This window comes from Mesorhizobium sp. C277A, assembly GCF_040324395.1.
Lineage (GTDB): Bacteria > Pseudomonadota > Alphaproteobacteria > Rhizobiales > Rhizobiaceae > Mesorhizobium.
In genome coordinates this window covers 115,344-173,014 of the sequence record NZ_JAMYVW010000004.1, presented here as the reverse complement: position 1 = coordinate 173,014, position 57,671 = coordinate 115,344, and the positions used below count along the sequence as shown (strand labels likewise).

At 58.0% G+C, this 57,671-nt stretch carries 35 protein-coding genes and 20 pseudogenes; 12 read left to right on the top strand and 43 right to left on the bottom strand.

Translation table 11 applies throughout. The features are described from left to right. Nucleotides 1-46: 46 nt before the first annotated feature. The 9 genes and pseudogenes from NKK52_RS30445 to NKK52_RS30405 form a co-directional block, all read right to left on the bottom strand. The gene (locus NKK52_RS30445; RefSeq protein ID WP_023682815.1) at nucleotides 47-1,204 is read right to left on the bottom strand and encodes a M24 family metallopeptidase; all 1,158 of its coding nucleotides are present in this window, start codon (nucleotides 1,202-1,204) and stop codon (nucleotides 47-49) included. A 286-nt stretch (nucleotides 1,205-1,490) separates the two neighbouring features. After that, nucleotides 1,491-2,567 (bottom strand): phosphotransferase, encoded by a 1,077-nt coding sequence (locus tag NKK52_RS30440; RefSeq protein WP_031203886.1) that lies wholly within the window; start codon nucleotides 2,565-2,567, stop codon nucleotides 1,491-1,493. Between the two features lie 14 nt (nucleotides 2,568-2,581). Further along, nucleotides 2,582-3,910: an aspartate aminotransferase family protein gene (locus tag NKK52_RS30435; protein ID WP_023682817.1), complete on the bottom strand. Its 1,329-nt coding sequence runs from the start codon at nucleotides 3,908-3,910 to the stop codon at nucleotides 2,582-2,584. Between the two features lie 545 nt (nucleotides 3,911-4,455). Then, a pseudogene (locus tag NKK52_RS30430) lies at nucleotides 4,456-5,977 on the bottom strand (ISL3 family transposase). Nucleotides 5,978-6,180: 203 nt separating this feature from the next. Continuing rightward, nucleotides 6,181-7,275 (bottom strand): M14 family metallopeptidase, encoded by a 1,095-nt coding sequence (locus NKK52_RS30425; protein WP_023682820.1) that lies wholly within the window; start codon nucleotides 7,273-7,275, stop codon nucleotides 6,181-6,183. Between the two features lie 216 nt (nucleotides 7,276-7,491). Further along, nucleotides 7,492-8,487 carry a succinylglutamate desuccinylase/aspartoacylase family protein gene (locus NKK52_RS30420; RefSeq protein ID WP_023682821.1) on the bottom strand — a complete coding sequence of 332 codons (996 nt, stop codon included), beginning with the start codon at nucleotides 8,485-8,487 and terminating at the stop codon, nucleotides 7,492-7,494. 832 nt (nucleotides 8,488-9,319) lie between these two features. After that, on the bottom strand, nucleotides 9,320-11,101 hold the full coding sequence (locus tag NKK52_RS30415; RefSeq protein ID WP_023682822.1) for an ABC transporter permease subunit: 1,782 nt from the start codon (nucleotides 11,099-11,101) through the stop codon (nucleotides 9,320-9,322). A 21-nt stretch (nucleotides 11,102-11,122) separates the two neighbouring features. Continuing rightward, nucleotides 11,123-12,214: an ABC transporter ATP-binding protein gene (locus NKK52_RS30410; RefSeq protein ID WP_198031488.1), complete on the bottom strand. Its 1,092-nt coding sequence runs from the start codon at nucleotides 12,212-12,214 to the stop codon at nucleotides 11,123-11,125. A gap of 179 nt (nucleotides 12,215-12,393) precedes the next feature. Further along, nucleotides 12,394-13,500, bottom strand: a complete 1,107-nt coding sequence (locus NKK52_RS30405; RefSeq protein ID WP_023682824.1) for an ABC transporter substrate-binding protein — start codon at nucleotides 13,498-13,500, stop codon at nucleotides 12,394-12,396. A 1,021-nt stretch (nucleotides 13,501-14,521) separates the two neighbouring features. Here NKK52_RS30405 and tnpA (NKK52_RS30400) point away from each other — a divergent pair. Continuing rightward, nucleotides 14,522-14,887, top strand: coding sequence for an IS200/IS605 family transposase (tnpA, locus tag NKK52_RS30400; protein ID WP_198031483.1), 366 nt, complete (start codon nucleotides 14,522-14,524; stop codon nucleotides 14,885-14,887). 252 nt (nucleotides 14,888-15,139) lie between these two features. Here the strand turns inward: tnpA (NKK52_RS30400) and NKK52_RS30395 are convergent. The 3 genes and pseudogenes from NKK52_RS30395 to NKK52_RS32320 form a co-directional block, all read right to left on the bottom strand. Beyond that, nucleotides 15,140-16,311 (bottom strand): annotated as a pseudogene (locus NKK52_RS30395) (IS3 family transposase). A 226-nt stretch (nucleotides 16,312-16,537) separates the two neighbouring features. Further along, complete coding sequence (locus tag NKK52_RS30390; RefSeq protein WP_023682826.1) at nucleotides 16,538-17,713, bottom strand: M24 family metallopeptidase; 1,176 nt, start codon at nucleotides 17,711-17,713, stop codon at nucleotides 16,538-16,540. A gap of 305 nt (nucleotides 17,714-18,018) precedes the next feature. After that, nucleotides 18,019-18,139 (bottom strand): annotated as a pseudogene (locus NKK52_RS32320) (transposase); the annotation flags it as partial. 19 nt (nucleotides 18,140-18,158) lie between these two features. Here NKK52_RS32320 and NKK52_RS30385 point away from each other — a divergent pair. Further along, the gene (locus NKK52_RS30385) at nucleotides 18,159-18,389 is read left to right on the top strand and encodes a hypothetical protein (RefSeq protein WP_031203893.1); all 231 of its coding nucleotides are present in this window, start codon (nucleotides 18,159-18,161) and stop codon (nucleotides 18,387-18,389) included. A 408-nt stretch (nucleotides 18,390-18,797) separates the two neighbouring features. Here NKK52_RS30385 and NKK52_RS30380 read toward each other — a convergent pair whose 3' ends face one another. Next, entirely contained in the window at nucleotides 18,798-19,010 is a 213-nt protein-coding gene (locus NKK52_RS30380) for a hypothetical protein (RefSeq protein ID WP_198031492.1), read from the bottom strand. Nucleotides 19,011-19,041: 31 nt separating this feature from the next. Between NKK52_RS30380 and NKK52_RS32315 the strand changes: the two are divergent. After that, nucleotides 19,042-19,208 (top strand): annotated as a pseudogene (locus NKK52_RS32315) (IS5/IS1182 family transposase); the annotation flags it as partial. Nucleotides 19,209-19,333: 125 nt separating this feature from the next. Here NKK52_RS32315 and NKK52_RS30375 read toward each other — a convergent pair. From NKK52_RS30375 to tnpB, 4 genes and pseudogenes are all read right to left on the bottom strand, one after another. After that, entirely contained in the window at nucleotides 19,334-20,221 is an 888-nt protein-coding gene (locus NKK52_RS30375; RefSeq protein WP_023682829.1) for a TauD/TfdA dioxygenase family protein, read from the bottom strand. Nucleotides 20,222-20,821: 600 nt separating this feature from the next. Beyond that, a pseudogene (locus NKK52_RS30370) lies at nucleotides 20,822-20,950 on the bottom strand (IS66 family transposase); the annotation flags it as partial. Between the two features lie 446 nt (nucleotides 20,951-21,396). Further along, nucleotides 21,397-21,846: pseudogene (locus NKK52_RS30365) on the bottom strand (IS66 family transposase zinc-finger binding domain-containing protein); the annotation flags it as partial. Nucleotides 21,847-21,915: 69 nt separating this feature from the next. Further along, nucleotides 21,916-22,143 (bottom strand): IS66 family insertion sequence element accessory protein TnpB, encoded by a 228-nt coding sequence (tnpB, locus tag NKK52_RS30360; RefSeq protein WP_023682833.1) that lies wholly within the window; start codon nucleotides 22,141-22,143, stop codon nucleotides 21,916-21,918. A gap of 386 nt (nucleotides 22,144-22,529) precedes the next feature. Between tnpB and NKK52_RS30355 the strand changes: the two genes are divergently transcribed. Beyond that, complete coding sequence (locus NKK52_RS30355; RefSeq protein WP_198031484.1) at nucleotides 22,530-22,739, top strand: hypothetical protein; 210 nt, start codon at nucleotides 22,530-22,532, stop codon at nucleotides 22,737-22,739. A gap of 25 nt (nucleotides 22,740-22,764) precedes the next feature. On the opposite strand, the gene NKK52_RS30350 is transcribed toward NKK52_RS30355, so the two are convergent. From NKK52_RS30350 to tnpA (NKK52_RS30335), 4 genes are all read right to left on the bottom strand, one after another. Further along, on the bottom strand, nucleotides 22,765-24,168 hold the full coding sequence (locus NKK52_RS30350) for a recombinase family protein (RefSeq protein ID WP_198031485.1): 1,404 nt from the start codon (nucleotides 24,166-24,168) through the stop codon (nucleotides 22,765-22,767). A 42-nt stretch (nucleotides 24,169-24,210) separates the two neighbouring features. After that, nucleotides 24,211-24,393: a hypothetical protein gene (locus NKK52_RS30345; RefSeq protein WP_031203903.1), complete on the bottom strand. Its 183-nt coding sequence runs from the start codon at nucleotides 24,391-24,393 to the stop codon at nucleotides 24,211-24,213. A gap of 207 nt (nucleotides 24,394-24,600) precedes the next feature. Then, on the bottom strand, nucleotides 24,601-24,777 hold the full coding sequence (locus NKK52_RS32310; protein WP_502903008.1) for a hypothetical protein: 177 nt from the start codon (nucleotides 24,775-24,777) through the stop codon (nucleotides 24,601-24,603). Nucleotides 24,778-24,864: 87 nt separating this feature from the next. Next, complete coding sequence (tnpA, locus tag NKK52_RS30335; RefSeq protein WP_023682834.1) at nucleotides 24,865-25,305, bottom strand: IS66-like element accessory protein TnpA; 441 nt, start codon at nucleotides 25,303-25,305, stop codon at nucleotides 24,865-24,867. A 582-nt stretch (nucleotides 25,306-25,887) separates the two neighbouring features. Here tnpA (NKK52_RS30335) and NKK52_RS30330 point away from each other — a divergent pair. Further along, nucleotides 25,888-27,129, top strand: a complete 1,242-nt coding sequence (locus tag NKK52_RS30330) for an ATP-grasp domain-containing protein (protein WP_084633939.1) — start codon at nucleotides 25,888-25,890, stop codon at nucleotides 27,127-27,129. 121 nt (nucleotides 27,130-27,250) lie between these two features. On the opposite strand, the pseudogene NKK52_RS32305 reads toward NKK52_RS30330, so the two are convergent. The 3 genes and pseudogenes from NKK52_RS32305 to NKK52_RS30315 all read right to left on the bottom strand — a co-directional run. Continuing rightward, nucleotides 27,251-27,598 (bottom strand): annotated as a pseudogene (locus NKK52_RS32305) (IS110 family transposase); the annotation flags it as partial. A 395-nt stretch (nucleotides 27,599-27,993) separates the two neighbouring features. Beyond that, nucleotides 27,994-28,188, bottom strand: a pseudogene (locus NKK52_RS30320) (response regulator transcription factor); the annotation flags it as partial. A gap of 335 nt (nucleotides 28,189-28,523) precedes the next feature. Continuing rightward, the gene (locus NKK52_RS30315) at nucleotides 28,524-29,531 is read right to left on the bottom strand and encodes a hypothetical protein (RefSeq protein ID WP_348625719.1); all 1,008 of its coding nucleotides are present in this window, start codon (nucleotides 29,529-29,531) and stop codon (nucleotides 28,524-28,526) included. 483 nt (nucleotides 29,532-30,014) lie between these two features. On the opposite strand from NKK52_RS30315, the pseudogene NKK52_RS30310 reads away from it, so the two are divergent. Both NKK52_RS30310 and NKK52_RS30305 read left to right on the top strand, forming a co-directional pair. Next, a pseudogene (locus NKK52_RS30310) lies at nucleotides 30,015-30,961 on the top strand (IS256 family transposase); the annotation flags it as partial. Nucleotides 30,962-31,127: 166 nt separating this feature from the next. Continuing rightward, nucleotides 31,128-32,269: pseudogene (locus NKK52_RS30305) on the top strand (IS5 family transposase); the annotation flags it as partial. Between the two features lie 29 nt (nucleotides 32,270-32,298). Here NKK52_RS30305 and NKK52_RS30300 read toward each other — a convergent pair. From NKK52_RS30300 to NKK52_RS30245, 12 genes and pseudogenes are all read right to left on the bottom strand, one after another. After that, nucleotides 32,299-32,616: pseudogene (locus NKK52_RS30300) on the bottom strand (leucine zipper domain-containing protein); the annotation flags it as partial. 295 nt (nucleotides 32,617-32,911) lie between these two features. Continuing rightward, nucleotides 32,912-33,245: pseudogene (locus NKK52_RS30295) on the bottom strand (transposase); the annotation flags it as partial. Between the two features lie 154 nt (nucleotides 33,246-33,399). Then, nucleotides 33,400-33,717, bottom strand: a complete 318-nt coding sequence (locus NKK52_RS30290; protein WP_023682845.1) for a hypothetical protein — start codon at nucleotides 33,715-33,717, stop codon at nucleotides 33,400-33,402. 542 nt (nucleotides 33,718-34,259) lie between these two features. Continuing rightward, nucleotides 34,260-34,471, bottom strand: a pseudogene (locus tag NKK52_RS30285) (IS6 family transposase); the annotation flags it as partial. 425 nt (nucleotides 34,472-34,896) lie between these two features. Then, nucleotides 34,897-36,198, bottom strand: coding sequence for a histidinol dehydrogenase (gene hisD / locus NKK52_RS30280; RefSeq protein WP_352630781.1), 1,302 nt, complete (start codon nucleotides 36,196-36,198; stop codon nucleotides 34,897-34,899). Between the two features lie 163 nt (nucleotides 36,199-36,361). Further along, nucleotides 36,362-37,876, bottom strand: a complete 1,515-nt coding sequence (locus NKK52_RS30275) for a M81 family metallopeptidase (RefSeq protein ID WP_023682848.1) — start codon at nucleotides 37,874-37,876, stop codon at nucleotides 36,362-36,364. An 82-nt stretch (nucleotides 37,877-37,958) separates the two neighbouring features. Next, complete coding sequence (locus NKK52_RS30270) at nucleotides 37,959-38,126, bottom strand: hypothetical protein (protein ID WP_156939252.1); 168 nt, start codon at nucleotides 38,124-38,126, stop codon at nucleotides 37,959-37,961. Then, nucleotides 38,123-38,550: pseudogene (locus NKK52_RS30265) on the bottom strand (transposase); the annotation flags it as partial. The pseudogene NKK52_RS30265 and the gene NKK52_RS30270, both read right to left, overlap by 4 nt. Before the next feature lie 426 nt (nucleotides 38,551-38,976). Next, a complete protein-coding gene (locus NKK52_RS30260; RefSeq protein ID WP_023682851.1) occupies nucleotides 38,977-39,525 on the bottom strand; it encodes a cupin domain-containing protein in 549 nt (182 codons plus the stop codon). Between the two features lie 174 nt (nucleotides 39,526-39,699). Continuing rightward, a pseudogene (locus tag NKK52_RS30255) lies at nucleotides 39,700-40,611 on the bottom strand (IS256 family transposase); the annotation flags it as partial. Then, a pseudogene (locus NKK52_RS30250) lies at nucleotides 40,602-41,594 on the bottom strand (IS481 family transposase). The pseudogenes NKK52_RS30250 and NKK52_RS30255, both read right to left, overlap by 10 nt. A gap of 58 nt (nucleotides 41,595-41,652) precedes the next feature. Beyond that, nucleotides 41,653-41,946 (bottom strand): annotated as a pseudogene (locus NKK52_RS30245) (transposase); the annotation flags it as partial. A gap of 57 nt (nucleotides 41,947-42,003) precedes the next feature. Here NKK52_RS30245 and NKK52_RS30240 point away from each other — a divergent pair. Beyond that, the gene (locus tag NKK52_RS30240; RefSeq protein ID WP_156939291.1) at nucleotides 42,004-42,195 is read left to right on the top strand and encodes a hypothetical protein; all 192 of its coding nucleotides are present in this window, start codon (nucleotides 42,004-42,006) and stop codon (nucleotides 42,193-42,195) included. A 663-nt stretch (nucleotides 42,196-42,858) separates the two neighbouring features. Here the strand turns inward: NKK52_RS30240 and NKK52_RS30235 are convergent. From NKK52_RS30235 to NKK52_RS30225, 3 genes are all read right to left on the bottom strand, one after another. After that, a complete protein-coding gene (locus tag NKK52_RS30235) occupies nucleotides 42,859-44,148 on the bottom strand; it encodes an ArgE/DapE family deacylase (protein ID WP_031204256.1) in 1,290 nt (429 codons plus the stop codon). A 91-nt stretch (nucleotides 44,149-44,239) separates the two neighbouring features. Beyond that, entirely contained in the window at nucleotides 44,240-45,313 is a 1,074-nt protein-coding gene (locus NKK52_RS30230) for an NAD(P)H-dependent amine dehydrogenase family protein (protein WP_156939292.1), read from the bottom strand. A 64-nt stretch (nucleotides 45,314-45,377) separates the two neighbouring features. Beyond that, a complete protein-coding gene (locus NKK52_RS30225; protein WP_033000473.1) occupies nucleotides 45,378-45,866 on the bottom strand; it encodes a 2,4'-dihydroxyacetophenone dioxygenase family protein in 489 nt (162 codons plus the stop codon). A gap of 829 nt (nucleotides 45,867-46,695) precedes the next feature. Here NKK52_RS30225 and NKK52_RS30220 point away from each other — a divergent pair. Both NKK52_RS30220 and NKK52_RS30215 read left to right on the top strand, forming a co-directional pair. Then, on the top strand, nucleotides 46,696-47,217 hold the full coding sequence (locus tag NKK52_RS30220) for a transposase (RefSeq protein WP_023684950.1): 522 nt from the start codon (nucleotides 46,696-46,698) through the stop codon (nucleotides 47,215-47,217). Then, a complete protein-coding gene (locus NKK52_RS30215; RefSeq protein WP_198031525.1) occupies nucleotides 47,217-47,816 on the top strand; it encodes an integrase core domain-containing protein in 600 nt (199 codons plus the stop codon). The genes NKK52_RS30220 and NKK52_RS30215 overlap by 1 nt, the downstream gene beginning before the upstream one ends. A gap of 874 nt (nucleotides 47,817-48,690) precedes the next feature. On the opposite strand, the gene NKK52_RS30210 is transcribed toward NKK52_RS30215, so the two are convergent. Then, nucleotides 48,691-53,010: an amino acid adenylation domain-containing protein gene (locus NKK52_RS30210; RefSeq protein ID WP_198031527.1), complete on the bottom strand. Its 4,320-nt coding sequence runs from the start codon at nucleotides 53,008-53,010 to the stop codon at nucleotides 48,691-48,693. 665 nt (nucleotides 53,011-53,675) lie between these two features. Here NKK52_RS30210 and NKK52_RS30205 point away from each other — a divergent pair. Then, nucleotides 53,676-53,802 (top strand): annotated as a pseudogene (locus NKK52_RS30205) (IS6 family transposase); the annotation flags it as partial. Between the two features lie 118 nt (nucleotides 53,803-53,920). Here NKK52_RS30205 and NKK52_RS32300 read toward each other — a convergent pair. Next, a pseudogene (locus NKK52_RS32300) lies at nucleotides 53,921-54,652 on the bottom strand (ATP-binding protein). On the opposite strand from NKK52_RS32300, the pseudogene NKK52_RS30190 reads away from it, so the two are divergent. Continuing rightward, nucleotides 54,603-55,102 (top strand): annotated as a pseudogene (locus tag NKK52_RS30190) (IS6 family transposase); the annotation flags it as partial. The pseudogenes NKK52_RS32300 and NKK52_RS30190 overlap by 50 nt on opposite strands. A gap of 90 nt (nucleotides 55,103-55,192) precedes the next feature. On the opposite strand, the gene NKK52_RS30185 reads toward NKK52_RS30190, so the two are convergent. After that, complete coding sequence (locus NKK52_RS30185; protein WP_031204260.1) at nucleotides 55,193-56,035, bottom strand: 2OG-Fe(II)-dependent halogenase WelO5 family protein; 843 nt, start codon at nucleotides 56,033-56,035, stop codon at nucleotides 55,193-55,195. Beyond that, a complete protein-coding gene (gene ectB, locus NKK52_RS30180) occupies nucleotides 56,025-57,284 on the bottom strand; it encodes a diaminobutyrate--2-oxoglutarate transaminase (protein ID WP_023684959.1) in 1,260 nt (419 codons plus the stop codon). The genes NKK52_RS30185 and ectB overlap by 11 nt, the downstream gene beginning before the upstream one ends. Between the last annotated feature and the right edge of the window lie 387 nt (nucleotides 57,285-57,671).

Below are 57,671 nucleotides of genomic sequence, written 5' to 3'. Positions count from 1 at the left end.
GGAGGCATGAACAGAGTAAAAAGACGATTTTGGTCGCTGCGACGCATCACGCGCGATAGAGTGCGTGTGTTGTACCGCTGAGTATTTCTGCTCCGCGCTCCGTCACCATGACAGTCTCGCTGCAGCCAAACAAGTAACGACCTTCCCCAATGAGAATGATGGGCATATGGACGGTCATATTGGCCTGAAGGACGTCCAGTGCGCTGGGCTCCAGGCTGATATTGCCGCGTTCGCCCCATGGGGATCCGGTCTGGTATCCAACCCGATGATTAAGAGCTTTGGGTCTAACAGATCGCTTGATCACCCTGCGAGCCGCCGCGTCCACCTCTCCCGCCGTTACACCTGGCTTGATTGCAGTGATGGCGGCTTCAAGTGCCTCCTCCGCCAAGGCATGCAAAGTCTCGGTCTCAGCATGCTTACCAAGCACGGCACCGCGAACCAGAGGCCCGGCATACCCCTGCTTAATGCCGCCGACTTCAACCATCGCAGGTTCGTTGTTACCCATTGGATGGCGTGTCAGCTTCGTGTGCGGTAGCTTCGTCCTCTCGCCAAATCCGACTGAGACAAGCCTGACGTCCTCGCCGCCGGACTTGGTAACCTCACTCTGGATGGCCACCGCCATTTCAGCTTCGGATATGCCGGCCCTCAGAGATTGCTGAAATGCACGCACGGCCACGTCAGTCGCGGCCATCGCATGACGCATTGCAGCAATCTCCAACTCGTTCTTCACGGCCATAACCGATGAGACCAGACGAGAGGCATCGGCAATTTTCATTTCGGGAATGAGGGTCTGAAGCGCATATACATCTGCCGGAGCGAGGCCCCAGCAGCCCAGCTCGAACCCGACCTTCTTGCCTGCTAGTCCCGACCTGCGTAAAACGTCGGCAGCCACTTTGGCAAAATCTGATTGCTCTGTATAACCAACCAACTCATCGATGCAGCTCTCTGCACGAACGCCAGTCAACTCGTATTCCCGAACTACACATATTGGAGCCCGTCCCGGCACGAGGATCAACGGAAACGGCATGAAATACGCACCTGTTCCATCGTATCCGCTGAGATACTGGAGATGACCGTGCGCGGTGACCACGAGTGCGTCCAGCTCGGATCGGGCTATCTCTTCAAGCACCTTCTTCTGCCGTCGTTCGTACTCTGATTTTGGAAACGGTGCGCCGGTGAAAGGAATCGATTCGGCCGTAGTCATAGATAACTCCTTATCGTTGGTTGTAGTCGGTCAAGTTGAGGGAAGAAATACGCCCCTGGGGCTACGTTCCGTACTCGACGGCCACGGACATGCGTCGGCTAACCAATATGCGCTCCAGATGCACTTTTGCGTCCGGGTATCATGAACAAAGAAGAATTCCCGATCTCTGGCGTTCACGGATACCGGGACTAAATATCTAGAATCGCATACGATCGCCGAGGTACTCGATTGTATGGTGGTGGTGGGCAACGTTCCCTCAAGCGCCACCTACTTCCTATTGCTGGGCTCAAGCACCATCAACGGCGCGGTAGCGGAATTGCGCAACCACGTCATCCAGTGGTACGCCCATGGCCCGCTCTAGGTTCGCCCAGTAATACTCGGCACTAGCCAGTAGCTCCTCGCTCTGGTCAGGTGCGCGCTCCGCCTTCCAGTACCTGATCAACGCCAGCATGGTGAGCCGCGCGAGAGCCGCAACTGGCAAAAGTGGGAGTTCTGACTGGTTTATCGGCCGGCTATGCTCGTACCCGGCGACAAAGGCAAAGGCATCCTCCCAAGGGTTCTCCTGAGTGCGGCCGATCAGGTGCGCGACCGTATTGGCGGGATCGAAGATCACCGCGCTATGGACAGTGTCACCAAAGTCAAGGATGGTCCTAACGAAGACATCGCTATCCGGATCCACCACGACATTGTTGGGAGCGTAGTCACCATGGATCACTTGCATTTCAAGACTTGTCAGCCTCGGCAGAACGACTTCCTCAAAGAGCCTGAAGACCCGTTGAGCCAGCAATCGGTGCCTGGGGTCTGGCGCGTGATCAACAAGTCCCGCCCAATGGGGGAAGTGCCTAATGTCGTAAACTAAGCTGCGCTCGGCAGCTGGATGACCGAATAATCGCAGCGCAATGTTTACCCGCCCGAGCATGTCTCCGACCTTGGTCAATTGCTCGACATTAGCATCCATTTGTTCCCATAATAGGCCTTCAACAAAACAGAAGACGCTAAGTGTTCGACAGGTGCCATCCCCCAAGTCGATTGGAACGCTATCCCTTCGCTCAAGGGTGGGCTTGATCCGCTGGATCGGCAAGGCGTGAGCGGCGTCATCAAGATAACGCATCGCTGCAATCTGCAACGCCGTAATTTGTTCAGGCTCATCGGACGGTGACACCTTTACGAGGTATTCATTCACGCCGGTTTTGAACCTGAACGTATTGCCCTTTTCACTGCCCAATCGTTCAACCTGTCCGCTGAGGCCGTAGTGCCTCTCAAGCATGTTGTCCAGCAACAAGGGGTCGATAGATTGGGTTGATGAGAGCAAGCTGCTCTCCTCCAGGAGCCGTTGCAGCATTGCGCCAGGTAATTTGTTCATGTTGCCAGAGCCCTCTAGAGCCGCTGTTTCGCTACGATGGAAAATGTTTCAAGGAATCGAGACACGTCCGCTGCGGTGAAAGCGACTGGAGGACGAACTTTCAACACGTTACCTGCGGGGCCGGTCCGGCTGATCAGAACTCGACGATCGCGGAGGTCCTTGATGACGCTTTCGCAACGAATAGGATCGGGCTCGAGCGTCGTTCTGTCCTTGACGATCTCAACGCCAAGGTACAGGCCGCTGCCTCTGATTTCCGCAACATAAGGAGAATCCCTTGTCAGCGTTTCAAGCCCTGACAGCAGGGTTGCTCCGTTCACGGCAACGCGTTCACGCACATTCTCCTGCTCGAACACATCGAGCACTGCGGACGCCGCGGCTATAGAAAGCAATCGGCCGCCCAATGTGTTGAAGTAACTGACCTTCTTTCCGAATTCGTCCGAGACCTCCGGGCGGAAGACGACGCCAGAGATGGGGAAACCGTTCCCAATCGCTTTGCCCATCGTGACGATATCAGGAACCACCCCGTGCCGAGTGAAACCCCACATCGAATCTCCGAGCTGAGCGAACCCTGATTGAACTTCGTCAGCAATGTGAAGGCCACCAGCGGCATGAACTTGCTCGACCATCGCCTGCATGAAGCCCACAGGGTGAGTAAAAATACCGTCGGAGGTGAAAGCGGAATCGGCAACCAAGGCCGCTAGCCTGTAGCCATGCCGTTCGAGATCAACGATCGCGGAACGCACTTGATCCCGCATATACTTCTCAAGGGATTGTTCGGGCCCGCAGAACCTGGGGTCAGGAGCGGCAATAAGTCGGACGTTTGGTCCGAGCGGGGATCCTGCGCCTAACATCGGGGAAAAACTGGCGACTTCACGAGTGCGACCGTGAAACGCCCAGCGAGTAACTATGATACCCTCGCCGCCCGTATGGAACCTCGCGACTCGAATTGCAAGGTCATTTGCTTCAGATCCAGTGCAGGGCAAGCTTAGCTTCGACAGTTCAGCTGGGAATGTTGCAAGTAGCCGCTCAGCATAGGCGACCAGCGCTTCCTGGGGGTAGCGTGTATCAGTGTTGACTGTGGCAATCTGGCGGGAAACGGCGTCCGCAACATGCTTGTGCGCGTGGCCGACGCCCTGCACGTTGTTAAACGCGTCGAGATAGTCATTGCCGTCGATGTCTACTAAGTGAGCACCAAATCCCGAGACAAACTCCACCGGAATCGTCTCGGAAAATTGGTAGCCAGGACCGAGCACCGCGTCACGGCGTCGGATGATGTCCTGGAGTCGTTCTGGCAGATCGCTGACACCAATCGCATCGATCTGCTTGGGGTTGCGCGAGCTCATCTTAGCGTGACAGCGGACGATCGAAAAAAACGGCCGCAGTTTTCGTCGAGTGCGCTGCCATCTTGTGAGTCAGAGCTACGTTTCGCATAAGATCGGCAGGCTCAGCCTCGACGCGAGATGTTGCGATCGTTACTAACTGCTGCAAAAAAAATTCGTTCATTCGAGGTGCCCTGTAGGCTGCAATCAAATCCATGCCCTTGATCAGGAATAGACCGCCATCGGCCGCCGCAGTCCAATCCAGTTTACAGATTGTTGTCTTCTCGCGACGAGATGACATGGGACGCGCGCATCTTGATAAACTGCCATCGCTATGAATGCCACCATCGCCAACACCATCAACGATACCGGCGGCGACTTCCGCTGGCCGTCAAGAACTAACAGCCGATGCGCATCGAAGTGGGCGGCAATTGTTCGTTTGCAACTCGCCGGCGCTAGGGTGAATTGCTCAAACCGGCGTGGCTGTGATTTTTCGTGGAATGAGGACCATGTTGAGGGGTGATTTTCGTCCAAACGGGGCTCTGACGCATTCCCGCTTCGACCACAGCCTAAGTTGCACCGATGAGGCGCGCTGGAGCAGACCGATCTTGGCGGCCATACATCTGCCGCTTGATGAGTTTGAGCTTGGTGATCTGGCATTCAGTTTGGCCGTTCGACCATGGAGATATGATGGCATTGCGGACCGCGGCGATGTCTTTCTCTACGCCGTTCGCGAAGGAGCCGACGAGACTTGCCTTGGCGTGGTCGAGCCGAGCGTCCAATCTGGCGACCGCCTTTGACCGGATCATCTGCTGAAAGTTGGCGACAAGCGTTCGCGCGGTGACGAGGTCAGGAACATTGCTCTCGATTGCGGCGATCAGTACAGCGTCCGATTTGGACAGGTCGTCACGCGCCAGCGTCATGAGCCTGGCGATGCTTCGTGCCGAAGGCGTGAGGGCAAGTGCACTTTGATCGGCCCTTTCAGCAAGGCGTCGGCGCTGCGCCCATTTAGAGACGACGCCGATCTGGCCGCGGAAGCCCTTCTCGCGCATTTCGCGCCAGAGCGCCGATGCATTGTGCGCGCCTTGCCCCAACGGCTGTCCAGCCAGGGGAGCCATTCCTCGAGCGAGCTTTGTCGAACGCGAAACACATCGGAGCGTTGGCCGCGCAGGACGCTACGGACGAGCTTGCGGCTATGCCCGGTACGCTTGACGATCTGCTTGATCGGAATGCCCTGCTTCGACAATTCCAGAATGGCCTCGTTGGCTTCCTGCCGGCGCTGATATCCCTCATACTGTAGCCGTTCGGCATAGGTGAGAAGCCTCGGATCTATGATGGTGCTGCCGACGGCCTTTCGAATCTGCCGCATGGATTTGCTAACTTCGTCGAGAAAGGCTCGGCGGCGTTTTCCATCAGGTGCCAGCAGTCGGCCACCTGATCGGCATGCGGCAACGCCTTGGCGATTGCCTCGCCATCTCCACCACCTCGGTCACGCGCGACGGTCGTGATGGACGGATGGCCATGAGCCATACCTGCGATGTCGCCTGCTCGCGTCAGGCAGCAAGGTCATTGGCCTGCGGCGTTCGAGATCGCAGACAATCGTCCCGTATCGCTGACCGCGCCGCAATGCAAAGTCGTCAATGCCGATCATGGCGAGTTCATCACGCGGCTGTTCAGTCCTGCGGGGCACGACGCAACATGAGTATCGTTGCTCACCGGCATCATGAGGCGATTGGCAAAGGCCGCAGCCGGCCTGCCGCTAAGCGCGAGCCCCAAGTGATGAACGATCGTCTCAAGACGTCCGGTCCTTCGCGATAACGGAGCCAAAATATCGGGGCCAAGCCGTTCGGCAAAAATGCGGGGGCGGCAAAGAACGGCGTCGCACCAGAAACGGCGAACCGTCACCCGCAGGAAAACCCGCCGACCGGCGATCGGCAAACCGGCGGGTTGCCGCAGATATCGGCTCTGGGTCCGGAGTGAACTGGTCCCGCAGCACGGGCACGTTGCCGAAACCGCCGTAGTGCGCACGTCAAGAAATACGCAATCCGTGTCGATCTCCGCATGCTCGACGATGAAGCCCGCCGGCGCCAGTTTCGTCGACCCAGATCTCCGTTAATCGCGCTGATTCCCCCTCGGATCGCGACTTCAGCCGTCACATGCAGCGAGATTGAGTCTGCCCCCTTTTGCGCGAAAATGCGGGGTCCACGGTCATTGACAGCGTGGCAGCTGAACGTCATCTTTAATTGCCATCCGCGATGCCCCTGCTTTGTCTGGCTATGTCAGCAAGCCACGATCTACCTCCAAGATCTGAGGCCCTCAACCATTTGCCTATGCACCTGACGGCTGCGCCAAAGAATCATTTCGCGCCAATCCTCCGACCTCGGATCGTAGTGTTCGCGAAGACGGAGTCGGACGGCTCGTGCAAGGTCCGGGTCAGCGTCGGGATTCTTCGCTAACCAATGATCCTCTCTAAGAACCTTTCGACCGTTCTCCGGATCGAACGTACCGAATTCAAGCGCTACGTAAATGTGACGCTCACCTAGCAGCCGCTGCCAAAACTCATCAACGCAGCCCCGTATCGGCACTGACGATGAGGTCCCAAGATCAGGCGAGGTTACCGATCTGCCGAACATTGCCAATGCACGTTCATAACCAGCAAGCCCAGAGGGCTGCTCAGTCTGAAGCTCGCCGTATCCAAAGGGACCCAGCCCGGTATGTGCGTCGACAATCACCACCTGATCCCGGGATTTTAGAGAGAAATCTTCCGAAATTCTCTCTAGCGTCAAACGCGAATGGCTGGGACCGAAGCCTCCGAAGAATACGCCGTCGGGATAACGATATTGTCCAGCCTTTCGCGCGGTTTGGAAGGCGACTTCGCCATTCTTCTTGCGAAATTTGTCAATGGCCTGCTCAGAGGCTTCAAACACCGGACCACTCATCAGTGCTGGGACTAGATTACCGGCAAGATCGTCGTACCCCGGATTAGTTGGAAGAGGCTGCGAAAAGTCCACGAAATTGCGATTAAGGTCACAACCCTCTTCGGTCACGCGGCGGTTCCATGCAAAACCATATGGGTTGAGTGCATGTATCAGCAACATTGCCTGGTCCGGCCCCAGCGATCTCGCACTGCCGCCTCGCATCCAGTCCACTTGCCCAGCCGACCCGCAGTAGCCCTCTACGCCGTGTGTAGCAGAGATCAATACGCCCACATGACACGCGTCTGGATTGCCCACCCAAGCGACATCGGTGAACAATTCCTCGCCACCTAGTCCCCTGGCTGGCGATTTATATGATTTCACAGACTTGGCGAGGTCGAGGAACTTCTGGCGCGCTTTGAAATACGTGTCGGAAAAGCTTTCGGAGATGTCCTGCAGTATCATGTCGCGCATTGTCAGTCCTTAAAGACCATCTCGCGGGGGGCTTTCGATGGGTGGCTAGTACCCATCCTCAGTGAGGCTTAACGATCAGGTGATCGCCGTGCCAATCTCTTCGAGACAAAGACCCGTCATGAGGTGGAACGACACCCCGGTCTGCACCTGACAGTGCCCGGTACGTTACCGTTTTCCTCTTAATCTCTCGGGTGGTTGACGACGAACATCCGACCCTCAGTGAGCTAAGGGACGTGCGAGTATCGCCACTTCTTCGTTGCCGTGGACATATATTGCTGACCGGATGGCGAACACGATAGATTTCGATTGCGCGCGAATATCGATGGAAGCAACGGACAGCGAACCCATCGGATGTAGGACGCCTATCACATCTCCCTGCTTCACTTCATCCATCACCGAGCAGCGCGGTTCGAAGATGCCCGGTGAAGGCGATTTCAGTTGGTCGGAGGAAGTTGTTTCTAGTGTTTGGCCGGACTTCTGCTGACGGAACGTTGGATATTCCGCCTTGCCCTCGACCAAGCCTAGCGCAATGAGGCCATTGCGCACCCCAGCTTCGTAGATGGTGAGAGCATCGGCGCTGACTACGCCGCCGCCAAATTCAGTGCAAATGAATGTCTTGCCTTGTCTATGCACCCAAGTATCGAACATTCCCTCCGTTTCGTTGTGCTCCCAGAGCAACGTCACCGGCAACTTGAATGCCTCTGAAACGCTGACCGTCTTCGTCATCTGATCGATATCAGCAATAGGGTGTGAGATGATCGACGGTGCACAATCCCAAGTTGGCCCAAAACTGTGCAGATCGAGTACGTTGTCCACCAAAGGCAACAATAGACGCGAAATGGCATCTGCGATCCGTTCGCTTACCGAGCCATCCGACCGGCCCGGAAACACTCGGTTGAGGTTCTTTCCATCAATTGGCGTGTTGCGGGTCCAAGCTTGCACGGCAAGTGGATTGATCTCTGGCACGATAATAATCCTTCCGCACCTCTGCGCCTCGGGAAGCCATTCAACAAGTCGCCGAGCAAGAATCGGCCCCTGCAGTTCATTGCCATGGTTTCCGCCAGTGATAAGTAGGCTCGGTCCCTCCCCTCTATTGCAGCTAAAGACCGGGAGCGAAAGAGCTTCGCAATCCGCGCCTTTCGGCACAACAAGGTGCCCCGTGCTTACGCCAGGGGTGTCAAGGTTAAACGTAAGATGTGGTGCTTCGCTCATTGTTCATCCCTGTTGCGAGTACTCAGGCGACCAGGCGCCAGCGTGCGTTTTTCCGTTTTATGACTATGCGCCGAATTGTCTTCAATACGCCAATATAATGTTCCGAGCGGCACCATCGCGCTCTTAGATGGCCGCCGCCTGGCTTGGTGAAACTACCCGCTGCTCGATGTTCATAAGGACCCGCGACAGGCACGTCACGCCTGGCGCTGTACCATCGCGCCCTTCGATCCGCTCTTTCGAACGGCCCGGCAGATCTGAGTCGGATTGGCTCCGCCGGCTACCCGCAAAAAGATTTGCGGGAGGAGATCAAGCCGGGTCACGCTGAATGTGCGCGCACCGCACCACGAAAAGCCCGCGCTCGTACTAGGGCCGATGATCGACTGGCAGCCTTAGCGCAAAGTCCAAGGCCCGCCGAGTAATCGGGCCCAGGGCGATCTGTGAGGAAGCGCTGGGGCGAACTGCTCGTGCTTGCGCCGACGGCGCTGATCCTGGCGGTATTTGTGGGGCATGAGCGGCATCTGGCTCGATAACTTCGCAAGGAGCGAGGGCGTAGCTCTTGCGCGCACGGCTCCCCTTCGCCTCCTGTGCTTCCCGTTGTGATCTTGCTCGCAGCCGCCTGAATCAACCACCGATCCGCGTCGCGTGCTGGAGCGCGGCCGGCGCCGCAATTGTCGCCGCCGGTGGGCTCACGTGCGGGAGAAACCCGACGGCGATAGGCCCCGGCGTCATCCAGTGAACTTGGCGCAGCCGTGTTCACTTATGATTCGGCGGGGCTAACTGATTCCCCGAGCAAACGAGGCAAGCACCTGCGCCGTCGCCGTAGGCCTGCAGCTCACGTCGAAAGTTCCTGGAGAGACTGGTGATTTCTCGGCCGGGACCGCCACCATGTGAGATACAGGACTATGAGCCAAAGGACGGGTACAAGCATTAGTAAGGATGACACCGCGGCGATCGTGGGATCGATCTCGTTGCGTATGTTTTCCCACATTTTTAGAGGGAGGGTACGGATAGAATACCCGCTGACCAAGGATGTTATGACAAGTTCGTCAAAAGAGTGGAGGAACGCAAACACAGCCCCGCCGATGATCCCCGGCCTGATCAATGGAAGCGTTACCCTCATAAAAGTTCGCAGCGGGCCCGCCCGCATGCTCTTTGCGGCCTGCTCCAACGTCCGATCGAAATTCGCAAGCGTAGCCGATACGATCACGACGACGATGCCAATGGCACCGAGGCTTTGGGCAAGGATGATCCCTGTTGTCGAGCCTATCAGCCCGAGATTGACCAGCCCTAGATAGCTGGCGATGCCAACGACGATGACGGGAATGGTGACGGGGGTCAAGATCGCCATTGTCAGGAAGCCTCGTAGCCGTGGATGGGTGCGGTTGAGACCATAGGCCGCGAGCGTCCCAACGACAGTCGACAGGATAGCCACCGCTGCGCCAATCTGGATGCTGGTCCAAGCAGCGCCATTCCAGGATGGATCGCCGAAGAAGGATCGGTACCATTGGAGCGAAAGACCCGAGGGCGGGAATTCCAAAAAGGCCCCGGCACTGAAGGACATCATAATGACGATGAGGCCAGGTGAAAGAAGGTAGACCATTAAGACCGATAAGAACAGCGCGCCGACGATGTTCGACACGCGGCTATCATCTCCTGCCCGGTAGAGCTGGCTCGTCCAAAGTCTCGCCCGATAGGGTCCGAGAAACTCACCAAAATAGCGCTTCAGAGTGCCCAATATGGGTAGCCGCCGCACGACCCATGATTTCCGCGACGCTGCGGACGTGCGCCCTTGTGCACCGGCGAGATCGAGCCCTAGCATGGAAAGTGCCGCAACAGCGATGGCAAGGAGTATGAATGCTGAAGTGGCAATTCGTGAGATGTCGAAGGAGCTTGCGACTTGACCCGCGATAAAGGTAGACAGCATGGCATCCCGTAACCCGCCGAGCGCAGCTGGCGTAATGTAGAACCCCAGGCAAAATACGAAGACCAGCAGTGAGCCGCTGCGCACACCTGGCAAGCTGAGTGGGAAAAACACCCGCCAAAAAGCTGTGAGTGGACGCGCTCCCATGCTTCGTGCCGCTGCCATCAGCGACCTGTCGATCCCCATCATGGCGCTAACCAAAGGAAGAATCATCAGTGGCAGCATGATGTGCACCATCCCAATATAGACGGCCATTGTGTTGTAGATGAGCTGCAAGGGGCTGCGGATCACCCCGAAATGGAGCAAAGCATTATTGATCACGCCGCGATCGCCGAGAATGACAATCCAGGCATATGTACGAGCCAACCCGCTGGTGAGGTAGGGGATAATGACGAGCGCAATGAGGGTGATGCGCACGCTCCTCGATGCGGTTACGATAAGATACGCGGTGGGATAGCCGATTATGAGGCAGATGAAGGTGGCTACGACGCTCACCTCGATTGTTTGGAAGAGTACGCGGACGTTTGCCGACTGGCCAAAGAACTTATAATAGTTGGTTGCAGAAAAGGCCGGCGCATTGATGCTGGTCAGGAACAGATGGATAATAGGAATTCCGAATATTACCAGCAATATGGCGAAGGCCGGTACGGTGAGCCCAATTGGCAATCGGCCCAATTTTTGAAGGGTCTTCATCACGTCTACGCTCCTTGTGCGTCACATCGCGACAAAGCGAATGTCAGACCGCAGCCAGTTGAGGCATATTCGGTCACCGGGTCGGAAGATCGGCTGCCCGGCGGCGACATGTTCACGGACGATCAACACGCTGCCACCGACACGTACATGATATTTCCGCAATGGCCCCGCGTAAATCATGTCTTCTACGGTGCCAGTGACAGACTGGCGCAGATCTGCGTCGCCGCTCGTCCGCGCATCAGCCGTGACAATGCGGATACGTTCGGGCCGAATCATAGCCACGGTGGCGGACGGCTGCTCTACATCGGATTGAATCTTGAGGTCCGGATTTTCGAAGATATTGGCCTCTCCCAAGAATTTCGCCACGAAGCGTGTAGCCGGCCGGTCGTACAGGGCTTCCGGACTGTCGGTCTGCTCAATCCGGCCCGCGCGCATGACGACAATGCGGTCCGACAGGGTAAGCGCTTCTTCCTGGTCATGCGTAACGCAAATCGTGGTGATGCCGAACTCTTTGTGTAGACTCTTCATCTCGATCTGCATCTGCTCTCGAAGATTACGATCGAGGGCGCCGAGCGGTTCATCGAGCAAGAGGAAGGGCGGATCTGCGATAAGCGCACGGGCGAGTGCCACGCGCTGCTGCTGGCCGCCGCTCAATTGCGACGGCATACGGCCACCAAGATCACTGAGGTGCACGCGCTCCAGCATGCGGCGGGCGCGTGTTGTCCTCTCCGCAATGTTGATGCCACGCATCTCAAGCGGGAACTCCAGGTTCCGTGTCACCGTGAGATGCGGAAACAGCGCGTAGTTTTGGAAAACGATGCCTTGGTCGCGCCGGTAAGAGGGCACTGCGGCGACAGAGCGCCCAGCGATCAAGATATCACCGGCAGTCGGGGCCTCGAAGCCGGCTAGCAGCATCAGTGTTGTAGTCTTGCCCGAACCGCTCGGACCGAGAATAGTTAGGAACTCCCCACGCTTAACTGTAAGTGACAAATCTCTGACCGCCGTGACCTTCCCGTAGGTCTTGGCTACGCTCCGGAATTCAATTTGTGGCGGAACGAGGGTTTTCTCCAACGCGGCATCCTCTGAGTTCGGGACGGGGCGGGGTGCATGCATATTCACTGTCTCTCCTCCAACGATCCTACCGCTCGCGGACGCCGGCTACTCACCGAAGCTGTCTATTTGCCGAAGCTGCTTAGCCTAACTCGACGCGCAATCAGGTGACCGCATGACCGGTTGGCAAGCCGAGCGACGTGACTTTTCGCTCGGCCAGAATAGCTCCAGTGACTCCAGGTCTATTGTAGAACCCATTCGTTCCAGCGTTGAGTGAGCAGGTCGGTATTCGACAGGCCACCCGGCCCAATGGCATTATACCACTCCCCATTCATGGAAATGCTGCTCTTCATATACTCAGGATGGGTTGGTAGTTTGCGGGCGATCTCATCCGGAATAAGTTTGAAGGCGTTGCGATTGGTTGGACCTTCGGGGTATTGCTGTGAGAATGCTGCTTGGCGGTCAGCGCGTGTAACGAATTCAATCCACTTCTGCGCGTTCTGCACATTGGGTCCCCCCTTGGGTATCACCCAGTAATCCCATTGCAGCTTTGCCTGATTCCGATTGATCTCGACGGGTGCACCCTGGTCGATCAGACGAAGCGCTCGCCCGTCATATGACTGCGCAACGTCAACTGCCTTATCATGCAACATTTGCTGGATCTCGGAGCCCGATCCCCACCACTTACGAATGTGCGGCTTGATCTTGTCCAGGCTGCTGAAAATGCGATCGATGTCCATCGGGTAAAGTTTATCGGCGGATACGCCATCAGCTAGCAGGGCCTCTTCCCAAGGTCCTTCCGATCCGTACTGCCCTGACACCATTGTTCGGATGCCTGGGAACTTTTCGACGTCCCAGAAATCGGTCCAGGTCATGGGCCTCGGCTTGCTGGCAGGAAATGCGTCAGTATTGTACACCATATTGAACGAATAGATGAGCGAGGCGATGCCAAATGGTTGCTTGGCAAATTCAAAGATGCCGTCTAGCTCCTCCTTCTTGTGAAGCGAATAATCGATCTTCTCAAGGAGGTCTTTTCTAGCTAGTGTAAGGGCAGCCCCTTGTGCTTGATAGCCAACGTCAAGCGTGACGTTGTTCGATTTCACCATCAACTCAATCTGGCCCATGTTTGCATCGTCGGTGATGGGTGTTACCTTAATGCCTGTCTCAGCTTCGAACGGCTTGACATAGGCCTCGATAGTGGCTTTGCCCACATCGCCGCCGCCCACTGTCACCCTTAACTCACCCGATGATTTCCCCGAAGCAGCGCGAACGACGGAGGACAGCGCGCCGACTGCCATAGCCGACGACGTCGCTTGCATGAAACGCCTGCGATCTATCCAAAAGCTCATTTTAGTTCCCCTTTTTTATGGTCTTGACTGAGACCGGCCGAGATGTCTTCTTTCCTCGAAACGCCCTGACTTTCCGACCTTAGGAAAGCTAGCGTCGTCTCGACCAAGTTCACCCAATAGGCTACGTCATCAGGCTAGGGCTTCGTCGTTGGAATCATAGCCGGTTGTGCAAAGCAGCGGTCGCGCCGCTGCAAGTAAAATGAAAGGACCCGGCCGCACCTCAAGCATGTAGACTAAGTCCTCCGATCCCATCCTCGGCTTGATCTCATCGTCCACAGATGAGCCCGAGGAATCTCGACGTCAAGCGGTTGACTCGCCCTGAGCCTCGCTGAAAGCTTCAACGTTGGCCATTTGTACGTTCCCGAATTTGAGCACTTTCGGCCAAAAGTGCCACTGTCAGCGATGATCGGTTGAGCGGGAGTTTTCGTCAAATGCAGTTTGCATATAGCGTCATCTAGAAGCGAGATGGAGCCTACATCTGAGTGTTCATGTGATCTGAACTCTTTCTCATAACGGCGGTCAGGGTGGAAGTCAGCCGCTATGGCGCAAGGATCGGTGAGGCTTAGACGCGGCCGACGATGCGCTTCGTCTCAAAATGAAAAGAGAAAGTAGCAGGGTGTTGTGGTCGGCGAGTCTGAGGCGCTGCACGGAGTCACACTGTACGGGCGCCGACCTCTTTTTCGCGGCCGGCAACGTCAGTAGGCTTTCCGCTCAAATTCGTGTCGCAGCAGCATGCTTCCACGATGCTGCTGACAACCCCCTCACCCGATCGGCGGGGATGTTTCACTCCGAGCAGATCTTTGCAGTTGTTGCTTCGATCGTTCGACCCTCACCACTGCGAGCTAGCGACGCGATGTAGTTCGGAGCTAAGTGGGGAGACCGGAGGAGCAGGCGCGACAGCGTCACAGTGACATTCATAATCGCAGCCGCCGCCCCCTGATTCAGGGTCCCCGACAGGGATCAGGAAAGCCCACACCTTTAGGCGGCTGGGATTGCGGCGCTTGCGGTGTAGATTGTTTGGATGGAAGGGTACAAGCGTGGCGGCCACAGATTTTGGGACTGCAAATATCATCTGGTCTGGGTGACGAAGTACCGTTACCCGGTGCTTGGTGGCGACGTGGGGAACCGGTGCCGGGAACTGTTGCGCGAGACGGCGCGGGCGCATGAAATGGTCGTGCATGCCGGATCAACCGCGACCATGTGGACATGCTGGTGTCAGATCCCCCCAAGCCTGTCGATATCGCGCGCGGTACAATATTTGAAAGGGCGCCAGTTCGCAAAAATTGCTGAGCGAGTTAGGGATATTGCGCAAGCGCGATTGGGGCCAGCACCTATACCTATGGGCGAGAGGCTATTGGGTGGTGAGCAGCGGGAACTTGACCGGTGAGATGTGGGCCGAACACACCAAGAACCAGGCTTCGGCCGAGCCCGACGACGATTTCAACGTAACGTGAGTTCAGGCCCTGTCCACCGAAGGGCGGACCGATCCGGCTTTAAGCAGTAACTCGAAGCCACGCCTTTCAGGCGGTAACGGTTGAGTGCCGCTATTGGCGCTTATTGCGATCGCGCCTCGTTCAAATAATCAATCACGCATCTGCGATGCAGCTGACGCAAGAGCGGGTGACCTTGCCCCCAGTTTCTATCCAGTTTTGAGTTCGTTTCCGGCGTGGGTTGTGCCCTGTTGGGCGGGTGAAGCGACGGGCGCTGGAGCGGAGCCTTTGGCAGAGCGCAGCGCGAGCGGCCGCCGCAGATTGAAGGTGGTGGCGAACTCGGCCGGTGTCTGCCACGCGATTTGGGAATGCGGCCGCGCGGTGTTGTAGTCGGCGCGCCACAGGCGATACTGAGCCAGCGAAGTAAACAACGTCTCGTTGAGCAGTTCATCGCGCAGTCGGCCGTTGAAGCTCTCGATGAAGCCATTCTGCATCGGCTTGCCGGGCGCAATGTAATGCCATTCGAGGCGGTTCTGATCCGCCCAGGAGAGGATGGCGTCGAGGTGAACTCGCTGCCATTGTCGCTGACGATCATTCTCGGCCGGCCGCGCTCGGTGATGAGCCGGTCCAATTCTCGGCCACCCGCATGCCGAGACAGACGTATCAACGATGAGTGCCAGACACTCTCTCGTGCAGTCGTCGACGACGGCCGGGATGCGGAAGCGGCGCCGGTCTGTGAGCTGGTCCGATACGAAGTCGAGCGACCAGCGCTCGTCGGGCCTCAGCGGCACCACCATGGGCGCCCTGGTCCCGATCGCCCGTTTGCGGCCGCCACGGCGGCCAACGGCGAGCTTCTCCTCCCGATAGAGCCGGAACAGCTTCTTGTGGTTCACGACCAGACCCTCTCGCCTCAGCATCACGAGAAGACGCCGGTAGTCCGAACCGGCGACGCTCCTGCGCGATCGCCTTCATCCGCTCGCGAACCGCGCTCGTCCGGCCTGCTGGTCTCGTAGCGAACCGTCATGCGGCAACAGCAGATGGCTTTCCACGCCCGCCGTTCGCTCATCCCGAAGCCTTCCTTCAGGCGAGCGACAGCTCTCCGCTTGGCCGCGGGCGTCATTATTTCTTCCCACAAGATCCTTCAACGCGGCATTGTCGAGCATCGCGTCGGCCAGAAGCCGGTTCAGCCGCGTGTTCTCGTCCTCCAGAGCCTTCGCTCGCCGAGCCTCGGAGACATCCATCCCGCCGAAGCGGGCCTTCCAGTTTTAAATCGGGGCGTCGCTGACCCCCTGCTTGCGGCACAGCTCGGCAACCGATACCCCGCCTCATGTTCCTTCAAAATTCCGATGATCTGCTCCTCAGAGAAGCGGCTACGTTTCATGTCCCGGTCCTCTACGATGGGCCAGAACGAACTTCAAACCGGATTAGATCAGAGGGGCAAGGTCACGGGTCACCCCGGGATAACGGTATCCGCCGAGGTTACCTTTTCGGTTTGCTCGATGCTCAGGAAAACCCAGGTCGCCGGAATAAGTCCTGATCCGGGCTCTGGCGTGGGCGATATAGTTTTCAGGCAGGAGGCCAGCGACCTGATTCGAGTTGCTTAGGCATCATGCGCGATAGAGCGTGGGTGGCGTTTGGCTCAGTAGTTCCGCGCCACGCTCTGTCACTAGGACGTGAGCGCCCGTCCCGAACAAGTAGCCGTTTTCGCTGCACAATATATTTGGCATGTGCAAGGTCATGCCAGACTTCAGGATATCCTCCGCGCCCGGCTCCAAGCTCAGGTCACCGCGTTCAGTCCAATTAATACCAGTCTGGTATCCGGTTCGTTGGCGAAAGACTCCCTTTCTCCCAGATCGCTTCAGCACCTCACGGCCGGCAGCGTCAACTGCCGCCGCGGAGATGCCCGGCTTAACTGCGGCAACGAGGGCGTCAATGACCTCCTCGGCCAAGGCATGTAGAGACTCAGCCTCAGGATGTCGGCCAAGGACAGCGCACCGGACCATCGCTACGGTGTATCCGTGTTTTGATGCACCGATTTCCAGAAAAGCCGGCTCGTTATTGCTAATTGGATGCTGAGATGGCGGGCCATGCGGCAACTTCGTCCGTTCCCCGAACAAAATGGTAGCGGGAGAAAGCCCAACTTCCCCGCCAGCGTTGCTGGCCTGTGCCCTGATGGCCGCCGCCATGGTCGCTGCCATCTCCAATTCGGTAACACCTTCCCGTAGCGAGCTTTGGAAGGTTCGCACTGCCAAGTCAGTCATGCGCATTGCGTCGCGCATGCACTCCAGTTCTAGCTCGCCCTTCACCGCTGCCACCGAAGAAACTACCCTAGTCGCATCAGCGATCTTTAAATCGGGGAACTGCGCCTGAAGAGCATTGACATCTGCCAGAGCGAGGTTCCAGCAGCCAAGTTCAAAACCGATCCTCTTGCCTTGCAAGCCATACCGACGAAGGACGTCCGCACACACTTTCCCAAAATCTTGCTGGTGGGTGTAAGTAACTATCTCATCAATACAGCTATACGAACGAACCGCTTGTTCATCATACTGCCGAACAACAAATATTGGCTTCCGACCGGGCACCACGATCAAAGGAAACGGGGCGAAGTATCCACCACTGCCATCGTATCCGCTGAGATACCGAAGATGGCCATGGGCAGTCACTACAAGTGCGTCTAGTCCCGCGCTCGCCACTGCCTCCAGCACGTTGAGCTGCCTGCGCTCGTACTCGGATCTTGGGAACGGGACACCCGTTAGAGGAATAGCTGAGGACATCGTCGCCATATCTCACCTATTGATTTGCCATGCTTTGGTTCGGTTGCGCATTACGCATCAGACCGCCGCTGGAAGCTGTCGCTTACCTTCAAGGCTTCGGTTCAGGCAGACATTCAACCGTCCTAGCCGCTTGCGTCAAATGCAGTTTTTATATCTTCGTCATCTGGCAGCGAGATGCGGCTAAGGCAGAGTGATCGACAGGACAAATCCTGCACCGCCACACATTCGGTCCCCGCTGATGTGCTTGCTAACTACGACTCCGAGAATCGTAAAGAAACTGAATGTTGAAATCGAACTAGGCATCCCGCGGCGCGGCGGATGCGATGCAAATCGTCGGGCAGTGTATGCAGGAGAAAGCGACGGATGAACTCGTGCAGCCGAGCCTCACGAGCTTCGTCTTGCCGCGATGGCGATCGTACGGTAGCGGAACGCGACCCCGATCGTCCATCCTCGAATGGCAACAGGCGTGGTGGCCAAACCAGTCGAGATCATGTTCGTCCAAACTTTTGCGTTGCAATCATCCTCGGCCCCGGCGCCGTGGCGCTGCCGACCAAACTTCGGCATCTCCTTGGGGCGGGTGGCAGCGCTGGGTGCCTGGCGGGCAACTCATAACGAGTTCGTATTCGAGGTTGACATCAAAACATTCTTTTTGATTCAGGCTTCCGACGAAGACTCAGGATGGTGACCTTCACCCACGTCGAGATGGGCGAAGCTCGTGTTCGGGCATTGCGCGGGTCATGCGGAGGTCTGAGCGATGTTGCGCACCCGGCAAGACGAGTGCATGGGAAACCTGTGCCCCGCCGCCGACGCGCTGGTCAACAAGGTCACCGGCGAGCATCACCTTTCCGCCCAGTGGAGTCTTCTCGGTTAATTTCAGCTAACGTCAACTTCCATGCAGAAAACCCGGCATGCCGCCTGAAGCACAGTGGCCACGCCGGTCTTGAGCCGCACCTCGCCAAATGGCACGCCGGGCATATTGTGCAAAGAGAAAGCGAAATCCGGCGCGATCTCGCCAGCGCAGATCGGCGACGACCCCGGCTGCTCCGATGCCGGTTTCTTCGCTGGCTGAAACATCAGCTACACGGCCGTTGGATCATGCGATTTCCGATCGCGCTCGCCCGGCGTTCGGAAAAACGACGTAGCGCCTGATACCTGTGTTTGAAATTTGTTCGGATGAAATGTCCCCTTTAGGCAGGCGCTCTACTCTATCTTGCAAATCGACCAGGCGGAACTTCTCGGTTGTCTTGCGGCGCTGCACTGAGTTGATCCCTTCACGCGGCGGATGGAAGAACGGATCGGAAGTCATAGTTGCAAACTTATGCGCAAGGCTATGTGTTGAGGTGGAATGCATCGGCAAAGGTAAGGCCCACAAGCCCTTACGAGTTCGGCGTCAAGGTCTCGGTCGCCACCACGCTACAGCGCAGCCGCGGTGGCCAGTTTGTTGCACAGTCAAGGCGCTACCCGGTAATCCTATGACGGCCACACACTTGCCACGGCGTCACCGGTCCAGCCACGATCAGCTGACCTCCGCAGCTCATCGTTCCCTCGCTAAGCATAGGCAAGGCCCCGGGTTGCCCAGAGCCATACCCGAATTCAGCTTACGGGGGGCCCCCTTCGTCCTAAAAGGGTCTAAACGGCCTTTGTCGCCGGCGCCCGCTGGATAAATTTAGATCGCGCAACGCTGTACCGGCCGTCGACACTGACAGGCACCTCGCCCTCAATGGTCGCGCGACGAACGACGCGGCGTTGCTCGCCGCAATCGTTGGTTGCACAATGCATCGTTGCTCGATTGTCCCAGATGGCGATATCACCCTGCTTCCACTTCCAGCGCACCGTGTTTTCCTGCGCGGTGACATGAGACTCAAATAGATCGAGTAGCCTTAGGCCGTCATATTTGGATATGCCAATGAAACGCGTTACATAAACGCCGAGCACAAGCGTGCGCTCCCCGGTCTCGGGGTGGACGCGTACGACTGGATGCTCTGTTTCGATCATCGGTCCAGTATAGGGCGCGGTAGAAGACCTGAGATAAGATCCAGGGAAGCTGTGAACAGCCCAGAGTTCGTTGGCAAGCCGTTGCAGCGGCAACGCTAAGTCGAGATATGCGGCCGCGGTGTTTGACCAGACGGTGTCACCGCCGACTGGCGGGATCACAACGCCTCGCAGCACCGCGATCTTGGGATAGGCGTCCATGCAGGACCAATCGATATGCCAAACGTAAGCCCCGATATCGCCACGTGCCGAATCAATGTCGAAAATCGGCGTCGTTCCCTCCGGATACGGCGAGGGCTTCCCGAATCGTAGAGCAAAGCGCTCCTGCTCAGCGTCGTCGAGATGACCCTGGTCGCGGAAGAAGATGACCTTGTGTTCAAGCACCAAGCCGTTTATTGCAGCGATGGTCCGGTCCGCCAAATCGGCCGACAGCTTGACATTCCTGATTTCAGCACCGATGCGCGGTGTGCATTTGATGACATCCGTACGTGGAATGACATCATCGATCAATTCCATTTCACTCATGGTGGCATTCTCCGGTGCTGCAGTTTTGTTTGCGATTCACAGGTGGTAGTGTTTCATGTGTTGTTGCGAACCGCACCTACCACTCCTGGTAGGCTGATCTCGCCCGAAGCGAGGTCAGCGCGACGTCCGATTTGAAATCGCCCTGCCGCCGAAGTCATAAGCCGCTACGCAAACGGTTACAGACGCATTGACTTCGGACGCGTCAACGGAAAAATGTGCATTCGCGCCTCTGCTCCTCTTCGAACCGGCTCTTTGACGAGCGGATGCAACCGTCCAACCCGGGTCTCCCGCAACTTGACGACGGCTAAAGCGTCTTCCTCCGGTGAACCTTCTGATTACCCACATCGTCGGCTTAATCCAATGGAGATGCCGAGGGTGATATCGTGCAAGCGGGTCATGCCGGGCCAGACGACCATGTTACCGCAGCCATCCCAACCATCAGTCCCCCCGTCCTAACCGTGAACGAGACAATCTCCTCGTAAGCGCTGTTCTCAGGCCACGGCCTTGAGCTCGAGCTTGTCGATGTAGGCCCAGGGCAGGAGCATCGTCGATCTGGCTGTTAGGATGGCCGTTGACGATCCTGGTGAGGACATCGGCGACATAGATCTGCGCCTGACGATAGAGCGGCAAGTGATCGGCGTATTTGGAGACCAGCACCTGGGCGACCGTTGCCTCGATCGGATGACCACCCTCGATCAGCCGCGTCGGCGCGGGAGCCTGAACGACCACACCCTCACGGGCGGCAGATCCCATGGGGAGTGGACCGTGGCCCGCACTCTGGCAGAGTGGGCCATCGCTTTCATGCATCTTTCGACCGCCGATCAATCCGAGGTACAAGCTGCTGTCCGCGTGGATCTTGGCGCGCAGGTGCCAGGCGGTGCGGCTATCCCGTCGCGAGCGTGTAGCGATCGAGATTGATGCCTTGCCGGGCACTGCTGGTGGCGCTGTGGAAATACGCGACCGCCGGCGTCATCATCGAGGAGCGCTCATGAAAACCGCATGACCGCTTCCATCACCCTTTTCCCCCATTCCGCAAAGGCCTGATCAGCCCTTCGGATCCAGGTGGGCGAACCGAAAATATGCATGGCCTCAACAGCCGATCGGCAGAATGGTTCGTCTTCCTGAGCCTGCGCCCGCCGGGAGCGGGATATTGGTGCTGCCGCCAGGAGCGGCGACGCATGTGAGGCATATTTGGGCCGGCGCACGACGATCACACGCAGCTGCGCCGGAACGATATCGAGCCGCTCGCTCACATCCTCACCGATCAGGTGCAAGTCATTGCGGCAGCACGGGCAGGCATGGTCCTCGATGTCGACCACCATCTCCACGCGCGGCAGATAGGATGGCAGCACGCCCCGGTTCGCTCGGCCCTTGCGACACGCGCCTGACGTTCGCCATGAGCGGTCTGTGCCTGCTCTTGGTCACCGGCGGCCTCGATCTGCTCGGCCTCTTCGAGCCCCAGCAGCAATTGATCCTCGGGGAGAGTCTCAGCACGCCGGCCGAAGCGGTGACGCTGCAATTCCTTCGATGATCTGGATCAGCCGGGCGTTCTCGACGTCGCGAGCCAGGACCATCGCCTTCAGCGCATCCGGATCGTCGGGAAGCTGGTCAACAGTCCTCGTCATAACCGGATCAGACCATATTCGCCGACAGCCCGGGACAGCGGAATCCAGACTGATTCACTTCGTCGCGGGTCAGCCCGCCTGAACCGGAACGCGGGTCCGGCGCGCCTCGTGGACCCGCCGCCAGGCGAGACCTTCGAGCAGCGCCGAGAGCTGCGCGGCCGTCAGCCGCATCATGCCCTCATGCACCTTCGGCCAGCGGAACTCCCCGTCCTCCAAACGCTTGGCATAGAGGCGGACGCCAGTGCCGTCCCAGAAGATCAGCTTGATCCGGTCCGTGCAGTTTGTTTCATAATGCATAGCCTTGTCAGAGTCCGGGCAGTCGGACGACTTTATCGTATATATTGCTCGTAGAAATCCGGTCGACGAGCGACGATACCTTGCACCCCTATGCGCACCGCTTCTGAAGCGAGTGCTTCAACCGGGACCAGCCAGGGCGAACCGGGCAGATCTGTCTCGCCGGCAGGATGCCCTTAAGAGCCAAGCTTTTGGCGGACCCGACGCAGATGCCAAGCCATTCGGCGGCTTTCATCAGACTGATCATTTCGCCATCAGCCTTGGCTGGATCGTAACCGGGTATGCCGAGCCGCTCGCGCATTCGCGCACGCGCACCGTCGTCCAGGTCCCGCCATCGCCGGTCTTGCAGCCATCCGGTTGAGCGATACGGCAAGCTCGCGATCCGGCCAGTGTCCGGCGAGTTTGCGCAGTGCTTCGACGGCGATCGGCGCCATATCTGGACAACGGCCGGTCTTGACGCGGGCAACACGCACCTCGGTGTGACGCCCGCCGGTCCAATGGATCAGCAGCACGGCTTCGTTGGTCGCCTCATGGAGATCACATACGACCTCCTGAACCAGGATATGGATAAGGCGCTGCTTGGTCCGAGTGTCGGTTGAGGGTGCGTTCCACACCGCCGGTAGATCATGGGCAAGCTGAAGCAAACGGGCGCGATCGACCTTTGGGCGTGTCGCCGACAGAGCCGACACAGCTCCGCGATCCGGCGCTCCAGTGTGGCCAGGCCGTCCAACGCATCCTTCCAGCGAGCCTCGAGTTCGCGTGCGACATGGCGCTTGACGAGGTCGACCAGTTCGTAACGACGCCCGGCAGCGAGGCATCGTATCGGGCTGCTTCCAGCTCCCGCTCGACGGCGGCAACGATGTCCTTTCGCGAACGCTCGGCCTGCTCCGAAGCAAAGATCGCGGCTTCCACGGCACGATCGGAGACGGCTTCTAGGATCTGCAGGGCGACGGCGCGATCAATCCGCAGACCGCCAATGCCGATGCACAGGCCAGCGCCGACATAGGCATCATCGCCGCGGCACTGGTAGCGATGGGCGTTGCCTTTCGCCATGCCATAGAAGACGCGCATCATTCGTCCGCATCGCCCATAACGCATCAATCCCGTGAGCAGGGCGCGGCCTCCACGTGCAGATTTGCGCGCGCAGTTCTTCTTCATATGCGCGTTCTCGAGCAGGAGCTTCTGATTCTCCTCGTATTCCTGCCAGCTGATGTAACCAGGATGATTGTCACGCAACAACACATGCCATTCGTCGCGAGACTTCCTGAAGCCGCTGGCCTTACGGGCGCGCCCCTCGACAATCCGTGTCCGCTGCGCCGTTCTGCCGAATGCGTAGGCGCCGCCATAAAGCGGATTGTGAAGAATCTGCATGACACTGTGGTAGGCGGGAGGCTTCCATACGAGTTTGCAAACCTCGACATTGCGCCGGACCACGGGCATTTTAATGTCTGCCGATCGCAGCCATAAGAAGACCTGCCGCGCGCTGCCCAACTCGCGGAACTTCGCGAAGACCAGCCGGATGGTGTCGGCCACGTGCTCGTCAGGTTCGATCTCGACCTTATCGGCCTCGCTCCAGCAGAAGCCGGGCGGAAGCATGAAGCGGAACTCCCCACGCTTGGCCTTGGAGTCACGGGCGGCAATGCCGCGCTGTCGCATCAGGCTCAGTTCGTATTCTGACATCGTTCCCTTCAGCCCAAGCAGCAGGCGGTCGTTGACGAGCCGCGGATCGTATGCTCCATCCGGATCGACAACCAGCGTGCCGGCCAGCGCGCACAAGTCAATCAGATGTTGCCAGTCCCGTCCGTTACGCGCCAGTCGTGACGCCTCGATGCAATAGACCGCGCTGACATCGCCGGAGCAGACCATGGCGACAAGCCGCTCAAAGCCGGGTCGCTGCATCAGGCCGGACCCCGAGCGGCCAAGATCGTCGTCGATCACCGTCATCGATGCAAAGCCGACCGGTTCTGCGGCTCCCGCCAGGTCATACTGCCGGCGCTGACTTTCCAGATTGCCCGTCACTTGCGACATGGTCGATTGACGAACGTAAACTACCGCCGAGCGGGCGAGGTATCAGGCGTGATCTTCGGGTTCATCACCGCCTCCCTGATCCGCTTCGGCCGCCAGCGCTTCCAGCAGAAGGTCGGCCAATGTCTCGACCAGTCCCTTTGTGTTTTTGCCCACTGGCGGATGAGGAATTTGACGCTCCAGCTGCAGGATGAGCTGCGCGCGATTGTGATATCGGCTTCTTCGCACCGTCCCTCTCCTTCTTCCTTGAAGGGCGGGATTGTGCGCCTTGCTTGCGATTCGCGCCGAGCGCCGTCAGGATGATCGTGAACTCATTGAGACCCTCGATGCCGATTTCGGGTCGCCCGAGCGTCATGCCCGCGCAGTAGCCGGCGTCGAACATCCAACTCGGGAGTTCGTGGCAAAGGTCAGGACGCTCCTCCGTGTAGATGCACGTCAAGGCCTTCCCACGACGAAATGGCGAAGCCTGCAACGTGCTCCCAAACAACGGATGCCAGCGATAGGCAACCGTCGCAAAGCGGAAACCATGCAGAATGTCGATAATTGCGCCCGCTTGGCGCGGAAGACGTAAACCGCCCCGCTGAACGGATCGGCGCCCATCGTCTCGCGCACCAGCGCCGCCAGCCCCTCCGCACCCTTGCGGGAGTCGACTGGCTTGTCGCCACCATTACCTTGACCGCACCCGTCGGCCCGATCACGTCATTGCCTTAAGCGCGCGGATTCCGCAGCCACCGTCTTGGTATCGGCGCCACGGCCAACGCGCATGGCGACACCGTCGATCTCAAGCTCGATCAGGCCGGCGTCGCGGACCGTCTTCTGCTTCCGTGGTCGTGCTGGGCGCTGCGCCACCGGTTCCGGCAAGGACGCTGCAACCACCGCAGGAAGGAACAGAGATTCTGATGCCGTCGCCTCTGCCGAGGGCTGACGCGCAGCTCGGCGCCAGGCAAACAGTTGCTGCGGGGAAAGCGCATATCGGCGAGCTACAGCACAAACCGTCTCACCAGCCTCGTAGCTCTCCGCAATGATCCGCGCCTTCTCCTCTGGAGGCCACTCGCGTCGCCGGCCGGAGCCCGTGAAGACCTTGAACCGGCGCACCGGCTCCAAATCGTTCGACTTAAGCGTAAGCTCTGAAGTCGTCATATGTCGAAGCCCTCAAAGGCTCCGAACATCGTCCTTCACGCCGATCCCCGAAAGGTGCCGTCGGAATATCGCTTACATCTCCTCCGCGAACGTACGCGGATCGTCAAGCGAATCAAGGCAATCCTCGCTCGCCTCGGCATTCCCGCCTTCAAATTCAATCTGCGCAAAGCTGCCAAAAACTGCAGGCTCTGCATACGGCGGAAGGTATGCCCCTACCGAAACGAAGCCGAGCCGAGTTGCGCCGTAATCTCGGACGGCAGGTGACCGTCTCCGTCGATTCGGTCAAAAGCCGAATGGCTGAGCTACTCGACCACGATCGGGCTGTCGCGGAACACCATCCGCAAATACCTGCGCTCGGGCGAGTTCGGGACGCGCGAAAGTGCCGGAGCGGCCGAGCAAGCTTGATGACCATACCGAGCGGCGGCAGTACGCTTCCGAAGGTGATGAGCGGACACGTCAACTACCAGATCCCGTAGTATCCGTGCCGGACCCGGACCTATAAAAAACTTAGCACGCCTAAATGAAAGCTCATACAGATTGCACTCACAATAGCGCACCGACCGCACAGAAAGGCAATAGCTGATGCCAAGACGAGCTCTCATCCTGCTTGAAGGTCATAGGGGCAATGGGCTGCTATACGTTCAAGCGGCCCAGCGTCTAGGACTTTATCCAATCACCCTGGCGGCTGACCCAGATCAATACGACTATATTGCGGCAGAAAGCATTGAGGCCATGCGGGTCGATACCGAAAATTTCGATTCGCTGATGCAGATATGTTCTCGGCTGCGTGCGACCTATGATATTGTTGGCATCACTGGTTTTGCGGGCCGAGATGAATCACTTAACGTGACAGTTGCCAAACTCTGTCAGTATTTTGATCTACCAGGGCCCAGCCCCGCATCGATTGAACGATGCAGCGATAAATTTACTCAACGTCAGCTCCTCACGCAGGCAGGTGTTTCAGTACCTGCTTACCGATTGGCAGAAAGTGCGATCGAAGCAAGAAGCTCCGCCACGGACATAGGCTTCCCGGTGATTCTTAAACCAGCTGAAGGCAGTGGGAGCAGGGGCGTCAGATTGTGCCGCGATGTTGACGAGTTAGCTGAGCATACAACGTATCTATTGGGGGGCGCGCACGCTTGGCGATCTCCGCCGAGAATACTGGTCGAAGAATTCGCACAAGGCGCTTTCTATGACGTTGCTACTGTGGGAAACGCGGTTATTGCAGTGGGTACCGCCCGCTTCGACCGGTCACCGTATTTCGTCCCTTGCGAGAGCGTGTTTCCAGCCGCACTAACTGATGAGGAGCATGAGCGTATCACCGATGTTTCGCTGAACTGCTTGCAAGCTCTCGATCTTGGCTGGGGGCCAGCGAACATTGAATTCCGATGGACGAACCAGGGTCCAGTCGTAATGGAAGTCAATGCGCGTCTTCCGGGTTGGACCACTCCTCTGCTGGTTCAACTGGCTTACGGTGTCGATATGATCAACGAGCACATCAAGCTTATCATCGGTGACAAATGCGATCTGCGCGCAAGCCATTCACACACTTCGGCCGCCCGGTTCTTACTTCCTGATCGCGACGGCATCCTCGATCGTATCGAGGGCGCCAGTCGGGCGGCGGCTGTACCGGGAGTCGTCGACGTCAGGTTTTATGTTGAACCCAAGGCCTCGATCGTCCGCAAGGGCGATTACCGAGACATGATGGGGCATGTCATCGCTGCTTCGCCTGACTGTACTCGCACCGAGGCGATACTTCAGCGTGCCGTCGACCTACTCGATTGGCCAATAATACCACTTCCGCCCTCTGGCGAACTGGAATAGTCTCGGATTGCTTGCCGCGCGGTTCCAGTCGCCCTGACGTTGTGCCACATTAATTTCCAGGAAAACCAAGGATTCCGCTATGACTGGTGGCCTGGCAAAGCTTATGAAGACGCAGCTTCTTGCGCAGATCGTCGCTCGCCGCGGAGCGCACCCGCACTATTAGATCGCGCACCGCTTCATGCCGCGTCTGGAACCCAGATCCCTTCAATTCTGCGGCCCGCAGCAGCCGCGCCAGACTAACGCTTCGCCCCGGTTCGTCTTGACGCGCTCGCCCGGGCGCTTGGGATCAGCGAGGGCGCAAAGACATCAGCAGCGCTGACCGAGCTCGACCATCTGCCGGTAGAGCCGGTGTCCGGTCGGGCCGGCTTCGTAACAGAAATGCAGGCGAGGATGCTTTTTCTCCAGCTTGCGCACGAAGCGCTCGACCGCCCCCCTCGGCAATCGCAAAGGCCTGCTTCGCCCTCGACACATCGGCACCGACGTACGGGAGTTGCTCGGGGGTGCCGAGCCGCGCCCCACGCGAAGTGCCATGGAGAACGCCTCGCTTCGGTTGCTGCTGCGTGGCGACTAGATCGTGGCGGAAGGCTATGGGCTTTCGAATGAGTGCCCTCTATCTCGCGACTTCCCCATGACGGTCCCGCGTGTTTCGCGAAGGTGGGCTCATCCTTCAACATCTCCGCGCTTTTTGACTGATGGGTCTGCGGCAATGCCGGTGGAGCCGGCTTGTGGCCTGTTCGCAGACCCAAGGAGTGTGGCGCGGCGATCAAGTTGATCGAGAAATAAGCGAGACGAGCGGCAGGTTAGTCGCGTTCCTCGTCGAGCGTCGGTTCATCGCGCCGGTGCCCAGCGTCCCCGGATCACCCGTTACAAGGCGATGAGTCCCAAGCGTATTGCTTTCACTGCCGCGACTGTTCTGCTGGCGGCATCCAATTTTGTCATGATGTTTTTGATATGGAAGTTCACAGTATTTGCGGATATCCCAAGAATCATCCCGGTTTCCCAGGACGATTTTCCTCTCGCAGTCCACATGAGACATTCCTTCTCTCTGGGAGAAAGTTTAATTCCTGTGTCACTTTCCTTCGGTCGACCCGAAGGTTTGGTTCCTGGCTTTCCGGTCGATATGCCGTATCCATCTGCTGGCATCCGAGTCCTCCTGCGAGCGTTCCGTAGTCTCTCCAACACTGGAGCCGTTTGCGCTTGGCATTGCCCGGCTGCGTACGATCTGATGGCAAACCATCGGCTTGCAAAGCAACGGCCTAGTCCCTCAGGCGCCATTATTTCCGCACCCTTATTCGGATAGTTGACACATCAATCCGATGGCTGAAAGTTCAATCATAGCACACCCAAGAGACTTATATTTTGAGTTTTCGTGATTGCATCTTACGGCCCATTTATTAGCTTAAGTTGAGTGATCTCACTATGTCGGAACGGAGTATCGATAACTTTGGAGCGATACGCCTGTTGTTTTTAGCGACAAATCGAAGAAATTCTTCGTCATACATGGTTACATAATCAAGACTCTTTGCAACTTCGCCAGATAGCAGCGGGATTGACGAGAGATCCACTATGGCGCATGGCTCCAACCGCAGAAGCGCATGTCGAAGAATTGCTTCGTATTCATCATTGACATCGGCCGTAGCGATCACAACGATCGACCGAGGTTCACGTACAGCCCCCATCTCCGCCGGGCGGATGAGCGAAACTTCTATGTCGGTCCAAGGGCGCAGACGTCTGCGAAGATTTTTGGGGTTCCGCGTAACGACTACCGTCGAACGAAATCGCTCTCCCAGACCACTCCTGATCAACTCGCGACCCAACATACCCGCCCCGATCATGTAAAGGCGGTCGGGTAGCTCTCCATTCTGAAATCGATCAGCTATTATGTCTCTGACGATCTGATCGTAGTTGAACGACGCGATGAACCCCTGTCGCTCGCGCGATGCACGACCTATATCAATTGCCAACCGTCCGATCTGGGAAATCGGGAGATTTGGATCGAGTAGATCGACAGCTTTCGCGAGCTGGTCGCCGATATAATTCTCGCCGAGGATCTGGGAATGAACGCCACATGCAATCTCGGCAAGGCGTTGAGTGATATTTGCTGTCCCTTCAATCTGCTTATAGTTAAATGTAGGAAATACTGTTCTATCAATATCTATAAGAGACGTCGCAGATCCGTACACCTCAACTCGTAGGCACGTAGCAACAAGCAGGACTCCTCTACTGGATATATCTTTTGCAAGTGCTTTTACCTTCGCAGAATGTTGCGCCATTGCAAATGGCGAAGTCATTTTGTGATCGACATAAAGGCCGAGGTGTCTGCTCATAGCTTCATCCCAAGTTAATTCGACATTAATTCGCGCAAGGAGCGCATTTTTTGAGGTCTTTTCACCAACCTTCATTTGCTGGTGGATGCAGCGTGTGTCCTTCGCCTCTTCCTTCAGGAGCAGGCTGTTGGGTCGGTTTCGGGCCGCAGTCGATGATGAGGGAATGCTCGAGGCCGAGGAGGTGGCGAGCGTATCTGGGAGTTGCTGAACTTACCGATCCCCTCCAGGTGGCGGATCTCTTGCAGACCTGACATTTTGGTTTTCGTTAGTCCCTTGAGCGACGTCATATGGGTTGGTTTCTCCCGCCTCGCGACCAGGGAGCAGCAAAAGTCGCGCCAGCTCCGCACTAGAGCCGCAGCAGAACTATCTTGCATACGATTCAACGGCTTCGAAGAGTTTGGCAGGACGCCATCGGAACGTTACCCGTGTCTCGTACCCGACAAACGACGAAACAATCATCGGAATGACCTGCCACCGAGAGTTTTTCCTTCCGGGATTAGAGTCCGGGCGGCCTTGGTTGAAGGATGGCTGATGGAGAGAACGCGATTTCTGGAAGTGGAGCGGAGCATGCAGACGGGCATCAGGCCGGTGCCAGTCAGCCGGTGAAGATCCGGATCCCAGCGCAAATGGCGAGGCTTGATCGGGTCCGGTTCGCCTCATCGATCCTGCCGAAGGGCGCGTCGGACGCGAAGTTTGGCTGCGCTGCATCCCGTTCTCTACCTGCGCGGCGGTTCGACGGGCCATTTTCAGGAAGCGCTGAGCGCGCCTGTGGGCAAGGACGCGCCGAACCTTTCACCCCCAGTGATCACGCGGCTCTGATCGGTGCCACGTCCGAGGGCAAAAAGGAACTCCTCGGTTTCCAGACCGGCATTCGCGAGATTGCGCAAAGCTGGCGCGAGCTGCTGGCCGACGTGAAGTGACGTGACCTGAAGATCGCGCCCCCGATATTGCCGTCGGCGATGGCGCGCTTGGCTTCTGGAAGGCGCTCGACGAAGTCTTTCCCGGCACCAGGCGCCAACGCTGCTTGCTGCACAAGACCGCCAACCTCCTGAACAAGGTGCCGCTCTCGGTACAGGCCAACATGAAGACGGATTTGAACGAAATTTACGGCGCGCCGACACGCTCAGCCGCCGAAAAGCGATCGATGTGTTCGCCAGAAATACAGCGCGCGAAGTACAACGGCGGTGACTGCCTGACGAAGGATCGCGCGACGTTGCTGGCGTTCTACGACTGCCCCGCCGAACACTGGGATCATCTGCGACGGTCGAATCCGATAGAGGCGTCTTTGCCACCGTTCGCCATCGAACAGTGCGCACGAAGGGCTCCCTGTCGTCGAAGACCGCCAGGTGGATGGTCTTCAAGCTCGTCATGCCGCCGCCAAATCCTTGCGTCGGTTGAAGGTACACAATCAGTTGCCGAAACTGCTCGGAGGTGCCAGGTTCCAAGACGGGATCGAGGTCATCAACGAAGCCGCAAAGCACCGCTTGATCAACCGTCGGCCGTGAAGAATTCGAAAGCCACTGATATTTCTAGATAACCGCTGTGGTGTTGACTTCGCGATTGCGGGAAACGCCTATTTGCGGGTCGTTTCCTTGCAATTCCAGTTTGTGGTTTTCCTGCCCGGCGAAGCGGGATTCACTCCCTTATCAAGATGAATCGGAGAGCCCGGGGATGGGCAAACCACGCGAGCGGCGCGAGAGGGGAGAACAGGATCTGTTCCGCGCCCGGCTTGATCGGATTCTCAACATGAAGCACGAACTGGTGCGGTTGACGCAGGCCATCCACTGGTCAGTGCTGGAAGAGCGTTTCGGCGCGGTCTATTCCGAGGGACCGGCCATGCCGCCCTTGCCGACGCGGCTGATGGCCAGGCTGGCGATTCCCAAGCACACCTTCGATCTGTCGAACGAGGCGCTGTGCGAGCGCTGGATCGAGAATCCCTATTTCCAGTACCTGTGCGGCGAGGAGTTTTTCCAACGATGAACTGCCATTGGACCGCTCGTCGATGACGCGCTGGCGTCAGCGCATGCGCGAGGAGCGGATACGGCCCTGGTGCAGGAAAGCCTGGGGGTGGCGGTGAAGACCGGAGCGATGAAGCCGCAGGACACGCGGCGGGTCGTCCCAAGAATGTGATGTTCCCGACCGATGCCAAGCTCATCCATCGCGCGCGCGAGCGGCTGGTGTGGCTGACGAAAAGAGTGCGGCTGGACCTGCGCCAGGGCTATGTCCGGGTCGGCAAGCCGGCGCTGATCAAGCATCAGCGCTATGCGCACGCCAAGCAGTTCAAGAGGGCCGGCAAAAGCCTCGCGCAAACTGAAGACCTATCTCGGGCGTATCATCCGCGACATCAAGCGCCAGATCGCCGTCCATGCGGAGTTGGACACAATCTTCAAGTGGCCGCTCTACCAGGCCTCGACCGCTCTCGAACAGAGGCAGCGTCAGCGCGGCCGCAACATCTACAGCTTGCGCGCCCATGAGGTCGAGTGAATCGGCAAAGGGAAGGCGCACGCCCCCTACGAATTCGGCAAAGTCTCCATCGCCACCCCGCTGAAGCGCTCGAAGGGCGGCCAGTTCGCCCTGCCATCGCCCTTCCCGGCAACCCCTATGACGGGCACACGCTGGGGCGCCGAGATCGAGCGCATCCTCGCCGACGCCGGCTACCGCGGCCACAACGCGCCGCAAAGCAACAGGTTTAGGGTCTTCTGCAGGCCAGAAGCGTCGCGAGACGCCGGCCATCAAACGCGCAAATGCGACGACGATCCGCGGTCGAGCCGGTGATCGGCCATATCAAGAGCGAACACAGAATCGGCCGCAACTAGCTCACCCACGACCAAGGCGACGCGATCAACGCCATCCTTGCCGCCGCGGGCGAGACGCCAACCTCCTTGACGATAGGCTTGCCGGACCTGCGCTCCCGGCGCAGGGCCTCGATGCGAGCGACGGCTGGCGGCGGCGTGGGACGATACAGACGCGGTGGTCGAGAGCTGCGGTCCTGAAGACCGCCCACACCTCCGGCCTGGTACCGCGCAACCCACTTGCGCACCGTATGCGCGCAGACGCCTGCGACTCGTGAGGCGGCCTGCGGCGTCTGCCCGCGCAGCACCTCAAGCACAATCCGCTCTCGACCATGTGGCGTCAGTCGGGCATTCTTATGGATGTTCATTCGGTCCTCCTCCGAGAATCGCTAAAGCTTCACCAACTTGAGCTTCCTCGCTCGGGACCGAATGAACAACCTGTTGAAACCTCACATCTTTCTACAGCTAGTAGGCTGTAGTGACAATTTGAGCCAGAGCATGATGGCCTGCGAGCGTAACGAAGCCGTGCGGCGTGACCGGCGGTTGACCAGGATGCTGGCCGCGTCCAGAACCCTATTTTGATGCCGCGTTCGTACACGAAACGATGCAGCCAGAAACCGTCGCAGCCGGCCTCGTAGCACGACGCCCGTCGCCTCATGGTTTCTTTTTGCGCCGGGCCCCCGCAGCTTGGGCCTGAGCACGGATAACGGTCGTGTCGATTATCAGCCATTCCAGACCTGGATCACTGCTGATCGCTTCCAACAACCGGTCGAACACGCCCGCTCCGATCCAGCGACAATAACGTCGCTTTGCCCTCCATACAGGCCAAACCGCTCCGGCAGGTCACGCCAGCGTGCGCCAGAGCGAGCGATCCATAAAAGCGCATCGAAGAAGCGCCGGCCATCAGTGCGAGGGCCGCGCTTGCCCCTTGCGTTCGCCCGGCACAAAATGGCTGGATCTGCTCCCACTGATCGTCGCGTAGAACCTCACCTTCCAAAGCTGACCTCCAAAAGTCAGCCTTGTTTCCCCCGTAGAAAGAACCTGGAGAATCTGAAGGCTTCTGTCAGGTCCGCATGCTCGACGGAGCGAGCCGGCTGATTATCGGACCTCATTGCAAGCCGGATTGAGCGAAGCTGCGGGTCGGTCTGGCGCTATGGGGATTGTAGCCTGGAGAAGTGGTCGGGATTGTCTTCGCCAGGCTCATCCAACAGCTGGCGGAATCCATAGTCGGGATGGAATGCGCCCTCCTCTTGCGTTTGCCCGACCACTTCCACCGCTTCAGGATAGCAGTAGCTGGCCATGCCGGGTGCAACGTAGATCGAAGCGCGTTCCGTCAGCATAGTGACGCCGGCGCAGACTTGCCGGGCCGAGTGGAAGGTGCCGAGCGTCAGATAATGCACTGCGATTTCGGCATCGAGCGCGAATGGCACACCCAGGAAGTCCGCGAAATCCGATGAGTAATACCGCATCGTCCCGGGCGCGACATTAGATCGGCGGAGACCCAAGAACGCCCGCGCGAATTCGCATCCGGCATTCTTCTTCCACGACTTCGACCATCACATAGTCCAGCGGCCAGGCCACACATTCCTGGTAGAGCTCGACAGAAACGTCGAACCGCCAGCCTCGGCTGGCGCTGGTGTGATCCACTCCGGCTGCTCACTCACATACAAGGGCGAACCATTGGCCGTCGGTCGTGACCAGCACATTTCCAACGCTGGATGCTTAAAAGCCTCGATCCAACTCCCACCGAATTCGACTCGGCCCCCGCGTAGCAGCACGCCGCCCCTCAGATCCTATAGTCTCATTTCCGCCTTCAACACTGTCGTTCTCTCAAAGAGAACCGCCCCCGAAGGGGCGGCCTTGGAGCGGCGCTTAGAGGTACGTCAGGGTGGCGCTGTCACCCGGCAGGCGGCGCTTTGGCAGGGGCGCCTGGACGGCGGTGGACTTATTCATGAGGCGATCGAGCTTCTGCTTGTTCATGGCCGGTATGGCGGCCTGGCGGCGATGGTGTGACGACCTCGTCCAGGTGCCAGACATGGTTTCGGCTGTGCTGCTTGCGGCGCAAGCGGCGAGCGTAATGTGCACCGAGATGCCCCACCCGCAGATTGTCACCACGATCCCGCGCTCCAGCAGCATTTCTTCGACCAGACGCTGCCAGACTGCATTGGCGATGATCTGCGGCGGAAAACGAGGGCGCTTGTAGCTGACGGTCGCGGTGTTCATGCTATCGGGTCTATGCCGCAAATCTCTGAACGGAAGTCGATAACGCCTCCAATCGTGTTCCAGATAATGCCAGGTTCCCACGAAGTACCACCGCATGAACTGGACCACTGGGGCGGTGCCGAGAAAGGACTCCGGACTTGGTGACACGAAGTAGATTAACGCAATCTTCCTCGCTGGCGGAAAGCAGAAGCGGTTTGAACCCGAGACGCCCTCACCCTGGGGACCCCACTCATCTTGGTCCGCATCCAATATCAAGGGCACGGGACAAGAACAGGTCGGGACGCATTCCCACCAGTTGGGGCATCTCGTATGGTTTTTTTGAAAAGTTCCGCGCGCAATTCCATGCCTCTCTTGAGACAGGCAGTAATGATCACTGCCTCTGTGGTTATCATAAGCCTGATGTACAAAACCGACGCTGTCATGACTTAACCAATTGAGGCCAGTTGCTTTGGGCTAAGCCGCAGCGCAGCAGCACGGCGATGGCCCTCCAGTTTTTCGGTCGCGCTCTGACGCACGGCAGCCGGAGCCACTGCGGCGACGCCTCGCTCGTCCAGCCATTGGTGGGTGGCGATCTTAACGTAGGAGCCGACCCAAAGACCACCGGTGTAGCGAGCTGCGGCCATCGTCGGCAGGGTGTGGTTCGTACCACAGCATTTGTCTGAATAGACGACGCTTGCGAGTTCACCGATGAAGAGCGAGCCGTAGTTACGAAGCTTCTTGGCGGTTGCTTGCGGATCGCGGGTGTGGACCTGCAGATGCTCCGTCGCGATGTAGTCCGAATAGGCAATCATCGTGTCTTCGTCTTCCACGGTGGTGATTTCGCCGTAATCCTTCCATGCAGCGCCTGCTACTGGAGCCGTTGGCAGGCCTTCAAGTTGTCTTTCGACTTCCTTCAGAACGTCTTCAGCAAGCTTGCGGTCAGTCGTCACGAGCCCAACTCGGGTGCGGACGTCATGCTCGGCCTGCGCCAACAGATCGGATGCGATTGTTGCTGCATTGCCGGTTTCGTCGGCGACGATGAAGATCTCGCTCGGGCCGGCCAGCTGGTCGATCCCGACCTGACCAAAAACCTGGCGCTTTGCCTCGTTTACGAATGCGTTCCCCGGGCCAACGATCTTGTCGACTGCCGGAATCGTCTCGGTGCCGTATGCCATTGCCGCAATCGCCTGGGCTCCGCCAACGCGGAAAATGCGATCTGCACCGGCAAGGTGGCAGCCCGCGATCATGGCCGGATGGGCGTTCGGTGGAAGGCAGGCGATTACCTGGTCGCAGCCAGCGACCTTGGCCGGCACGATGGTCATCACCGGAGCCGACAGAAGTGGATAGCGACCGCCAGGTACATAGCAGCCAACGATTTCAATAGGAATGACGCGGTGGCCAAGATGAAGTCCCGGCAAGCTTTCGATTTCGAGGGGAAGAATTGTCTTCAACTGGGCCTCAGCGAAGCAACGAACGTTAGCGATGGCAAATTCGGTGTCTTCCCGGGTCTGGGGATCGAGATCGGCGATAGCTTTCTGCTTCTCCTCCTCGGTGATTTCGAAGTTGGTCAGGTCAGCCTTGTCGAAGGCAAGCGAGTATTCACGAACCGCAGCGTCCCCACGCTTGCGAACGTTTGCAATAATCTGCTTTACGCTTTTCTCGACGGGGGCTGTGTCTGAGATGGCGTCCCGAGAGGGCTGCTTAATCTGGGTGAATCTGCCTTTCAGCGCTTCGAGACGCGACGTCATGAAACCTCCTTGTTTTGTGCGATGGTGGATGTGAACTCGTCCAACAACAGCGGTTAGACGATTGCCGAGCGAGTACGCCTTCAATATAGTGACCAGCTGATCAGGTTCTAAGGTGGTCGGCCGCCGTGATCCCCGGTCCAATAGAAAGCGGCCGTCTCCAGCTCTAACCGGGAATACTTCGACATCCACCCGCTAGACGACGGCGAGTATACTGGCGTGGCTCATACTCGATCTTGTCGAGAGGATAGAATGGCCGCGCGTGCTGCCAAGGCAACTGGTCAAGGTAGTACGAGCTCATGCCTGGCGTATCTACCGTAACCACGTGGCCAATTTTGGCGAAATTCAGCTGAAAGTGATAGCCAGAGCGAGAGACAATGATTGTCGCTTTTTCAGGATCGAGACCCACGGCTTTGAAATAGTCGGGGTCCATATAGGAGTACGGCTGGTTTGTGAGTAGTACGCTGATGTTCCCGATCTTAAAGACCGCGTATTTTTCGATGTACGTTTTCGTGCCGCGGTCCGACGGACCATCGTATAGGACCGGCACATTCGCGCCCAGACTGACAACCTTGCCTTTGGCGGTCACGCTCGGGCTTGCGCTGGAGTATTTTCCCCCGAAATTTAGGCAGATCTCGCCTCCGACGCCGGCACGATCACATGTTGCCACGGCGTCGGGATCGTAGATCGGAAAGTACGTGTCGACGTTGATCTTGTTTTCCAAAAGGTAATTAAGAATGTAAGTGCTATCGCCTGGGCTGCCTGCAGCCACCCGGTCCCCCTGATCACCTATAATAATCGGCCGATCCGATTGTTCGATGTCCTTCAGCTGCTCCTCGAGGGTCGGGTACTTTGTGATCAGGTCGTCCCGGTAGTCCCAGATCATTTTCATGACCTCATTCGCGACCTTTCGTGCCTCATCAATTTCGCCGTTTCCATAGGCCAATACGGTCTGCCCAATCGAGGGGACGTCTAAAAATTGCTGGGAGTTAAAGATGGATACATCCCAAGCTAGGCCCCGCTCCACTGCATTGTGGGCATAGGCATGTATGTCGACGAGTGGGCCAGAGAGCGTGGTGTCGTTCCCCAACGTCAGCATCGGTAGGAAAGTGGCAGCCAGAACCGGATCGAACGTCCCGTCAAGAATTCCCATCGCCGCGCGGAAAGCCCGCTTTGCGGTGGCGGACTGATCCTCGTGCGGGTTTGTCAAATAACCTGAAAGGAAATCAAGGGGCTCTAGTGTGCTTTCTTTCACGTGAGCATGGAGGTCGAATGCCGCAGTGATCGGGACTTCATTGCCGACGATGGCACGGAGTCGCTCAACCAATAGACCCTCTGGGTCCGACAGGGTCTCGGTAAGCATACCGCCGTGCAGAGGAAGTACGATAGCGTCGAAGTCGCCACGCTTCGCCGCTGCGACCATGATTTCGCTCACCTCCGCGAAGACTAAGTCGTCCACGGGTCCCCCAGATTGCGCCCGGAAAAGGGTTGGGACAATCAGGTCCAAGCCGGCTTCATAAGCGGAGTCGATAACCCCGCCGAACGCGGAATTTGCTCCGCGATTATGCTCGATAGCACCTTGCCCTTCAACAATCGTGAAGCGTTCGCGACGTGTGACAATAGGGTTGAAACTGTGAGACTCCTGAGCAATACCACCCGTTAGAACCTGCCTCTTAGCCATCGCATTCCTCGTTTATTCTCTTCACGAAGGCTAACATCGGGGGCTACCCAAGCAAGTACCTCAACCTGCGCGGTTAATAAACTCACCAAAACCCCGCCTCGACTGCCTGCTTTTTGGCTCGGCTATCGGCAAAGCGTTGAGGATTGGCGTGAATTGCCTCAAAACCTGCGGCGCGCCCGTCATATAAATCAAAAGGACGCTGAGCATGCTTTACTTTTGGCTGGCCTGTAAGCTTCTGTTTTGAATTCACGGATGAGCGTTTCGGCGGATGAGATTGCCGCCAATCGCGACAAGAATTCATTGCGAGAGCGTCGATGCGCTGCTGCTCCTAGTCGCGCACGAGGCGGCGCCATCGTGTCATGCAGCCGAAGGTCCGCTCGACGACCCAGCGGCGGGGCAGCATCTGGAAACCCTTCTTGCCGTCGGACCCACGGATGATCTCGACCCGGAAGTCGAGATAGGTGGCTTTGTCTATGAGCTTCTGCCTGTCATAGGCGCCATCGGCGAACAGATGCTTGACCAATGGCCATCGATGCGGAAATCATCCAGGACGCCTAAGCGCCGGTACTGTCGGAAATATCGGCGGTGTGAGTTGACCATCAACAGTCGCCCATCCGTTCCGCATCGACGGCCATGTGTCGCAGCTTGCGGCTGACAATCTTCTTGCCGGCGTCGTTTTAGCATGCCGAGCTTTGACCATTGGCAGTCGCACGCCAGCCCCGGCCCCGCGCCCGGCTCGCTCGCATGGAGCGTCTGCACGCTGAGCGTCCGGAGCAATATCCAGATCAGCTGCAGCGCCTCTTGAAGATCTGCGAAAGGAAAAGGCGCACGGGATAATATTCGGCGCGATGCAGTTCGCCCGGCGATCGAGCCGATGACGAATTGATCCGGACCCAGTCGTGGGGAATATTGTGATGAGGTGACGAGGCAACGACAATGTCGGTCGGGAGCATTCCACGGGGAGGAGTACGCGCTCGCAGCTTCATTGTCGCGCCGCACCAGCCTCAGACAGAACCCATAGCGAGCCGATTTTCAAAACGGTCTCTAAGACTTCCGCCTTTCAAAGTTCATCAGAGTTGCAAGCGCCAGGGATCGGCCTCTCAGTATGTAGGCGGCGCGATCGCGCTCAGTATCTCGCTCTCGCGGTCATACACGTTGCGGAACCTGTGCGGCAAACGGCTGTCAAAATAATAACCGTCGCCTGGCCGCAAAACCTTTTTTTGATCCCCTACGGTGACCTCGACTGCGCCGGAGATGACCATTCCGGCCTCCTGGGCTGCATGGGCGAACTCTCTGCCAGAGTCTGCTCCTACGGCATATCTCTCCTGAAGCATGAGCAGTTGCCGGTTCGGGTGATTCAGCCCGATCACCCGGTAAGAGATCGTCTCAACCCTTCCTATCTCCACAAGATCGGCGGCCGCATAAAAAGGGGTGTAGGGTAGACTCGACTGAAGGTCAGAAAAAAAACCCGTAAGCGTCGTTCCGAGGGCATCCAGCACAGCTCCAAGGGTGTCAATCGAGGGGCTCATTTTATCCCGTTCCAGCAAGGAAATTGTAGAATGGGATATTCCGGATCGAATGGCGAGTTCTCGAAGGCCCAGATCGCGCCTGCGCCTCAGCTCCCGGAGCTTGCTTCCGATCTTAGGCATTTAGGACCTCTTGTCGTCTTCAACATATCTGCCAGCAGGGCAGCGGTGAAAATACTGGACAGGGGTTCCCTGCGCAACGTGCGAAATGATTACTTTGCATGATGCGATCGTGTCCCGCGGCGTGGTGTAGCTGGCGGCATTAGTCGCCGTGCTCTCCGGCATGGGCCGGGCTGATCAGCGCGCCACGGCTGGCAGGCTGATCAGGGGATCATCGCTCATCTGGCTGATCGTTTCCAGAGTCATATATCTGGCCCGCTGCACTGCCCATTCATCGTTCTGTTCGAGCAGGATTGCGCCGACGAGGCGCACGACCGCATCGTCGTTCGGGAAGATTCCGACGACCTCGGTGCGCCGCTTGATCTCGCCGTTGAGACGTTCGATCGGATTCGTCGAGTGGAGCTTGGCGCGATGTTCCTTGGGGAAGGTCATGTAGGCCAGCACGTCGGGCTCGGCGTCGTCCATGATTGTCGCCAGCTTTGGCACCTTCGGCCGGATCTGGTCGGCGACGGCGCGCCATTGTACGGACGCGGCCTCGGGCGTTTCCTGGGCGAAAGCGGTGGCGATGAAGGCTGAGACGACCCTGCGGCCGCTCTTGCCGGCATGGGCCAGCACGTTCCTCATGAAGTGGACGCGGCACCTCTGCCATGTCGCGCACAGCACCTTGGTGACGGCCGCCTTGAGGCCTTAGTGAGCATCGGAGACGACGAGCTTGACGCCGCGCAGGCCGCGACGTGTCAGCTTGCGCAGGAACTCTGTCCAGATCGGCTCGGCCTCCGAGGTGCCAATCTCCATGCCCAGTACCTCGCGCCGGCAGTCCGCGTTGACGCCGACGGCGATGATAACGGCGACCGAGACGATCCGCCCACCGCGGCGGACCTTCAGGTAAGTGGCGTCGATCCACAGGTATGGCCAATCGCCCTCGATCGGCCGATCGAGGAAGGCCTTCACCTTCCCGTCGATCTCCTCGCACAGCCGCGAGACCTGGCTCTTGGATATGCCGCTCATACCCATGGCCTTGACCAGGTCGTCAACCGACCGGGTCGAGATGCCTTGCACATAAGCTTCCTGGATGGCGGTTAGATGTTTAGTCCCAAGGTTTGATGGGTTGGATCGAGCCTGAATCGTTCGGGCTCTTTTGTCCAGATTTTGCAGATGTATTCAAAGGGCGTGAGGCCCTTGAGGGTCTTCAGTCGACGGCCGAAATTATAGGCTAAGACGAAATCGGCGAGATGCTGGCGCAGTTGGTCATGGCTCTCGTAGTAGAAGCGTTTGACGGTCGCATCCTTGATCGTGCGGTTCATGCGTTCGACCTGGCCGTTGGTCCATGGGTGCCTTGGCTTTGTCGTTCGGTGGTCGATATCGGCCTTGGCGCAAGTATGTTCGAAGGCGTGCGCCCATATGATTTCTCCCGCCGCCATGGCTTCCTTGATCAGCGGAACGGCCGAGCCGCCGGCACCTGGGGTCGTGAACTGAATGCCGTTGTCGGTAAGCACTGTGTGGATCTTGTAAGGGACAGCATCAAGAAGATGGCGCAGGAAATCGGCGGAGACCGCTGTCGTTGCCTTCTCGTGCAGCTCGACGAAAGCGAACTTCGAGGTCCGATCTATGGCCACGAACATATGCAGCTTGCCCTGCTCGGTTCGGACCTCGGCGACGTCGATATGGAAGTAGCCGATTGGATAGGCCTTGAACTTCTTCCTTGCCGGCTTGTCGCCCTCGACATCCGGCAACCTGCCTATCCCGTGACGCTGCAGGCAGCGATGCAAGGATGACCGCGACAGATGCGGGATCGTCGGTTAGAGAGCATAGAGGCAATCGTCCAGTGGCAGCAGCGTATAACGCCGAAAGGCGACGATGACCGCCTCTTCCTCAGTCGATAGCACTGTCGACTTCGGATCTCTGGGGCCAGTCGGAAGATCGGCGGCCGACGTCCGGTTCCTCCACTTCCTAACCGTCTTCTGATTGATGCCGTAGCGCTTCGCCAGCGCCCTCAGACCCTCTTGACTATGCTGTATCGCTCGACGGATCGTCTCTGTCGTCGTGGCGCTCCCATGAAGAACCTGGCCCATAGCGCATCCTTTGATTCGGACGAAAAGTATGCGCCATCAAAGCCTGGGATCAAACATCTAGCGCCTTCTCGGCCATGCGGCGCGGTTCGAGGAAACCTGGGAAGTAGCTTCCCTTCCTGAGCTTCGGGATGCGCAGCTCGACCGTGCCGGCCCGCGTCTCCCAGTCCCGGTCGCGCTAGCCATTGCGCTGGGCGAGCCGCAGCGGCTTCTTCTCGCCATAGCTGGCGCCGGTGGCCGCGCCCACCTCCATTTCCATCAGTCGCTCGGCGGCAAAGCCGATCATCTCCCGCAGCAGATCGGCATCCGGGGTCTTCTCCACGAGCGTGCGCAGGTTCATCATGTCGTCGGTCATCGGTGGTCCTTCCGAAATGGATTGGCGTCAACAACCAAACCCTACCGGAAAGCGCCGATGACCACCCACACGCCGCTCGCTCGCTACAGCGCTACTAACGGCGCGCTCGTGAGCGGCTTCGCTACCGCCGAGCTACACCACCTGATGGGACACGACCTTGGTCGACGGCTCGTCCAAGCAAGTCTCGAAAAGCTGAGTAATCTCGGCTTTACCCATCCGGTATCGGGTGAAAACGCTTTCAAATGTTGACGCCGCAGTCTGCTGAGCCAGCAGTGCACCCAAACGGAATGCCCGCCTCTCGCATGACGTCTCAGCGCGTGCTCAGAGGCTGAACGCTATCCGGAAGCTGTCACGCTGTGGCTACGGCGGCCCGATCGAAGAACTCGCGGTTTTTAGCATCTCGTGTATCGTCACCGGCAGCTTACCTCTCCCTCCTGAGTTCGAGACCCAATGCCCGCAGTCCGTCCTGTCGGCCGAGTTTCGGGTCGGGATGACTGTCCCCACTTCGCAGAGCTGCGCTCGCAAGTACCGGTCGCCGCGGCGAGGTATAGCCATCATTGCCGTCTTCTCCCGATTGGGGAGCGCAGGTCGTGGCCGCGGATCTGGTTTGAGAGTTTGGTCGTGATCCTGAGCACCGGGGCGTGCCGCCACAAGGGCGCCGAGACGTTGCCTTTCACCGCTCGAGTTCTGATCGATTTGATACGTTCGGCCTGTTTTGCGGAGCGGTCGTTCCACTGCCCCTGATGGAAATCCGCGAACAAGATCCCTGATCACGTCAAAAGCTTTTGCCAACGGGGGCGTCCACATACGACGAAATGAGCTGCAGGTGATTCTGGCGGCCTCTGTGCGCAGGTAGTAATTATGGGGGGATCAGATGACGCAGGTTCCCAAGCCCTCATCTTCTACTGACGCTTAAGGTCCGTCGTTTGACAGGCCGCACCATTCTGCCAAGAACAAGGCCATGGTTTTTGTCACACGCTTGACCGACTCTAAGTCGACGCGCTCATCAAAACCATGTGCCTTTTCCACCGTCGGCCCGTAATTTACGCCCCACGTATCTTGGTAGAGGTTGAAGTACCGAGTATCTGAAGATGCAGATGTCACAACCTCACGCATCTTCGTGCCGGTGATTTTCGCGTGGGCTCGTCGGAGGATGTCTTCCGGGACTTCAGCATGTTTTACGAAATAGCCAGCCGACATGTGTCCAAAGTATTCGATCACAGGCGGGTTGTTCGACAGGTATGGATCATCCCGGCTCGCGTTTCTAACAGCGTCTTCTAATTCGCGGCGGGCCTCCTCCTGAGTGAAGCCGGGCATCAGCCCAACCCGCACATTCAGCGCTGCACTCGCGGGTACGCTAGATGTCCACTCCCCACCGTGAATCTCTCCGATATTGACGCGAACCGGGAAAGGGTGGTCACAGTATAGGGGAACTTCGCTCTTCCGGTCGTTCCACTTGGCCTCGAGTGCTTTGATATGCGGCCACAGCGCCATTGCCTTCTCGATGGCGTTTGTCCCTACTCCAATAAACCCGGAAGCGTGCTCTGGATCCCCTTTAACGAAGATGCGCGCCCATATCAGCCCGACCTCGCCGCGGGTGAACAATTCTCCACTTGGCTCCGGTATAAATGCTGCATCGGCGCGATACCCCCGTTGGAGGCAGGCGAGTGTGCCGTTCCCTGTGCTTTCTTCCTCAACGACCGACTGAAAGTGAATTCGCCCTTGCGGCGAGTATCCACTTTTCCTGACGGCGTCGAAGGCAAAAAGGGTTGCCGCCAGCCCCGATTTCATGTCCCCCGATCCGCGACCATACAACCATTTTCCGTCGATCTTGGGCTGGAATGGACCAAAACGCCATCTATCAGCGGAACCTGTAGGGACCACGTCAACGTGGCCGTTAAAAACGAGCGAGCGCCCTTGTTCTTTCGTCGGGCGATATGTGCCGACTACGTTGAACGCCTGATCATAAGAGGTGGCGACCGGACTAAACCCCTGGAGATCCTTTAGTTCATCGACATCTAGCCTCCATCTATCGACATCGAGTCCTCGCCCTCGCATCGCGTCAGCCATGAGATCTTGAGCCGTGGCTTCCTGCCCTCGCAGCGAGGGTATGCCCACCAAAGCTTGTGTAAATTGAACTTGCTTTTCGAAGTCACTATCGACTGCCGTGCAAATGTCGCTCACTACTTTATCAGCTAACAAAACTAGTCTCCTCCCTCTAGGGTATCGCGACTGCAGCGGAGATATCCACGGCATCCCGGTCCTATTTCCTCAAGGCCGTTCCCCAATGGGTTCAATAAACCGGTTCGCCAGTATTTCTGAGAACGATCGTGTTCGTTTGAATGGTGGCTGCATGATTTTCCGACTTCGGCCAGATCGAAGGTGTGCGCAACTGTTGCGAGGTGTAAAACCCTGGCGCAGCATCGAGCAATCTCGGTATCGTGTTGACGGCAACGGCAGCTGTACCAAGTCCACCACGCTGAGAGATCTGCTCTTTGACTACCAAGTCCACCGAGGGGCTACCGGTAATGCGGACGCTATCTCCCAAGGGTTCATCTCGATCGTCGGGATCCAGTATGCCGACCATTACAAAACGGAGCCTTTCATGGCCCTTGGAGAGGCCAACCACCGATTGGCGGAAGCCGCAAACCCGACCCGGCTCGATTTCGATATATGACGTACGGCGGTGGCGCAAAGTAACTATCGCCGATTTGGTTTGCTGGAGCTCGTCAACCTCAAGACCCATTGAAACTGCGACCATGCCAGCCGTTTCTAATAGCCCGATATGGCCAATTGCGCCCTCTTTGGCTCCCAAAGCGAATTCGGATTCGGTCAATCCTGCCCCAATGTGCTTCATCTCGTCTGGCCCGTAGGGAGAAAAGTCTACGATGCGCCGCCCATCTACTCGGTTCACCTCCCAGCAAGGCAAGGACGCCGAGATTGGGAGAAGGTCGAGTATGAATCCGGGATTGATACCTACAGCGGTAACGCGTGCACCTGCCGTCTTCGCCTGACGATCGATCTCCTCTGCTATGCCGACATTGGAACCAAGAGGGAAGAACAGCTCTTGCGTTATAGTGACAACGTTAATGCCTCTTGCGATCAACGATTTGATAACAGGATATGCCTCGGCTGCGAAAGCGGTCGTGGCGTGCAGAGCAATATCGGCCTTCATTTGATTTGTCGTCTCCGGAGGCGACACCTGGATGCCGGTGAGAGCCGGTTCCTGAAGCAGGTCACCAAGATCACGGCCGATTTTGTTTCGATCGTTGTCAACCACGCCGACGATGGTTACGTCGCTGCGTCTCGCGAGCAGGCGAAGCATCAACCCGCCCATTGCTCCTACGCCATATTGAATAATTCTCATTTTAATTGCTTCCAGTTGGGATTGGTGTTGGCGATCGCCTATTCGGCAGACGGGATGGGAGTTGCTAACGAAGAAATTGCTCTACGTAGCCAGCACTTCGACCGAGCGCTTTGTAGTGACGCGTGGCGGCAGAGATTTTGGTGAAAACGTCCTCGTATCCCAAAGCCACGCCCTGAGGATCAACGTAGACGTAGCCGCCACTTACATGGAATAGCGTAATCATCTCGCTGCAATCGTCAGGCACTACGAGCGTGTGCGTCTCGCCCGGCGGTTCAAAAGCATAGTCGCCAGCCTTGGCGATCCAATCGTGTTCCAGATAATGCCACGTTCCTCGAAGTGTTACCGCATGAACCGGACCACTGTGGCGGTGCCGAGAAAGAACTCCGGATTTCGTGACTCGGAGTAAATTAACGTAGTATCCCTCGCTAACGGAAAGCAGAAGCGGTTTGAACCAGACGCCGTCAGCCTGGGGGACCCATGCATCTTGGTCCGCATCCAAATCAAGGGCTCCGGACAAGAATAAGTCGGGACGGATGGCCGGCGGTTGGGGCATCTGGTACGGTTCTTTTGAGAAATCGAGTGCATCATTCACGACATGCCTCCATTTAAGACGAAGCAGGAAAGATCTCTGCCTCTGCGGGTCCCATGCTTCCGGCATCTGCCTTTCAGCGCTTCGAGACGCGACGTCATGAAAACCTCCTATGTGCAACGATGATGGACGCCAGCATCGTGCAACGAAAGCAAGGCGACAACTCCTTAGCGAGCGCGCGTTCAATATACTCACCTGCTGGGCAGCTTTGTAAAATGGTCGGCCAGGTGCCAAGACGTTAATTAACGTAGAAGGTGATGTTGCCGCTCGATCATAACTGGCTCTGTTCTCCTTGTGGTCCGTTCTGGAAAGAGGACTGAAACGTTCGGGGTACGGCCGCGCAGCTCGTGTGCGGCCGGTGCTCGTTATATAACATGCCGACAGAACGCGCACGGGATCGCGGAGCACGAGCTTTTTTACCCGCGGCATCCTTGGGCCGGGAGCCTGGCCCATATCTCTGTTTCGGGATCCGATCGGTGGCTGGAGGTTCCAGCTTGGATGTTTGTGGGGCACTAGAGTGCCGCCTGGCAAGTTGGCGCCGCCCCCCGTGTCGACATTGCTGCGTTTCGCGCCGTGGCGACGCTGCTGCAGGATGTAGCACCCGCATCGGGTACCCCATCGTGAATGCCACATTAGTGCGCAGCATTGGGCTTTCGGGGAGATGTCCATGCCGCGCCAGCTCGCGGCACTGTGAATCGGCGTGCACAAAATTGAATGGAGTGCGCCCCTCGGACCGGACAGGGTGAACTAGCAGAATTGACTTGGAAGCCGGGGTTTCGGAGGATGGAAGCCCATGGTGACTTATCGCACGCACAGCATCGAGTTCAAACGTCAGGTGGTGCAGGAGTTCCCGTCCGGCGAGACGCTGCATGGTCTCGCCAGGCGGTATGAACTAGCGCGTAACCTGATCCGCATCTGGGTTCAGAAATACGAGTCCGGCTCCTTCGACGAAGACGTGGCGGCGGCCGACACGATGCAGACCTATGAGGCGCGGATCGCAGCGCTGGAGCGGCTGGTAGGCCGGCAAGCCTTGGAAATTGAGTTTCAAAAGGGGGGCTCTGAAAAGCGGACCACGTCCGAGAAGCGGGACTACATCCGTGATCACCGGCCCCGCGGTGTCTCGATCGCTGAAGGATGCCGGCTGATGGGGATCGCGCGATCAACCTACTACGATCAGCCCGAAACCGCGGTGGATGACACAGCGCTCGTCGAGTCCATGGGTGAGATCTCCGACAGCTTCGAAGCTTACGGCTCTCGCCGCATGCAGGCGGCGCTGCGGCAGCGCGGCATCGTCGTCAACCACAAGAAGGTATGATGCGCGAGCACGATCTGCAACCCAGGATCAGGCGGCGCTTCATCGCCACTACGGACAGCGATCACGAGTTGCCGATCTTCCCGAACCTGTCGAAGAACGTGACACCCGACGGGCCGAACCAGCTCTGGGTGAGGGACATAACATACGTGACGATTGCGGCGGGCTTTCTACGTCGCGGTCATCTTGGATGCCTGGTCACGCAAGGTCGTTGGTTATGCCAACTGTCGGTCGATCGACACGCGCTTGACCGTTGCAGCATTGAAGGCGGCATCGAACGACGAAAACCCCCGCCGGGCTGCGTCCATCACTCGGACCGAGGGTGGCAATATGCCGCACTCCTCTACCGCAACGTTCTCGCCGAGCACGATCTTATTGGATCGATGGGCCGGCGCGGCAATCCCTACGATAATGCGAAAGCGGAAAGCTTCATGAAGACCATGAAGGTCGAAGCCGTCTATCCGATGGCCTACGAAACCTTCGCCGACGTCGCTGAGGACCTTCCCCGCTTCATTGATGAGGTTTACAATACCCGCCGATTGCACTCAGCGCGCTCGGCTATCTCAGCCCGCAACAGTTCGAGGACCAACACGCCCGGCTGATGGTCAAAACTGCGGCTTGACCCTGTCCGGTCCGAGGGGCGCACTCCATAAGCTGGGGAATCGGCGTCCAATTTTTGACCCCTGATGCTTTGATTTGCGACCACCAGCTCGTCGTGGCGAGCGGACGGCGTGGAAATAAAGTCGGTGGATACCAATTGCCCGGGTTCGGCGCGCCTTCCATGGGCAGGGGATGGTCGCTCAATTTCCCGACGTCTGAATGGTGAGCGCAAATCTCGTTGCGGCCGTATGGTTCGCAAATCTCTCGAGCCGGCCATTACGCAGGTGGCGATTGACCAGTCTCGACCGACCCCATTGTCAGAACGATCCCGTCGATTGCCGCGCGGTATACCTACGTATTTCAGACTTTCAGACGGTCGTGAGCACGGATTTGACCGGATGGCGAGCACGGAATTCACGGCATCATAAGCAATGATTTTGCGGGATCGTGAGCAGCGATTTAAGACGATCATGAGCAGCTTTTCGAAGGTGCTGGACGCTCCGGCCCAACTCAGCCAGTGTACAGGATGACTCGTTCAAAAGGAGGAAGGCTGCGCTCCCTATGGAGCAGCTAGGCGACACCTCAGGAGGAGCTTGATCTCAACGAAGCCCAATCAGAGAACCCTGCTAGAGGGGCTGGCGCTTGAGACCTGGAACAAGCGCGGCGGCGAGCCACTTCGCCTGGCTCATTTCGATGACGGCGATGATCGTGTGTTATCCTGCTCCAGAGAGGTGAGGGACTGGCTCTCGTCAAAAGATTGCGACATGGGGCGCTCCTTCTGATGGTGATCTTGGAGCGCCGGAGGACGCCACACGCTCGCCGCTCTCCCCATAGCATCTACTCAGCAGGGGGCAGGCAAGAGCGTCATCGTCACCCTTACTCAGCGTGTGTTGTCGGCAAACTGTTTAAGGCTTTTGATAAACCGCGTGCCAGAATTTTGCGGTTTTCTGGGTAGGTCATAATCGTGTTGTGATTGCCTGGAACTGGAACTGCATGGATGGCCGCCACACTCAAAATGCGGTCCCAGCCTCGCGTGAGCGATGTTGCCTCTGGGCCAATTGAGCTCTCGGCGAGTCTCATACTACGGCTGAGGGGATCAGCTGCATAAAACTGATGTATCTCAATTGGTAGGAACGGAACTCGATACGATTGTAGTGCCCTGTGAAAATAGGCACACCTCAAGGCGTCATCGTAAAAATCGCGTTGTGGAACGATTGCCCCAATTTGCTGCGCCTTCTCGAGCAATTGGGCAGCTGAGCTTTTACTAGCAAATTCATCCAACACTTCAGACTTATCATCATCTAATGACCCACGATATTCAAAGATCATCTCTGCTACAGCTTGTGCATCCGAGATGTTCGATAACGTTGAAGGTGGCGTTACATCAATGAAGGCCATGAATGGTACGATTTCCCCGCAACTTAACATATGTTTGGCAAGCGCATAAGCCAAGATTGCCCCTGATGAGTACCCAGCAAACCGGTATGGGCCCAGTGGCTGGATCTCTCTGATAGCAATGATTACCTCCGCGGCTATCGCCTCAAGAGTTGGTGAGCCAAGGTCATTGAAGGGCGGCCATGGCAGAGCGTAGACGGGACAGTCTATGTTCATTTCCTTTACCAAACTGGTGACATAGGAACAATCGCCCCAACCGTCGGGAACAAAGAAGAGCGGCGGTTGAGATCCCGCCGCACGAATGGGTAGAATGCCACGTCTATGACGGTGAAAGTCAATTTCGACTTTTGATGCAAGCTCCTTCAGGACAGGAGCATGAAAGAGATCAGCCGAGCTAAACTTCAGTCCAAGATCTGGCGCTCGGCTGAGTAGCTGCACCCCCAAGAGCGAGTCGCCGCCGAGCTCGAAGAAGTGGTCATGGCGTCCGACGCGCTGGACACCTAGAAGCTCCGCCCAGATCTGTGCCAGCGCCGTCTCGATCTCGCCGCGCGGCGCCTCATAGGCCGCCCGCGCATAGGCGTCGTCGGCCGGCGAAGGCAGTGCCTTGCGGTCGAGCTTGCCGTTCGGCGTCAACGGCAGCGCCTCGATCCGCACGTACGCAGCCGGCACCATGTAGTCCGGCAGCCGCCCGCTCACATGCGCGCGCAAGGCGGCGGCAAGCCCGCCTCCATCGTCCTCGTCCGAGCCGGCATTGGGTCCACACACCACATAGGCGACAAGCTGCTTGTCGCCGGCGCGGTCCTCGTGCGCCACTACCGCCGCCTCACGCACCCGGTCGTGCTCACAAAGCCGCGTGGCGATCTCGCCCGGCTCGATGCGGAAGCCGCGGATCTTCACCTGGTCGTCATTGCGGCCGAGGAACTCCAGATTGCCGTCCGGCAGATAACGCGCCAGGTCGCCGGTCCGGTACATCCGCGCGCCTGCCCCATCGCTGAACGGATCGGCCAGAAACCGCTCCGCCGTCAGCTCGGGGCGGTTCAGGTAGCCACGCGCAACACCTGCCCCGCCAATGTAAAGCTCACCCACAGCCCCAAACGGCACGGGCGCACCTTGACCGTCCAGAAGATACACCCGCGTGTTCGCTATCGGACGCCCGATCGGCACAACTGGCCTGTCTAATCCAGCGGAATACACCCAGGCTGTCGCGTCAATCGTTGCCTCACTAGGCCCATAGAGATTGACAAGTGGCCGCGATGCCAATTGCAGCCATTTAGCTACATGCTCATTCCGGAGCGGCTCTCCGCCGCAGAATGTGTAACGTAAACTACGGACTTGGTTGGGATGAACGTCATCACCCGTTGTCAATGCCGAAAGCAGCGACGGAACCAACTGAAGTACTGTCACCCGATACTTATTTACTATATCCAGAATTGCTCGGACATCTAATTGGCTGTCGAAGGGGAGAAGAGTTAATTGGGCCCCAATCGACAAGGCTGTCCATAGCTCCCAAACCGCGGCATCAAAAGAGGGGGAGGTTCGCTGCAAGAAAATGTCGTGGGCAGCAAGCCGGAATCGATCCGCCTGCCAAGTTGTGTGATTCACCACCCCCCGGTGCTCGACCATGACGCCCTTTGGGGTTCCGGTTGAGCCTGAGGTGTAGATCACATAGGCGAGATGGCGCGCGGTGAGGCCAAGGGTGCGCGGGTCCGGGTTCGAGGCCGGCAACTCGGCCCAGGCCGGGGTCGCCGTATCCAGATCGACCACGCTGACATCGTCCAGCGCCTCGGCCCCGAGTGCGGTTCGGCCGGCCGCATCGCAAAGCAGCAGCCGCGGCGCGGCATCGTCGACAACCTGCCGCAGCCGCGCGCACGGATAGGCCGGGTCCAGCGGCAGATAGGCGCCCCCAGCCTTCAGGATCGCTAAAAGCCCCACCATCATGGCCGGGCTGCGCTCCAAGCAGATCGCCACCGGCTGGTCCGGCTTCACCCCAAGCGCCATCAGATGACGGGCCAGGCGGTTGGCCCGCGCGTTGAGCTCGCCATAGCTTACGCGCTCATCTTCGCAGACCACCGCCACCGCCTCCGGCGCCTTTTGCACCTGCGCCTCGAACAGCTCGTGGATGCACCGCTCCGAAGGATAGGCCGCCGCCGTCCGGTTCAACTGCTCCAGTAGATACGTGCGTTCGTCGGCCGGTAGGATGTCGATGCGGCCGACCGGCTGCCCCGCATCGGCCATCACACCATGCAACAAAGTTTGCAAATGCTGGGTGATGCTGTCGATCTGCTTCGGCGCTAATCGAGTGGCATCAAAATGCCAGCGAAAGCTCCCATCCAGAGCGCAAACCTCAAAGGTCAGCAAATTGCCGCATAGGGCTGGGCCAGCTCTGCGGCCCGTCTTCGGATCGCCAGCGACGGAACAGCTGTCCGTCGTGATTGCGATGCCAATCGGCCAGGGCTGGCGTAACCGTAGCGCCTCCACACCTCGCAATGTCGGGCAGCGCGCGACAAGATCCCGGGCAAAGCTGCCGTGCGCCCTCAGCTGGGCGAATTCGACCGCGGCCGTTTTGCGCATTTCTTCAAAGTCATGTGCTAGGTCAATGGTAACTTGCATCGGGACGACAGAGGCGATCAACACCTCTACCGCTTTGGAGCCAGCTTGCGATCCATCCGATGCAGGCGTCCATCCCAGTTGCAGCTCTGTCTCTCCCGTGATGCGGGCGAGATAGATCAGCCAAGCCGTTACCAAATAGTCCGAGCGATCGAGTGGCGACAGTTTAGCCAAAGCATTTGCAATGAACCACGAACTCGACTGCCATCTGGGTGGCGCCTCAGCCACGGACGACGATAGGTAAGGAGGATGCAATAGTCTAAACTGCTCCAGCCGCTGTCGCCAGAAATCCTCTGAAGGCGCTATCTCCTCATGTGCAGCCGTCAGGCTCCGCGCCTGTTCATCGCTCAAGGTCGGAAGGCGACTGCCTTCATCCAGATTGGAGTGCCTGGCGAGGGCTCGCGCGTCCAGCACCTGGCCATCGGGGCCGCCAAAGCAAACTTCGAGATCTTCTGTACCCGTCGCCACACGCCAATGGCTGGAGTGGACTTCAAGCAGGGAGCCGGCCGGAACTTCCGAGCGTCGAGCCGACACCTCCAGGCGTCTGACTGTGGCAGCCTCATCGCCTACGAGAGCCTTGGGCAGACACATTGGATTGGAATGGAACGGGCCAAAGTCTAGGGCACGGATCATCGCTGACAACTCTTGCGCGGATCGATCCCATCGCAGACAGCCCGCAGCATCGGGGCGTCGACGTTTCGGAAAATAGCTTCTGTTCTCCAGCGCCTGCGGATAGGCCGTAAGCTTCCCGTTCTCGAGGCCAGTCAAGAGCTCGCGGAAGCCCTCGATTGCGGCTTCATAACATTTAAGGTTCAGGGTCAGCGCCGTGTCGGTTGGACCAATCAGCACTTGGCGCTGAACCACGACGTCACCCGTATCAACACCATCATCGATCCGATGCCAGGTGACGCCGTGTTCGGTTTCCCGCGCCAGAAGCGCCCAGGACGTCACGTGCGTGCCTGCATATCGTGGCAACGGACCGTCATGGTAGTTGTAAGCACCTCGTCGCGCTCGCCCAAACACGTCCGGTGGCAACATAAGCGGATTGGCAACGGAGAAAATGCAATCCACCGGCTCGGTGTTCAGGAACGTCGAGAGCTCTTCAACAGTCGCAATGCACAAGATGTTGGCGCGAGCCGCCCAATCCGCGAATATCGCGTCACTACACAGGGCCGCAGCAATGACGTGGCCCATCTCCATTGCCAGCTGAACGCAACTGATTGCGAGCGTACCACTGCCAACAAAGACGCTGGAGGAGATTGACTGGGCTGCAGATTGCCTATCCCGACCGTCTGGTTCGCATGCACTTCCGCACGCCGGAGAGGACCGAGGTGCCATCTTCACCTTTCCAGCAGTCCACCCAGGAGGCCCGGACAGTGCACGCCCTAGGCGCCGCGCCACGTAGCGGCCCGCACTAATGATACTAGTTCGGATTTGCTCGGGGGTAACCGCGCCAACAGTCCCTTGTGTAATATGGCGTGCATTGACGGTAACGAAACTTTTGCGAGCAGCCAGATCTTCCAAATGTCCCCGGCAAGCCCCTCGGTCTTCAAGTAGCGTCTCCGGCAATATCGCAGCTGCCACCTTTACCTCGCCTGAGTTTCGGGTCAGGGTGTCCATCGGACGACTTCTCCTTGGCTATGCCTTTGTAGAGGATGACGCATGTACCGTGCCAACGGAGAAATCGTTCCGAAGCAATATGATAGCCCAACACTGCTATGTTACTTGGCCCACAGTCGTCGGATATAGGACAATTGAGCGCTGGCAATTGGCCGTTCAATTGCGGATCGCCCCCAAGCGTCTGCCCGGCGTTATCAACTTAACTCGCGTTCAGTGATTTGCGGCATGGACCCGATGGCATGAACACCGGGACCGTCAGCTACAAGCGCCAACGTTTTCCGCCGCAGATCATCGCCAATGCAGTCCGGCTCTACTGACAGGCTCCCCTTGAGCTTGCGTATGGTCGAGGAAATGCTGCTAGCGCGGGATCGTCGTTTCACTAAGTCGCGGACAGCAGGATGGGGTCGGTCCTCGGTTGCCTGGTCGAACTCATTAGCGATTGATTTTGCCGTATTTCGGCGTTGGTCAAGAGCGGCGGTGTTTTTTACTCTCTCATGCTGTCGTCTTCGAGGGTGAGGCGATGGGCGTTGTGGATCATCCGGTCGAGAATGGTGTCGGCCATTGTCAGTTGGCCGATCGGCGCATGCCACTGGGCGATCGGCAGTTGCACGGTGATCAGCGTCGATTTCCGGCGATAGCGTTCCTCGAAGATTTCCAGCAGATCGAGACGCTGCTGGTCGGTCAGGCTGTGGGTGCCCCAGTCGTCAAGGATGAGCAGTTGCACCCGAGCCAGCTTGTCGATGAGACGGGGAAAGCGGCCATCGAGGCGCGCCACGGCGAAATCTTCGAACAGACGCGGCATGCGCAGGTAGAGCACGGAATGGTCGAGCCGGGCGGCCTGACGAAGGTGCAGGCCGGCCAGGTCGTTCCGGTGCCGGTCTGCCCGGTGATGATGAGATTTTCATGCGCCTTCAGCCAGGCGCCTTGGGCCAGCGACAGCGTATTGCGCCGGTCGAGCCCGCGATGCGCGGCGAAGTCGATGTTCTCGATGCAGGCGTCGACAAAGCACAGCCTGGCAACGGCGAGACGGTTGGTCAGCCGCTTGTCGGCACCCATGGGGGCTTCACGATCGAGCATCAGGCCAAGCCATTCGTCGCGACTGAGATCGTCGGCGTTGCTCTGGTCGGCCAGGTCCGGAGGCGGAGGCCATCCCGCCAAGGCCGAGGCGCAAGACGCCAAGTCCCCGCGACGTCTGGCACCTGGATGAGGTCGTCATCACCATCTCCGGCCCGAAGCATTAGCTGTGGCGGGCGGTCTATCAGGACGATACGTGCTCGATGACATCGTCCAGACGCGCTGCAACACCAAGGCGGCCAAGCGTTTGCTGAAGCGTCTGTTGAAGAAGCAGGGCAGCCCCCGCCGGATGATCACCGATTAGGTCGGCTGTTATGCCGCCGCCCATCGCCAGATCATGCCGCCGGCCGCGCACTGCTCGCACAAAGGTCTGAATAATCGGGCGGAGAATTCTCATCTGCCCCTGCGGGGGCGAGAGCGGGCGATGTAGGGCTTTCGATCGCCTGGAGGCCTGCAGCGGTTCACCTCAGTGTTCTCCGCGGTCAGGAACCTCTTCGTTCCACCTCGCTCCCACCGCTCTGCCTTTGCTACCCGCCTTCACCGCTTGAAGACCATGGCAGAGTGGAAAGTCGCGGCGAATGTCGCCGCTTGAACCTGTCAGTCGGCCGACTCTGTCTTAATGCGGCCGATGCTGGTTATTGTAGTGCCAGCGGAAGGCGGTCTGTCACTGCGACATCCAACTTCAGGTCCACCAGAGAACAAGATCCGGGCGAGCAAAACCGAAAAAGCTGTTCAGCACCAGGCGACGCTTTCCGTTGCCCGATTGACCGGTGACCCCGTGAACGAAACCGCCGTCGATCAGGCCGATATCCCCCGCCCTGAGCTGGAAATCGCGGCAAGGGACGCCCTCGAGATAGGCTGCCGAATAGGGGTAGCCCGTAGTCTCCACACCTTGCGACTTTCGGTCGGTGACCGTCGGCTTGTGGCTCCAGAGCCGCAGATTGCCACCTTCCTCGGGCATGCTGGGATAGAAGTTGAGTGCTGCGACGGTGTTGTGCGCCACCGCAGAAAGCTCGTAATCGTTCCCAGCACATAACACTTGAGCGACGTCGTCGTGGGGGTCCAAGGAGAATGTTCCGCTGCCAGACCAACTGAGAGCGCGACAAACATTAGCCTGACCGTGCTCCGAACGGGCCAGCCGCAATTCAATGCCCAGTTTGCGAAGCTCGCGCTTCAACGCGTCGAACAATGCTCGGACCGGATCAACCAGATTCTCAAAAAGGGCGTCGATATACGGTCGCGAAGTTTCCGCCTCTGCGAAATAGGTCGCCGCATCCTTCCTGTAGTGGGATGCGCCGACATATTGTCCGGGGACGCCATCCCTACGCTCCTTGAGACCGGGACTGCCACTGAAGTTCGCGGTGATCTCCTCGGCTATTTCGGTGCTGAACGCTTGCCTGATGTGCAGGGCGGTTATCTCACCTTTCAGGACTGAGATGATGTCCGCAGTGCTGATCAAGCCGGTTCGTTCTCTGATCGCAACAGGCGAGGTGGCTGGGGCTTGGGATACCTGGTTAGTGTTCATTGACTTGCTCCTTTAGTGCGTGACCAAGGATGGCGATGCCATGATCGAGTTCGTCATCGGTGATGGTTATCGGTGGGAGGACTTTGATGACGTCGCGATTTGGTCCTGAAGATTCGATCAGCAGGCCATTTTCGAATGCGACATCGTGCACACGGCCGACAACGGCCTGTGAACGGCATTTCAGACCGGCCATCAGACCACGGCCGCGCTTTTGTTCGACGCACGTGGGAAATTTGGCAACAAGGCTGTCCAGGTGTCTTTGCAGTTTGGCGGCTGTCCCCTGAACGCCTGCAGTGAACTGCGTGTCGGACCACAGTTTGCACATCGCCCCTGCAGTCACGAAGGCGAGATTGTTGCCCCTGAAGGTCCCGCTATGTTCTCCGGGATTCCAAATGTCCAGGTCGGGGCGAATCAGAACGATGGAGAACGGACTGCCTGATCCGCTTAGGGACTTTGAAAGGCAGACGATGTCGGGATCAATATCCGCGAACTCGAATGAGAAGAACTCGCCCGTTCGTCCCGCACCCGCCTGGATGTCGTCGACGATCATAACAACACCGTGCTTGCGGCAAATGCGCTGAATTTCTGTGAGCCAAGCAGCAGATGCAGTGTTCAAGCCGCCTTCTGCCTGAATGGTCTCCAGAATGATTGCGGCCGGCTTTTCTATGCCGCTCCCTGCGTCGCCCAAAACGAAGTCGATGTAGCTAGCGGAATCGAAAGCTTTGCTCGGATATCCATCGTAAGGGACACGGATGACATCGTGGCGAGCAACGCCGCCCAGTTCCCTGGTTGACGCCGACCCCGACACCGCCAGAGAGCCAAGCGACATGCCGTGGAACGCATTTGTGAAGGCCATGACGCTTGAGCGGCCGGTATATTTTCGCGCCAGGGCCAGTGCCGCTTCGTTAGCGTTTGTGCCGGTCGGGCCAGGAAATTGTATTTTGTATGAAAGGCCTCTAGGCTTCAGGATCGAATCCACAAACACTTCAATGAATTCACGCTTTGCCACCGTATACATATCGAGCGATAGAAGGATGTTCTCACCAACCAGGTATTCGATTGCTGGCGCAATAATATTTTGGTTGTTGTGTCCGTAATTGAGGGCGCCGGAACCTACGAGGAAATCGATATATGGTTTGCCGGCCTCGTCCCAGATTGTCGCCCCAAGGGCTTTCGTAAAGACTGTGGGAAACGACCGCGCGTAGCGACGAACGTTAGACTCATAAGTCGTGAAAACGTCGGTGTTCATTTCATAGTGCCTCTTTGTAGGCGTTGCGTGCAGCCAGAGATTGATTAAATGCGTTTCGTTGGTCGCGCTCGTTCTTCAGTTTCACAAGAATATCAGAACGGCCCCGAAGGAACTTTGGAAGGTCGTGACGTCCCAGGAATCTTTTTATAATGCCGACACGCTCCTCAAAAGTTCCGCAACAAAATAGAGCCGTGAATCGCGCGGCAGCTCACTGCTGCACTGACGCACTTCGGAACCTCGACGGTATTCATGTTTCTCTCCATGGCGCTATCTCTCGTCTACGCGTTGGACGAACTCAGTCTAGAGTTTTGGAGCAGGCGGCGATACTACGGCATCTGGTAGTTGACTTATCCGCTCATCGCCCGCGAAAGCGCCTACCCACCAATC

What these genes read in the sequence shown, in the direction of transcription:
- NKK52_RS30445 (WP_023682815.1), bottom strand. Translation starts at nt 1,204, where the DNA reads ATGACTACGGCCGAATCGATTCCTTTCACCGGCGCACCGTTTCCAAAA.
- NKK52_RS30440 (WP_031203886.1), bottom strand. Translation starts at nt 2,567, where the DNA reads ATGAACAAATTACCTGGCGCAATGCTGCAACGGCTCCTGGAGGAGAGC.
- NKK52_RS30435 (WP_023682817.1), bottom strand. Translation starts at nt 3,910, where the DNA reads ATGAGCTCGCGCAACCCCAAGCAGATCGATGCGATTGGTGTCAGCGAT.
- NKK52_RS30425 (WP_023682820.1), bottom strand. Translation starts at nt 7,275, where the DNA reads ATGCGCGACATGATACTGCAGGACATCTCCGAAAGCTTTTCCGACACG.
- NKK52_RS30420 (WP_023682821.1), bottom strand. Translation starts at nt 8,487, where the DNA reads ATGAGCGAAGCACCACATCTTACGTTTAACCTTGACACCCCTGGCGTA.
- NKK52_RS30415 (WP_023682822.1), bottom strand. Translation starts at nt 11,101, where the DNA reads ATGAAGACCCTTCAAAAATTGGGCCGATTGCCAATTGGGCTCACCGTA.
- NKK52_RS30410 (WP_198031488.1), bottom strand. Translation starts at nt 12,214, where the DNA reads ATGCATGCACCCCGCCCCGTCCCGAACTCAGAGGATGCCGCGTTGGAG.
- NKK52_RS30405 (WP_023682824.1), bottom strand. Translation starts at nt 13,500, where the DNA reads ATGAGCTTTTGGATAGATCGCAGGCGTTTCATGCAAGCGACGTCGTCG.
- tnpA (WP_198031483.1), top strand. Translation starts at nt 14,522, where the DNA reads ATGGAAGGGTACAAGCGTGGCGGCCACAGATTTTGGGACTGCAAATAT.
- NKK52_RS30390 (WP_023682826.1), bottom strand. Translation starts at nt 17,713, where the DNA reads ATGGCGACGATGTCCTCAGCTATTCCTCTAACGGGTGTCCCGTTCCCA.
- NKK52_RS30385 (WP_031203893.1), top strand. Translation starts at nt 18,159, where the DNA reads ATGGCAACAGGCGTGGTGGCCAAACCAGTCGAGATCATGTTCGTCCAA.
- NKK52_RS30380 (WP_198031492.1), bottom strand. Translation starts at nt 19,010, where the DNA reads ATGACTTCCGATCCGTTCTTCCATCCGCCGCGTGAAGGGATCAACTCA.
- NKK52_RS30375 (WP_023682829.1), bottom strand. Translation starts at nt 20,221, where the DNA reads ATGAGTGAAATGGAATTGATCGATGATGTCATTCCACGTACGGATGTC.
- tnpB (WP_023682833.1), bottom strand. Translation starts at nt 22,143, where the DNA reads ATGCATTATGAAACAAACTGCACGGACCGGATCAAGCTGATCTTCTGG.
- NKK52_RS30350 (WP_198031485.1), bottom strand. Translation starts at nt 24,168, where the DNA reads ATGTCGCAAGTGACGGGCAATCTGGAAAGTCAGCGCCGGCAGTATGAC.
- tnpA (WP_023682834.1), bottom strand. Translation starts at nt 25,305, where the DNA reads ATGACGACTTCAGAGCTTACGCTTAAGTCGAACGATTTGGAGCCGGTG.
- NKK52_RS30330 (WP_084633939.1), top strand. Translation starts at nt 25,888, where the DNA reads ATGCCAAGACGAGCTCTCATCCTGCTTGAAGGTCATAGGGGCAATGGG.
- NKK52_RS30315 (WP_348625719.1), bottom strand. Translation starts at nt 29,531, where the DNA reads ATGAAGGTTGGTGAAAAGACCTCAAAAAATGCGCTCCTTGCGCGAATT.
- NKK52_RS30290 (WP_023682845.1), bottom strand. Translation starts at nt 33,717, where the DNA reads ATGCGGTATTACTCATCGGATTTCGCGGACTTCCTGGGTGTGCCATTC.
- hisD (WP_352630781.1), bottom strand. Translation starts at nt 36,198, where the DNA reads ATGACGTCGCGTCTCGAAGCGCTGAAAGGCAGATTCACCCAGATTAAG.
- NKK52_RS30275 (WP_023682848.1), bottom strand. Translation starts at nt 37,876, where the DNA reads ATGGCTAAGAGGCAGGTTCTAACGGGTGGTATTGCTCAGGAGTCTCAC.
- NKK52_RS30260 (WP_023682851.1), bottom strand. Translation starts at nt 39,525, where the DNA reads ATGCCTAAGATCGGAAGCAAGCTCCGGGAGCTGAGGCGCAGGCGCGAT.
- NKK52_RS30240 (WP_156939291.1), top strand. Translation starts at nt 42,004, where the DNA reads ATGACCACCCACACGCCGCTCGCTCGCTACAGCGCTACTAACGGCGCG.
- NKK52_RS30230 (WP_156939292.1), bottom strand. Translation starts at nt 45,313, where the DNA reads ATGAGAATTATTCAATATGGCGTAGGAGCAATGGGCGGGTTGATGCTT.
- NKK52_RS30225 (WP_033000473.1), bottom strand. Translation starts at nt 45,866, where the DNA reads ATGCCCCAACCGCCGGCCATCCGTCCCGACTTATTCTTGTCCGGAGCC.
- NKK52_RS30220 (WP_023684950.1), top strand. Translation starts at nt 46,696, where the DNA reads ATGGTGACTTATCGCACGCACAGCATCGAGTTCAAACGTCAGGTGGTG.
- NKK52_RS30215 (WP_198031525.1), top strand. Translation starts at nt 47,217, where the DNA reads ATGCGCGAGCACGATCTGCAACCCAGGATCAGGCGGCGCTTCATCGCC.
- NKK52_RS30210 (WP_198031527.1), bottom strand. Translation starts at nt 53,010, where the DNA reads ATGGGCCACGTCATTGCTGCGGCCCTGTGTAGTGACGCGATATTCGCG.
- NKK52_RS30185 (WP_031204260.1), bottom strand. Translation starts at nt 56,035, where the DNA reads ATGAACACTAACCAGGTATCCCAAGCCCCAGCCACCTCGCCTGTTGCG.
- ectB (WP_023684959.1), bottom strand. Translation starts at nt 57,284, where the DNA reads ATGAACACCGACGTTTTCACGACTTATGAGTCTAACGTTCGTCGCTAC.